Origin of the sequence: Paraburkholderia sp. BR10882 (genome assembly GCF_040948855.1) — a bacterium.
GTDB classification, from domain to species: Bacteria; Pseudomonadota; Gammaproteobacteria; order Burkholderiales; family Burkholderiaceae; genus Paraburkholderia; species Paraburkholderia nodosa_A.
Genome location: NZ_JBFPKP010000034.1, coordinates 1 through 49,886, shown reverse-complemented (window position 1 = coordinate 49,886; position 49,886 = coordinate 1). Strand labels below are relative to the sequence as shown.

At 65.5% G+C, this 49,886-nt stretch carries 46 protein-coding genes and 1 pseudogene; 16 read left to right on the top strand and 31 right to left on the bottom strand.

Annotated elements, in window-relative coordinates; translation table 11 throughout:
* Positions 1–210: 210 nt before the first annotated feature.
* Positions 211–1,161, bottom strand: a complete 951-nt coding sequence (locus AB3X99_RS39125; protein ID WP_368661856.1) for a cation diffusion facilitator family transporter — start codon at positions 1,159–1,161, stop codon at positions 211–213.
* Positions 1,162–1,230: 69 nt separating this feature from the next.
* Complete coding sequence (locus AB3X99_RS39120; RefSeq protein ID WP_368661855.1) at positions 1,231–4,023, bottom strand: N-6 DNA methylase; 2,793 nt, start codon at positions 4,021–4,023, stop codon at positions 1,231–1,233.
* A 244-nt stretch (positions 4,024–4,267) separates the two neighbouring features.
* Here AB3X99_RS39120 and AB3X99_RS39115 point away from each other — a divergent pair, with 244 nt between their 5' ends.
* Positions 4,268–5,416, top strand: coding sequence for a methyltransferase (locus AB3X99_RS39115; RefSeq protein ID WP_368661854.1), 1,149 nt, complete (start codon positions 4,268–4,270; stop codon positions 5,414–5,416).
* A gap of 123 nt (positions 5,417–5,539) precedes the next feature.
* Here AB3X99_RS39115 and AB3X99_RS39110 read toward each other — a convergent pair whose 3' ends face one another.
* Positions 5,540–5,860: a hypothetical protein gene (locus tag AB3X99_RS39110; RefSeq protein ID WP_028206633.1), complete on the bottom strand. Its 321-nt coding sequence runs from the start codon at positions 5,858–5,860 to the stop codon at positions 5,540–5,542.
* Positions 5,861–6,237: 377 nt separating this feature from the next.
* Here AB3X99_RS39110 and AB3X99_RS39105 point away from each other — a divergent pair, with 377 nt between their 5' ends.
* On the top strand, positions 6,238–7,101 hold the full coding sequence (locus AB3X99_RS39105; protein WP_368661853.1) for an SAM-dependent methyltransferase: 864 nt from the start codon (positions 6,238–6,240) through the stop codon (positions 7,099–7,101).
* 19 nt (positions 7,102–7,120) lie between these two features.
* Here the strand turns inward: AB3X99_RS39105 and AB3X99_RS39100 are convergent, their stop codons facing one another.
* Together AB3X99_RS39100 and AB3X99_RS39095 are read right to left on the bottom strand one after the other, a co-directional pair.
* Positions 7,121–7,690: a DUF1415 domain-containing protein gene (locus AB3X99_RS39100; protein WP_368661852.1), complete on the bottom strand. Its 570-nt coding sequence runs from the start codon at positions 7,688–7,690 to the stop codon at positions 7,121–7,123.
* A gap of 19 nt (positions 7,691–7,709) precedes the next feature.
* Entirely contained in the window at positions 7,710–8,351 is a 642-nt protein-coding gene (locus tag AB3X99_RS39095) for a TetR/AcrR family transcriptional regulator (RefSeq protein ID WP_368661851.1), read from the bottom strand.
* A 174-nt stretch (positions 8,352–8,525) separates the two neighbouring features.
* Here AB3X99_RS39095 and AB3X99_RS39090 point away from each other — a divergent pair, with 174 nt between their 5' ends.
* The 3 genes from AB3X99_RS39090 (at position 8,526) to AB3X99_RS39080 (ending at position 12,019) form a co-directional block, all read left to right on the top strand.
* A complete protein-coding gene (locus AB3X99_RS39090) occupies positions 8,526–9,809 on the top strand; it encodes an MFS transporter (RefSeq protein ID WP_069268275.1) in 1,284 nt (427 codons plus the stop codon).
* Positions 9,810–9,966: 157 nt separating this feature from the next.
* Entirely contained in the window at positions 9,967–10,569 is a 603-nt protein-coding gene (locus AB3X99_RS39085; RefSeq protein ID WP_069268276.1) for a nitroreductase family protein, read from the top strand.
* A gap of 190 nt (positions 10,570–10,759) precedes the next feature.
* Complete coding sequence (locus AB3X99_RS39080) at positions 10,760–12,019, top strand: Hsp70 family protein (RefSeq protein ID WP_069268277.1); 1,260 nt, start codon at positions 10,760–10,762, stop codon at positions 12,017–12,019.
* Positions 12,020–12,176: 157 nt separating this feature from the next.
* On the opposite strand, the gene AB3X99_RS39075 is transcribed toward AB3X99_RS39080, so the two are convergent.
* Complete coding sequence (locus tag AB3X99_RS39075) at positions 12,177–12,380, bottom strand: cold-shock protein (protein WP_027797379.1); 204 nt, start codon at positions 12,378–12,380, stop codon at positions 12,177–12,179.
* Between the two features lie 433 nt (positions 12,381–12,813).
* Between AB3X99_RS39075 and AB3X99_RS39070 the strand changes: the two genes are divergently transcribed.
* Positions 12,814–14,409, top strand: coding sequence for an APC family permease (locus AB3X99_RS39070; RefSeq protein WP_342949864.1), 1,596 nt, complete (start codon positions 12,814–12,816; stop codon positions 14,407–14,409).
* 107 nt (positions 14,410–14,516) lie between these two features.
* On the opposite strand, the gene AB3X99_RS39065 is transcribed toward AB3X99_RS39070, so the two are convergent.
* From AB3X99_RS39065 to AB3X99_RS39035, 7 genes and pseudogenes are all read right to left on the bottom strand, one after another.
* Complete coding sequence (locus tag AB3X99_RS39065; RefSeq protein ID WP_342949865.1) at positions 14,517–15,314, bottom strand: class III extradiol ring-cleavage dioxygenase; 798 nt, start codon at positions 15,312–15,314, stop codon at positions 14,517–14,519.
* Between the two features lie 150 nt (positions 15,315–15,464).
* On the bottom strand, positions 15,465–16,088 hold the full coding sequence (locus AB3X99_RS39060) for a UbiX family flavin prenyltransferase (RefSeq protein ID WP_256095089.1): 624 nt from the start codon (positions 16,086–16,088) through the stop codon (positions 15,465–15,467).
* Between the two features lie 138 nt (positions 16,089–16,226).
* Positions 16,227–16,538 carry a Grx4 family monothiol glutaredoxin gene (gene grxD, locus AB3X99_RS39055; RefSeq protein WP_028214777.1) on the bottom strand — a complete coding sequence of 104 codons (312 nt, stop codon included), beginning with the start codon at positions 16,536–16,538 and terminating at the stop codon, positions 16,227–16,229.
* 111 nt (positions 16,539–16,649) lie between these two features.
* Positions 16,650–17,492 (bottom strand): peptide chain release factor N(5)-glutamine methyltransferase, encoded by an 843-nt coding sequence (gene prmC, locus AB3X99_RS39050; RefSeq protein WP_368661850.1) that lies wholly within the window; start codon positions 17,490–17,492, stop codon positions 16,650–16,652.
* Between the two features lie 13 nt (positions 17,493–17,505).
* The gene (gene prfA, locus AB3X99_RS39045; protein WP_069269184.1) at positions 17,506–18,588 is read right to left on the bottom strand and encodes a peptide chain release factor 1; all 1,083 of its coding nucleotides are present in this window, start codon (positions 18,586–18,588) and stop codon (positions 17,506–17,508) included.
* Between the two features lie 228 nt (positions 18,589–18,816).
* A pseudogene (gene hemA, locus AB3X99_RS39040) lies at positions 18,817–20,082 on the bottom strand (glutamyl-tRNA reductase); the annotation flags it as partial.
* A 27-nt stretch (positions 20,083–20,109) separates the two neighbouring features.
* The gene (locus tag AB3X99_RS39035) at positions 20,110–20,856 is read right to left on the bottom strand and encodes a response regulator transcription factor (RefSeq protein WP_069269183.1); all 747 of its coding nucleotides are present in this window, start codon (positions 20,854–20,856) and stop codon (positions 20,110–20,112) included.
* Positions 20,857–21,051: 195 nt separating this feature from the next.
* On the opposite strand from AB3X99_RS39035, the gene AB3X99_RS39030 reads away from it, so the two are divergent.
* The 3 genes from AB3X99_RS39030 to AB3X99_RS39020 all read left to right on the top strand — a co-directional run bounded on the left by AB3X99_RS39030 (position 21,052) and on the right by AB3X99_RS39020 (position 23,892).
* Positions 21,052–21,309 (top strand): hypothetical protein, encoded by a 258-nt coding sequence (locus AB3X99_RS39030; RefSeq protein WP_069269182.1) that lies wholly within the window; start codon positions 21,052–21,054, stop codon positions 21,307–21,309.
* Positions 21,310–21,388: 79 nt separating this feature from the next.
* Positions 21,389–23,203 carry an aminopeptidase P family protein gene (locus AB3X99_RS39025; protein ID WP_368661849.1) on the top strand — a complete coding sequence of 605 codons (1,815 nt, stop codon included), beginning with the start codon at positions 21,389–21,391 and terminating at the stop codon, positions 23,201–23,203.
* 65 nt (positions 23,204–23,268) lie between these two features.
* On the top strand, positions 23,269–23,892 hold the full coding sequence (locus tag AB3X99_RS39020) for an HAD family hydrolase (protein WP_368661848.1): 624 nt from the start codon (positions 23,269–23,271) through the stop codon (positions 23,890–23,892).
* 37 nt (positions 23,893–23,929) lie between these two features.
* Here AB3X99_RS39020 and AB3X99_RS39015 read toward each other — a convergent pair whose 3' ends face one another.
* The 3 genes from AB3X99_RS39015 to ychF all read right to left on the bottom strand — a co-directional run bounded on the left by AB3X99_RS39015 (position 23,930) and on the right by ychF (position 28,035).
* A complete protein-coding gene (locus tag AB3X99_RS39015) occupies positions 23,930–25,084 on the bottom strand; it encodes a DUF748 domain-containing protein (protein ID WP_368661858.1) in 1,155 nt (384 codons plus the stop codon).
* Positions 25,085–25,237: 153 nt separating this feature from the next.
* The gene (gene ettA / locus AB3X99_RS39010) at positions 25,238–26,902 is read right to left on the bottom strand and encodes an energy-dependent translational throttle protein EttA (RefSeq protein ID WP_133190145.1); all 1,665 of its coding nucleotides are present in this window, start codon (positions 26,900–26,902) and stop codon (positions 25,238–25,240) included.
* Positions 26,903–26,940: 38 nt separating this feature from the next.
* Complete coding sequence (gene ychF / locus AB3X99_RS39005; RefSeq protein ID WP_069269177.1) at positions 26,941–28,035, bottom strand: redox-regulated ATPase YchF; 1,095 nt, start codon at positions 28,033–28,035, stop codon at positions 26,941–26,943.
* A gap of 281 nt (positions 28,036–28,316) precedes the next feature.
* Between ychF and AB3X99_RS39000 the strand changes: the two genes are divergently transcribed.
* The 4 genes from AB3X99_RS39000 to AB3X99_RS38985 all read left to right on the top strand — a co-directional run bounded on the left by AB3X99_RS39000 (position 28,317) and on the right by AB3X99_RS38985 (position 33,105).
* Positions 28,317–29,489, top strand: coding sequence for a UbiH/UbiF family hydroxylase (locus AB3X99_RS39000; protein WP_368661847.1), 1,173 nt, complete (start codon positions 28,317–28,319; stop codon positions 29,487–29,489).
* Positions 29,490–29,653: 164 nt separating this feature from the next.
* Positions 29,654–30,385: a DsbC family protein gene (locus AB3X99_RS38995; protein WP_069269176.1), complete on the top strand. Its 732-nt coding sequence runs from the start codon at positions 29,654–29,656 to the stop codon at positions 30,383–30,385.
* 135 nt (positions 30,386–30,520) lie between these two features.
* Positions 30,521–32,311, top strand: a complete 1,791-nt coding sequence (locus tag AB3X99_RS38990; protein WP_368661846.1) for a M61 family metallopeptidase — start codon at positions 30,521–30,523, stop codon at positions 32,309–32,311.
* Between the two features lie 197 nt (positions 32,312–32,508).
* Complete coding sequence (locus AB3X99_RS38985; RefSeq protein WP_069269174.1) at positions 32,509–33,105, top strand: FMN-dependent NADH-azoreductase; 597 nt, start codon at positions 32,509–32,511, stop codon at positions 33,103–33,105.
* A 115-nt stretch (positions 33,106–33,220) separates the two neighbouring features.
* On the opposite strand, the gene AB3X99_RS38980 is transcribed toward AB3X99_RS38985, so the two are convergent.
* The 8 genes from AB3X99_RS38980 to rpe all read right to left on the bottom strand — a co-directional run bounded on the left by AB3X99_RS38980 (position 33,221) and on the right by rpe (position 40,828).
* Positions 33,221–34,180, bottom strand: coding sequence for a uracil-DNA glycosylase (locus tag AB3X99_RS38980; RefSeq protein WP_368606808.1), 960 nt, complete (start codon positions 34,178–34,180; stop codon positions 33,221–33,223).
* 174 nt (positions 34,181–34,354) lie between these two features.
* The gene (locus AB3X99_RS38975; protein WP_342949874.1) at positions 34,355–34,981 is read right to left on the bottom strand and encodes a CYTH domain-containing protein; all 627 of its coding nucleotides are present in this window, start codon (positions 34,979–34,981) and stop codon (positions 34,355–34,357) included.
* Positions 34,982–34,993: 12 nt separating this feature from the next.
* Positions 34,994–35,779 (bottom strand): indole-3-glycerol phosphate synthase TrpC, encoded by a 786-nt coding sequence (gene trpC / locus AB3X99_RS38970; protein ID WP_321927918.1) that lies wholly within the window; start codon positions 35,777–35,779, stop codon positions 34,994–34,996.
* A 29-nt stretch (positions 35,780–35,808) separates the two neighbouring features.
* The gene (gene trpD / locus AB3X99_RS38965) at positions 35,809–36,840 is read right to left on the bottom strand and encodes an anthranilate phosphoribosyltransferase (RefSeq protein ID WP_368661857.1); all 1,032 of its coding nucleotides are present in this window, start codon (positions 36,838–36,840) and stop codon (positions 35,809–35,811) included.
* 14 nt (positions 36,841–36,854) lie between these two features.
* Complete coding sequence (locus tag AB3X99_RS38960) at positions 36,855–37,430, bottom strand: aminodeoxychorismate/anthranilate synthase component II (RefSeq protein WP_069269170.1); 576 nt, start codon at positions 37,428–37,430, stop codon at positions 36,855–36,857.
* 14 nt (positions 37,431–37,444) lie between these two features.
* Positions 37,445–38,938, bottom strand: a complete 1,494-nt coding sequence (gene trpE, locus AB3X99_RS38955) for an anthranilate synthase component I (protein WP_368661845.1) — start codon at positions 38,936–38,938, stop codon at positions 37,445–37,447.
* Between the two features lie 487 nt (positions 38,939–39,425).
* The gene (locus tag AB3X99_RS38950; protein ID WP_069269168.1) at positions 39,426–40,133 is read right to left on the bottom strand and encodes a phosphoglycolate phosphatase; all 708 of its coding nucleotides are present in this window, start codon (positions 40,131–40,133) and stop codon (positions 39,426–39,428) included.
* Positions 40,130–40,828, bottom strand: coding sequence for a ribulose-phosphate 3-epimerase (gene rpe, locus AB3X99_RS38945; protein WP_368661844.1), 699 nt, complete (start codon positions 40,826–40,828; stop codon positions 40,130–40,132). Before rpe ends, AB3X99_RS38950 begins: the two co-directional genes overlap by 4 nt.
* A 218-nt stretch (positions 40,829–41,046) precedes the next feature.
* Between rpe and apaG the strand changes: the two genes are divergently transcribed.
* Complete coding sequence (gene apaG / locus AB3X99_RS38940; protein WP_028208771.1) at positions 41,047–41,421, top strand: Co2+/Mg2+ efflux protein ApaG; 375 nt, start codon at positions 41,047–41,049, stop codon at positions 41,419–41,421.
* A 24-nt stretch (positions 41,422–41,445) separates the two neighbouring features.
* On the opposite strand, the gene AB3X99_RS38935 is transcribed toward apaG, so the two are convergent.
* Positions 41,446–41,589, bottom strand: a complete 144-nt coding sequence (locus tag AB3X99_RS38935; RefSeq protein ID WP_233271586.1) for a hypothetical protein — start codon at positions 41,587–41,589, stop codon at positions 41,446–41,448.
* Here AB3X99_RS38935 and AB3X99_RS38930 point away from each other — a divergent pair.
* Positions 41,555–42,835 carry a murein transglycosylase A gene (locus tag AB3X99_RS38930; protein ID WP_256095087.1) on the top strand — a complete coding sequence of 427 codons (1,281 nt, stop codon included), beginning with the start codon at positions 41,555–41,557 and terminating at the stop codon, positions 42,833–42,835. The genes AB3X99_RS38935 and AB3X99_RS38930 overlap by 35 nt on opposite strands.
* A gap of 85 nt (positions 42,836–42,920) precedes the next feature.
* Here the strand turns inward: AB3X99_RS38930 and paaK are convergent, their stop codons facing one another.
* From paaK to paaN, 5 genes are all read right to left on the bottom strand, one after another.
* Entirely contained in the window at positions 42,921–44,219 is a 1,299-nt protein-coding gene (gene paaK / locus AB3X99_RS38925; RefSeq protein WP_069269166.1) for a phenylacetate--CoA ligase PaaK, read from the bottom strand.
* Positions 44,220–44,284: 65 nt separating this feature from the next.
* Positions 44,285–44,755, bottom strand: coding sequence for a hydroxyphenylacetyl-CoA thioesterase PaaI (paaI, locus tag AB3X99_RS38920; RefSeq protein WP_368661843.1), 471 nt, complete (start codon positions 44,753–44,755; stop codon positions 44,285–44,287).
* A gap of 1 nt (position 44,756) precedes the next feature.
* On the bottom strand, positions 44,757–45,548 hold the full coding sequence (paaG, locus tag AB3X99_RS38915) for a 2-(1,2-epoxy-1,2-dihydrophenyl)acetyl-CoA isomerase PaaG (protein WP_368661842.1): 792 nt from the start codon (positions 45,546–45,548) through the stop codon (positions 44,757–44,759).
* Between the two features lie 78 nt (positions 45,549–45,626).
* Positions 45,627–46,835, bottom strand: coding sequence for a 3-oxoadipyl-CoA thiolase (pcaF, locus tag AB3X99_RS38910; RefSeq protein WP_368661841.1), 1,209 nt, complete (start codon positions 46,833–46,835; stop codon positions 45,627–45,629).
* 97 nt (positions 46,836–46,932) lie between these two features.
* Positions 46,933–48,633, bottom strand: coding sequence for a phenylacetic acid degradation protein PaaN (gene paaN, locus AB3X99_RS38905; protein ID WP_342949882.1), 1,701 nt, complete (start codon positions 48,631–48,633; stop codon positions 46,933–46,935).
* Between the two features lie 138 nt (positions 48,634–48,771).
* Between paaN and AB3X99_RS38900 the strand changes: the two genes are divergently transcribed.
* Positions 48,772–49,548: an enoyl-CoA hydratase gene (locus AB3X99_RS38900; RefSeq protein WP_069269161.1), complete on the top strand. Its 777-nt coding sequence runs from the start codon at positions 48,772–48,774 to the stop codon at positions 49,546–49,548.
* A gap of 116 nt (positions 49,549–49,664) precedes the next feature.
* Here the strand turns inward: AB3X99_RS38900 and AB3X99_RS38895 are convergent.
* The coding region (locus AB3X99_RS38895) for a hypothetical protein (protein WP_368661840.1) at positions 49,665–49,886 on the bottom strand (222 nt) is incomplete at its 5' end.

Genomic DNA, 49,886 nt, shown 5'->3' with positions numbered 1-49,886 from the left:
GCCGGAAAGTCAACGCAACCGGGGGTTTTGGAAACAACGAAATGCGCTAAGTGATTGTAATATTTGAAAATTTCGAGAGATTTGTAATCATCAGGTGGCGGGTTCGAGTCCTGCAGCCGGCACCATATTCGAAGCAATGCGTCAAGACAAAGGGTTACGTGAAATTCACGTGACCCTTTGTGCTTTTTGCACCCGCCCGCACCAGATTCCTCACTCCGCCCATTGCGGATCGCTCGTGAACATGATCGTGAGCCAGCGGTGCGACTCGTCGCCGCCGATGGCCCGGCCGATTTCGTCTCGGATCGCGTCCCATTCGGCGATGCGCTTGGCCGGCATGTCGGGCGGCACGACGAAATACAGCTCGATCTCGCGGGAGCGGCCCACTTTCGCGACATAAGCCCGGTAATACTCGAAGGCGTAGCGCTCGACGAAGCGTTTCGCGACGGCATCGACATGCTGCTTGAGATCCGGGGGCGCCACGAGCAGCACGTCCAGCAGGGCCTGGCGGATCTCCGCGAGAGGAATCGGGATGATCACCACGCACACCACCACGAGCGCCGCCGGGTCGACATAGGGGGTGAAGCGCTCCCATGCCGTTCCTTGAATCGCATAGCCGACGCTGAAGGCGACCAGCAGCGCCGCCGTAATGCCCGCGGACATGATCCATGACTTGATATCGAGGCGCACGAAATCCGAGTGGATCCGGCGGTTCGCGCGCGATTCGAATACCGCCATCGCCGCGCAGGCACTCACGGTGAGGACGGCGTAGACGAGTGCGGGACCGAAGTGCAGTTCGTGGCCGCCGGAGAGCAGGTTGGTGATGCCGTTGATCAGCGCGTAGACGGCCACGCCCACGAGCAGCGTGCTGTTGAGCCCGAGCACCATGGGTTCGAGATGCCAGAAGCCCATGGTGAAGCGCTCGCGCCATTTGCGCGGCAGGTCGACGTTGACCGCGTAGGAAGTGATCAGTCGCACGACGGCGAGTGCGAGCGCGCTCATGCTCGCGTCGACGAGCGAATAGACTCCGTCGAACACAATCGAAAACGAGCCGGAGATCAGGCCGAACAGAATGCCGATGAGGGCGATCACCAACGTTGTGGCGATCGATAGCGTCAGCACGCTGCTCTCGTCGGAAGCACTGAAGAAGCGAAGCCGTTCCATGATGTCTGCCCTGCGCGAGGATGAGCAAGACTAGCCGACTCGCCGGGACGCCGTCTCGGCGTTGCGCGGTCAGCTTGCTTCGCGCGCCATCGAGTCGGCGCGGCCTTCCACGAGGTCGATCTCCTGTGGCGACAGGCCGAATGCCGCATAGAGGCGTCGATCGATCTCGCGCGCGATGCCGTCCGCTTCAGCGGCGTCGCATGCGGACTGCCCGGCGCGCAGCAAGCGGGTCACGCAGTCGGCGACTTCGCTGCGCACCGAAGCGCCGCCCGGCACGGGCAAGGCGTCGATCATCGATGTCGTGAACGCCACGCCGCCGTTGTAGCTCGACGCGCCGTACTTCGCGCGGATCAGGAACACCGAGAGCGGGCAGTTGAGCAACGCCGCCGCGAACTTCAGCAGGCTCTCGTCGTCCGAGCGCAGGATCAGTGTGGTCTTGCCGGGGATCGTGTCGCCTGCGAGATCGAGCGTCGCATCGAGCCGTGTGAGGCCTTTCACGATCACCTTTTTCGCGTTGGCTTTCGCGCCGTAGCCGTTCCCGAACGTCGACGCGAAGCGCTCGCGCTCGACCACGGGTGCCTCGTAGCGTCGCCCGAGATAGGTCATCGGCTTGCTGCCCCAGCGCGAGACGTAGCGCCCGAGCGTGCCGGTGTTCACCACGCGGTAGTGTTGGTCCGGCTGGAATCGGCCGTCGGCCGCTTCGACGAAGGGCGCGAGCCGGTAGGCGTCCGACGTCGCACAGGCGTTCTCGCAGGGCAGCAGCGAACCGAGTGTGGGGTGCGCACCGGCGAACCGCTGCACGAACGCGGCGTGCGGCGAGAGCAATGCGTCGAGCGGCCATGGCGCCTCGAGCGAGCGTTTGTCGGTTTGCGCAAGCTCGGTGAGCGTCTCGCGGTCGATGCGCGCGGTCGCGATGGCAGGCGTGCCCGACTCGCGAAAGAGCGTGATGATCGAATCCACACGCGCCTGCTCGAATACGTCGCGGCCGAGCCTGACGATGCGTTCGATCTTGTCCAGATGCCGTGCGCGCAACGCATTGCCGAAGGGCTTCGAGAGCCACTTGTCGGGCGTGAGATACGCCATCGCGCCGCCTGGCCTCAGGAGCGCGAGGCCGAGCTCGATGAACACGATGTAGAGGTCCCAGTTGCCCCGCGCGCTCGGCCAGCGCTGCGCCAGCCGCTCGCGCAGCGCGCGCTGGCCCTGATTGATCATGCGCTCGGAGTCGATATAGGGCGGATTCGCTATGACGGCGTCGAAGCGCTCGAAGTCGCCTTCGTCGGTGAGGAGGTCGGCGAATTCGATGCGCCATTCGAACGCCGCGGCGTTTTCGGGGGGCGTGTCGGCCTGGTGGTTCGCGAGGGCGTTGCGCAACGCTTCGCGCAGTTGCGCGCATCGGGCGATTTCGGCGTGCCTCGCCGCGGCTGTAGCCGTCGCCCGCAGTCTAGCCGCGCTGGCACGATAGTTCGCCACTGGCTCAGCGTAGCCGCGCAGCGGCGTATCGAAGTCGAAACGGCTGAGCGTCGCATTGCCTGCTTTGAGGTTGGTCTCGAGGTTCGGCAGAGAAGTGGTGAAATCGGCGTGTTCGAGCAGTTCGATCCACAGCCGCAGGCGCGCCATTCCGACCGAATCCGGGTTGATATCCACACCGAAAAGCGAGTGCTCGACGATGTCCCGCTTGACACTGAAGAGCGCGGCTTCGATCTTGCGGATGGTCGTGCCATCGCGCTCGCGGGTGAGCGGTTCGCCGTTCGCATGCGTCACGCAAAGCCGGTCCGCGGTGACGTCGATGCGGCAAGCGCTGAGTGCTTCGCGGTCCTGCGCGTTCAGCAAGCCGAGGCGCACTTTCAGCGCCAGCAACTCGTTGAGCGCTGAAACGAGCAGATGCCCCGAGCCCACGGCGGGATCGCAGATGCGCAGCGAGTCCAGAATCGCGCGCGCCTCGTCGCGGCTTCCGATCGATGTGCCGCTTGAGTCACCGATCAGTTCGGATAGCTGATCGATGTTCGTGCAGTGCCAGCCTTTGGCGCGATTCAGCCGATTGAGCGCCGCATGCATGATGGCGGGACGGGCGAGTTGCATCGCGACGCTGCCGGGCGTGTACCAGGCGCCGTCGCGGTATCCGTTGAGCTTTTCGAAGACGAGCCCGAGCGAGGAGGCATCGAGGCAACGCCTGTTCGCCACGGTTGGCTCTCGCGCCACCAGACCGGCGGAGAAGTCGAAGGTGGCGAGAAAATCGAGCAGATAGGCAAGCGTGTGCCGCTCGCCGCTCGCATCGGGGAGCACGGTCGCCTCGTACGGCGGCAGCGTGGCGCGATCATCGAGCGTGCTCATGCCGAGCAGGCTACGGCCCAGGTCTTGCGGCGCGAACCGCGAACCGTCGAAGCGGGGAAGGTGAGCGAAGCGGGCTGGCGGCGTGTCGTCACCGGCGCCGAGGACGGTGTCGCACAGCGCGTCGAGATCGCTGAACGAGCGGATGCGTTGGGCGTTCAGGAACGCGTAGGCCGCATCGTCGCCATGGAGCGTCAGCAGACGCGTTTCGAGCACCTTGAGAAAAACGAGGCGGCTGATCCAGGCGATGCAAAGCCGGAGCGCGAGTTCGAAATGGTCGGCCTTCGGCCCCTCGCCTGGGCTCTCTCCGTCGCAGGCGGCGAGGCGCGACAGCGCGAGTTCGATCAGCGCGCCGGGCAAACGCTCGTGCGGCGCGGGTCGCGCGACGGTGCGCCTCATGCCGGAAACGCTCTCCCGCAACCCGACGATATGTAGCAGTTCGGCGTAAAAGCCTTCGTCGAGCCCAGCACCGGCGCTGGCGCGGCGCGTGCGCGGTTTGCGCGCGCGGCGTGTCTGCTGGGTGGTTGCTGGCATGGTCTCGTGCGGGTGGGCCTGGCCTGACGGGGCGCGGTCGGCGCCCATTTTACTGCCGGGCGGGCGCGTTTCGTCCTACGTCGTCTGGCCTGGTCGACGCGCCCGCCCGTCTGAGCGATCATCGTTGCGAAGGCGACGTGGCGGAACGCGCCGCGTCGCTCTGCTATATGATGGCGCCCCGCGGCGCCAACCCGCGGGCCAGGTACGAATCGACGAACTGGCCCGCCGCACCGAATATCCGACTATGACCGAACATCCCACTCTTACCTGGCCCGACACCGAAGGCCCGCGCACGGTGCGCTGGCGCTCCGAGGCTGGCGTGCCGGCGCCCAAACGCGTGGTCATCGCCGACGATCGCACGACTGCGGACGCTGCGTACCGCCTTGCCTGCGAAGGCACCGCCCTCCTGTGGCGCGGCGACTATCAGAACGCGCGTCGGCTGCTGCAGGCCATGGCGCGCCGTGGGGAGCGCAAACCCCGCAAGGCTGCGCCGCCCAAGGCGCCGGCTTCACCGCTCGAAGCGTTTCATCTGCATCGCCAGGCGCAGGCGCAGCGTGCCCGCACGCTCGGCATGGTGCTGATTCCGCTCGAAGGCGACTACAGCATCAACCTGCGCCGCGCACCCGACGTCCGGCTCGCGTGCGAAGAGGCGTGGGGCGCGGCCGATGGCGAAGCTTCCGCGGCGTCGCTGCGCGAAATTCTGGGTCTGGTCGGCGCCCACGAATGGCGCAAGAAGGGTGTCGAGATCGCGGCGCTGAACGGCGCGCGCATTCATCCGTACTACGGTGTGTTCTCGCCGGTGCGCGGCGAATACGTCGATCTCGTCGCGCGCACGGCGCTGCCGTCGCTCGAAAAGGCCTTCGACATCGGCACGGGCACGGGCGTGCTCGCCGCCGTGCTCGCCTCGCGCGGCGTGAAGAACGTGGTCGCGACTGATCAGGATGCCCGCGCGCTGGCTTGCGCGAACGAGAACCTTGACCGCCTCGGCTACGCCGCGCAGGTCGAGGTCGTCGAGGCGGATCTGTTCCCGCCGGGGCGCGCGCCGCTCATCGTCTGCAATCCGCCATGGGTGCCGGCGCGGCCCGCGTCGCCCATCGAGTACGCCGTGTTCGATCCCGAGAGCCGCATGCTGCGCGGCTTTCTCGGCGGCCTCAAGGATCATCTCGAGACGGGTGGCGAGGGGTGGTTGATTTTGTCCGACTTCGCGGAGCATCTCGGGTTGCGCACGCGCGAATCGCTCATCGAGATGATCGTGGAGGCGGGGCTCGAAGTGGTGGGCCGGGAGGACATTCGCCCGCGGCACCCGAAAGCGTCGGATCCGACCGATCCGCTCTATCGTGCGCGCGCGGCCGAACTGACGTCGCTGTGGCGCCTCAAGGTGCGCGTAGAGTGAGCCGGACGGAAAAAGCGTTGGCAAAAAAGAAGAGGCCGGGCCGCTAACGGCCCGTGCGGGTATCGAGTATCGGCGTCGGCGGCCTGGCTGCCACGCCGGGTGTGCGTCAGATTTACATCGGCTTCAGCCCGGATAGGCCTCGTCGACCTTGAGGCCTGCCAGCTTGAAAATCACGCGCAGCGTTTGTGGCTTGATATCGCGGCGCGACGCCAGTGCCGACATCACGAAATCGAGCACCTTCGCGTACTTCAGCAGAATCAGGCAGGTCTCGAGATCCGAAGGGCCGTCGCGCATGCTTTCCGCGACCCGCAACATCTCCACCGAGATGTCGCGCGCCATTTCCAGCTCCAGTTGCTGCTTTTCCGTCCAGTCGGGAACCGTGACGAGTTTCGTAAGCAGTTCCTGGAATTTTTGCTCTGCGTTTCCGTCAGGTATCGTATTCATTGCATGCCCCATGCAAGGCCGCACAGCGTCGCGCGCTCTTTGCGCAGCGAGGACTGCGCCAGCCTGATTCATCGCAACCGGCACTCCCGGTGCGACCTCCCAATGCGCGCCTGTCGATTCGTTGCCGACCGGTCGCGCTGCGTTTTGGTCCTTTTTTTGGGCATCGGGGACGAAAAAATCCTCGTGTCTCTTCTATTCAACCCCTCCCTGCTGTCCGCACGTGGGTCAGCGTGCCGGGACGCTATTACGACACTGGCCGCTCTCATGGGTTCGGCAGCCTGGACTCGCTTTTTTCGTAAAATGACAGAATTACTGCAACCCTTCTGTCGCCTGTCGCACGTTTCGCGACATCCCACGCCTTTCATCCGATCACGCCGATGTCCAGCAAGACTTACGAAGTCCGTCCGAACCAGTCTGTCGAACTCCTCAAGGAGCTCCACATCCTGACGCGCGACGGCAAGATGAACCAGGACAGCCGCCGCAAGCTGAAGCAGGTCTATCACCTGTTCCAGTTCATCGAGCCGCTGCTCAAGGACCTCAAGCAGGATGGCCGCGACGTGACCCTCGTCGATCACGGGGCGGGCAAGTCCTATCTGGGCTTTATTCTCTACGACCTGTTCTTCAAGGATCAGCGCGACAGGTCACACATTTATGGCATCGAGACGCGCGACGAGCTCGTGCAGCACTCGCAGGAACTGGCCAAACGGCTGGGCTTTGGCGGGATGTCGTTCCTGAACCTGTCGGTCGCCGATTCGATCACCTCGCCGCAGCTGCCGCCAACGGTCGATATCGTGACGGCGCTGCATGCCTGCGACACCGCCACCGACGACGCCCTGCGCTTCGCACTCAAGAAGCACGCGCGCTACATCGTGGTCGTGCCGTGCTGCCAGGCCGAGGTGGCGGGAGTACTGCGCCGCAACAAGGGCAAGTCGCTCGGCCAGGCACTCACGGAGATCTGGCGCCATCCGCTGCACACGCGCGAATTCGGCAGCCAGATCACCAACGTGCTGCGCTGTCTGCAACTCGAGGCGCACGGCTATCAGGTGAGCGTGACGGAACTGGTGGGCTGGGAGCACTCGATGAAGAACGAACTCATCATCGCCCAGTACAAGGATTTGCCGAGGCGCCGTCCGGCGGAGCGGCTCAACGAGATTCTCGAGACGTTCGGGCTGGCGGACCTGCGCGAGCGCTTTTTCGCCGACGAGGGCGAGGCGGCCTCCGAAGCGGCAATCGAAGGCTGAACCTGCGGGCAGCGCGGCGTCAGTCGCGCTTGCTCATCCACTCTTGCCAACCGTCGAAGCCGAGCTTGCGCAGCGTTTCCTGGTTGCGTTCGTAGATGTCGGCGGCGTCGGGGAATGCCTCGACTGCGCGTTCGATGCTCGCTTCCCGCAGCAGATGCAGGATGGGGTAAGGCGCGCGGTTCGTGTAGTTCTCGATGTCGTCGGGCTCGGCGCCCTCGAACTGGAATTGCGGGTGAAAGCTCGCGACCTGAAGCGTACCTTCCAGCCGCAGCTGCTGCACGAGGCGCTCGGCAAACCAGGTCGCGTCATTGAAATCGGCGAAGTCGGCAAGCGTGTGGGGCAGGATCAGGAGCGTCGTGTCGATCTCGGTGGCATCGGCCTGTGCCAGCGTTTGCAACTCGCGTTCGAGATCGGTGAGGACACCTTCCAGATCAGTCGCCTCGCTGATCACGTAGCGAATCTGGTTCTTCACGTGCACGCTTTTCGCAAATGGGCAGAGGTTCAGCCCGAACACGGCGCGCGTGAGCCAGTGGCGGGTCGCTTCGAGAATGGCAGCGTGGTCGGGGGACAGAGCAGCGGTTTCGTTCATCGTGACATTTTACGGGCGGCTAGCGCCCGGGACATGCCGCCTCGATCAACAGCTTTGCCATGCGCGGCGCAGCGAGAATCGCGCCGCACCCGGGGCCGTAAGTCTGGCTTGCCGCATAGATGCCTTCGACGAGCAGCGCGAGTTCCTCGGCGAGCGCGACCGGGTCTTTGGCTCCCGCTTCCTTTGCGAGCGCGGTGAGCCGCGCCATGAGCCGCGTCTTGTTGTTGTCGACGCTGCGCCGCGCGGGGTGGGTGGCGTCGGGAAATTCGGTCGCGACATTGACGAACGGACAGCCGCGATAATCCGGCACCGAGGCGCGGCGCGCGAGGTCCTCGAAATACTGCACCAACTGCTTTGCCGGTTCACCCGGATGCTTCGCGAGACTTTCGTCGAAGCGCTCGAAAAAGCGCACGTCGCAGCGCTGCAGGTAGGCGACGACAAGATCGTCCTTCGACGAAAACTGCCGGTACAGGCTCATCTTGTTGACGCCGGCGCGCTCGACTACGGCCTCGATGCCGACCGCGCGCACGCCTTCGCGATAGAACAGCTCATCGGCGGCGCGCAACAGGTGCTCGTGCGCGCGTGCACCAGCCGTCTGCGCGCGGGGGCGGGGCGTGCGGGAAGCGGCGCTAGCGGTTTCCTCGTGGCCTTCGTGTTTCATGAGGGCATCTCGCGATCAGGGTGATTGCTTGACATGTTACCGAGCGGTAACTACTATCGCAACACACTTGTGACCGATCGGTAACAATCAAAGCGATGGCGAACGTCGCGGCGAGCGGTCATGCCAACGAAAACATCGGCATGTCGAATCCGGCGCGCCGCGACAGGAGCACCAATGGACTGGGCAGCGAGGCGAATAGGCGGACGTTTCCACTACGGATGGCTCGTCGTGGCGGTGGTGTTTCTGGTGTTGCTGGCGGCGGCCGGCACGCGTGCGACGCCCAGCGTGATGATGGTGCCGCTCGAGCATCAGTTCGGCTGGAGCCGGGCTACGATCTCGCTTGCCATCTCGGTGAACATCGCGCTCTACGGCCTCATGGGCCCGTTTGCGGCGGCGGCCATGCAGCGCTTCGGCGTGCGTCCCACGCTGCTCGCGGCGCTCGGCACCATGGCGGCGGGCGTGGCGCTTTCCGCGCTGATGACGCATCCGTGGCAGATGATCCTGATCTGGGGCGTGATGGTGGGCGGCGCCACCGGCGTCGCGGCGCTCTCGCTCTCGGCGACCGTCGTGACGCGCTGGTTCCACTCGCACCGCGGGCTGGCCATGGGCATCCTCACCGCGAGTTCGGCCACGGGCCAGCTCGTGTTCCTGCCGCTCCTCGCGGCGATCGTGGAGAAGCACGGCTGGCAGTCGGTGGTGCTCGTGGTCGCGGTGGCCGCCGCCGCGGTGCTGCCGCTCGTGCTGTTCCTGCTGCCCGAGCGGCCCGCGAGCGTGAATCTGCGCCCGTTCGGCGAGGACGAGAGCACCCCCGTCGCGCCGCCCGCGCCGCATCAGAATCCGCTGAAGATCGCGTTCGACGCGCTCTTCTCGGCAAGCCGCACGCGCGACTTCTGGCTGCTGTTCTTCAGCTTCTTCATCTGCGGCGCCAGCACGAATGGCTACGTGGGCACGCACCTCATCGCCATGTGCGGCGACTACGGCATGACCGAAGTGCAGGGTGCATCGCTGCTCGCGACGATGGGTATTTTCGACCTGTTCGGCACGACGCTCTCGGGCTGGCTCTCGGATCGTTTCAATAGCCGCTTGCTGCTGTTCTGGTACTACGGGCTGCGCGGACTTTCGCTGATCTATTTGCCGCACGCGTTCGGCATCGACTTCTTCGGGCTGCCGATCTTCGCGGTGTTCTACGGCCTCGACTGGATCGCGACGGTGCCGCCGACCGTGCGGCTCGCCACCGATGTGTTCGGCAAGGAGCGCGCGCCGATCGTGTTCGGCTGGGTCGTGGCGGGCCATCAGCTCGGCGCGGCATTCGCGGCGTTCGGCGCAGGGCTGCTGCGCTCGAGCCTCGGCACCTATACGGTGGCGTCGATGATTTCGGGCGGCCTGTGCCTCGTGGCGTCGTTCCTCGTGCTGCGCATCAACCGCGGGCCGCGCGCCGTGGGCGTGCAAACGGCCTGACGCGGCCGTAACGACTTTACAGCGCCGGTTCGCACTTCGGCGCACGCCGACAGGCGACGCATCAGCGTCGCCTGTTGCGTTTGAGCGGATTTCACGCGCTGCGGTTATTCTAATGACCCCCGGGCAAGCCGCCCGTCACCCCAAGGACACACAAGGCATGACGAAGCACAAACCCGCACCGACAGCCGTGCCCATTCACGAACTCATCGCCGGCCGCTGGAGCCCGCGCGCCTATTCGAGCGAGCCGGTGAGCCGCGAGGCGCTGCACGCGGTGATCGAGGCGGCGCGCTGGGCGCCCTCCGGCTACAACCTGCAGCCGTGGCGCTTTATCGTGTTCGACCGCAGCGCCGACGAAGTCGCGTTCAAGCGCGCATTCGCGACGCTCGTGCCGTTCAACCAGCAGTGGAACGCGCCGGCGTCGGTGCTGATTGCGGTGACGGCACACACGCTCAACGCGAAGGGCGAAGTCAACCGCACGGCGCAATACGATGCGGGCGCCGCAGCCATGTCGCTCGTGCTCCAGGCGCATGCGCTGGGTCTCGCGGCGCACCAGATGAGCGGTTTCGACGTCCAGGCGTTCCGCACGGAATTCGCGCTGCCCAACGACGTGGAGCCGCTCTCGATCATCTCGATCGGCCACTACGGCGAAGCCGAGAAGCTGGAGCCTGTGCTGCGCGACCGTGAAAAGGCGGAACGTACGCGCTCGGCGATGGGCGACATCGCCTACGCGAACGCCTGGAAGCAGCCGTTCAAGGGCTGAGCCGGGAGAAACCCCGCGCTTATGAGGGGTTGCGAGCTTTAGCGAAAACGCGCGGCATGGCCCGCGCGTTTTTTCTTGCGGGGTCGCATCGTGGGCCCGCGGTTGCCCCGCGCGGCGCTTTCGTGCTACAAAGCCGATCCCCCCGACCTTTCCTCTCTTGCGCGCGCATTCGCTGCGGCGCGCTCTTGCCATGACCAGCTTCTGCGCGATTGACTTCGGAACCTCCAATTCGGCGGTGGCGCTCCCGGCAGCGGCCGACGGCGCAATGCGCCTCGCGCCCGTGGAAGGCGCACACACCACGTTGCCCACGGCGGTGTTCTTCAACGTCGACGAACACACGCGCGAATTCGGCCGTGCGGCGCTCGCGTCCTATATCGACGGCTTCGACGGCCGGCTGATGCGCTCGATGAAAAGCATCCTCGGCTCGCCGCTCGCCGAGAGCACGACCGACCTCGGCGACGGCAGCGCGATGCCCTATACCGAGATCATCACGATCTTTCTGGAGCACCTGAAACGCAGCGCCGAACGTTGCTCGGGCACGCCGATCTCGCGCGCGGTGCTCGGCCGTCCGGTGTTCTTCGTCGATGAAGACCCGCGCGCCGATCAGCTCGCCCAGGACCAGCTCGAAGCCGCGGCGCGCCGGGTGGGCTTTCGCGAGATCGAGTTCCAGTACGAGCCGATCGCGGCGGCGTTCGACTACGAGTCGCGTCTCGCGGAGGAAGGGCTCGTGCTCGTCGCCGACATTGGCGGCGGCACGTCGGACTTCTCGCTCGTGCGCGTGGGGCCCGATCGCATGACGCGGCTCGAACGCAAGGACGACGTACTCGCGCACCACGGCGTGCACGTGGCGGGCACCGACTTCGACCGCCGCGTCGAACTCGCGACCATCCTGCGCGAACTGGGCTACCAGTCGCTCGACCCCGAAGGCCGCGAGGTGCCGAACCGCATCTATTTCGATCTGGCGACGTGGCATCTCATCAACACGATCTACACACCGAGGCGCGCGACCGAGCTGAAGCTCATGCGCCACCTGTACACCGATACGCGCCATCACGACCGGCTGATGCGGGTGGTCGACGAGCGTCTGGGTCACGCGCTCACGGCGCGCGCGGAGGAGGCGAAGATCGGCGTTTCGGCGGGCGGGGAGACGATGATCGACCTCGAGGCTGTAGAGGCAGACTTGCGTCTGGCGTTCGGCGACACGCAACTCGTCGAGGCGGGGCGCGAGGAGACGCGGCGTATCGTGCAGGCCGCGCGCGAAACGGTGCAGGCAGCGGGGGTCGCGCCGGCTCAGGTGAGTGCGCTTTACTTCACGGGCGGCTCGACCGGCCTCGCGTTCCTGACGCAGGCGCTGGCCGAGGCGTTTCCGCAGTCACAGGCCGTGTTCGGCGATCGTCTCGCCAGCGTGGCGACGGGTCTCGGCATTCACGCGCAGCGCCTTTTCGGCTAAACGCACCAGGCGCCTAAACCTCGCGCTAGAGCGCCAGGCAAGAAAAAACCCCACCTTCCGGAAGAAGCATGGGGTTTTTCGGTAAGCTTGCTAGCGAGGAACTGCGCAGAAGTTGCGTTCAGATCCTAAAGCCGTAGCAGACCGATGAGCGCAGTACTTAGACCGGCTTGATGTTGGCAGCTTGCTTGCCCTTCGGGCCCGTGCGCACTTCGAATTGAACCTTTTGGTTCTCTTGCAGCGTCTTGAAGCCGTCAACCTTGATTTCCGAGAAGTGCGCGAACAGGTCTTCGCCGCCGCCGTCCGGAGTGATAAAGCCAAAGCCCTTAGCGTCATTGAACCACTTGACGGTACCGGTTTCCATATTACTTTCCTAAAAATGAATGAAGGCCGAAGCCCGAGAGGTGCACGAAAATCAAGGAAGGGGTATGGGACCAGCCGGAGTACCGTTGATGGGCGAACTACGAAAGACCAATTCACACTCGCCGCTTGAAATCCTGCCCGAACTTTATACGGCTAAATGGCAGGAAGGTCAACTAGGTCCCCGGGAAAGTTCGTATTTTTTTGCCACAGGGTCGAAACGAACCCTTACAAAGCTTGATAAGCAAATGACTTTTTTGTATTAGGCCGTCGTTTTCGACGCCCTTCCATGGTGCAACCGGTTAAACTACGCGCCGCGCAGAAGTTGCGCCTACAGGCGCAATCTTTTGTGCGGAGGTACGACAACCGCAGCAAACCCGCCCGCACAACAGACGGGATAAACGCGGTGTCGAGCTGCTCTCGAAACAGGAGAAGACGTGAAAAGTTCTATTCAACGGAACATCGGCCCGTTCGCGCTGATGTTCACCGGCCTCGGGTCGATCATCGGTTCGGGCTGGCTGTTCGGCGCGTGGAAGGCGGCGAAAATTGCAGGTCCGGCGGCGGTTTGCGCCTGGATCATCGGCGCCGTGGTCATTCTGGCCATCGCGCTCACCTACGCCGAACTCGGTGCGATGTTCCCGGAGTCGGGCGGTATGGTCCGCTACGCCCGCTACTCGCACGGCGCACTGGTGGGCTTCATCAGCGCGTGGGCGAACTGGATCGCCATTGTCTCGGTGATCCCGATCGAAGCCGAAGCCTCGATCCAGTACATGAGCACCTGGCCCTATGCCTGGGCGCACGCGCTGTTCGTCGACGGGTCGTTGACGCATTCAGGGCTCGGGCTCTCCGCGATTCTCGTGATCATCTACTTCATGCTCAACTATTGGGGCGTGAAGCTGTTCGCGCGTGCCAACAGCGCGATCACGATCTTCAAGTTCATCATCCCGGGTCTGACGATCATCGGCCTGATGGCGGGTAGCTTCCACCAGGAAAACTTCGGCCAGACGACCTCGTTCGCCCCGTACGGCTGGTCGGCGGTGTTCACGGCAGTCGCCACGAGCGGCATCGTGTTCGCGTTCAACGGCTTCCAGAGCCCGATCAACCTCGCGGGTGAAGCGCGCAATCCGGCGAAGAGCGTGCCGTTCGCAGTGATCGGCTCGATCCTCTGCGCACTCGTGATCTACGTGCTGCTGCAGGTCGCCTATATCGGCGCGGTCAATCCGGCCGACGTCGCGAAGGGCTGGAACACGTTCAACTTCAAGTCGCCGTTCGCGGAACTCGCGATCGCGCTGAACCTGAACTGGCTCGCGATCCTGCTCTACGTCGACGCGTTCGTGAGCCCGAGCGGCACCGGTACGACCTACATGGCGACGACCTCGCGCATGATCTACGCGATGGAGCGCAACAACACGATGCCGAAGATGTTCGGCAACGTGCACCCGTTCTACGGCGTGCCGCGCAACGCGATGTGGTTCAACCTGCTCGTGTCGTTCATCTTCATGTTCTTCTTCCGCGGCTGGAGTTCGCTCGCGGCGGTGATCTCGGTGGCGACGGTGATTTCGTACCTCACGGGTCCGATCAGCCTGATGGCGCTCAAGCGCGCCGCCACGGACATCGAGCGCCCGCTCTCCGTGCCGTTCATGAAAGTGATCGCGCCGTTCGCATTCGTCTGCGCATCGATGATCCTGTACTGGGCGAAGTGGCCGCTGACCGGCGAAATCATTCTGCTGATGGTTGTCGCGCTGCCGGTGTACTTCTACTTCCAGAGCAAGCAGGGTTTTGACGGCTGGGGCCAGGATCTGAAGGCCGCATGGTGGCTGTGCGCGTACCTGCCGATCATGGCGCTCCTCTCGCTCGTCGGCAGCAAGCAGTTCGGCGGCGCCGGTCTGCTTCCGTACGGCTGGGACATGCTGGTCGTCGCGCTGGTCTCGCTCGTGTTCTATTACTGGGGCGTGAATTCGGGCTATCGCTCGCCGTACCTCGCGGAACGCCAGGAGCACGACGAAGTCCTCGAGGGCATCGGCGCGCACTAAGCATCATCTAAACGTCGCGCAATACAAAAAGCCCGCCTGAAGCGATTCAGGCGGGCTTTTTTGCTTTTGGAGCGCAAGCGGAGCCGGCGTGGCGGCTCGCGGCGGCCTTATTGCACGGCGGCGCTGCCGAATACGTAGTTCGTCATCGCGAGCGCGCGCTGGTAGGTGCCAAGCGACTGCACGCCGAGCGTGTAGTCGTCGTCGGCGGCGCCAAGCGCCGCGAAGACGGGCAGCAGGTGCTCGTCGGTCGGGTGCATGAGCACCGCGTGCGGGGCGCGCTGGCGGTAATCGAGCAACGCGTCGATGTCGCGCGCGGCGAGGTGATTTTCGAACCATTGCGTGAACTCGGCTACGCGCGGATCGGCGTCTTCCGGCCGCGCCGAGAAGTCCGCCTCGCGCAGGTTGTGGGTGATCTGGCCCGAGCCGATCACCATCACGCCTTCGTCGCGCAGCGAGCGCAGCGCACGGCCAAGCGAGAAGTGATGGGCGGCGTCGGCGCGCGGCTGAATCGAAAGCTGGGCGACGGGCACGTTCGCGTCGGGGAACATCAGCAGCATGGGCACCCACGCGCCATGATCGAGGCCGTGCGCTTCCTCGTCGACAGGCACGCCTTGATCGCGCAGCAGCGCCGCTGCGCGCTGCGCCATCTCGGGCGCTCCGGGCGCCGGGTACTGGATCTCGTAGAGCGCGCGCGGAAAGCCGTAGAAGTCGTGGATCGTCTCAGGCTGCGTGGCGGTGCTGACCACGGGGCGCATCGTGCCCCAATGGGCCGAGAGCATGAGCACCGACTGCGGACGCGGCAAATGCTCCGAGAGCACGGTGAAGCCGCCAGAGGGCAGCGACGGGTCGATCGGCAGGGTAGGAGCGCCGTGCGAGAGGAAGAGGGTAGGCGTGCGGGTGGTCATGATCGCGGGTTGACCGCGCCAAGGCGGTCCGAAAGTATCGTATTGCGATCAATATAAGACCGTACCGTCGCGAATTAAACCGGGGGAAAGGGAATTGATTGTGTCGCCGGTATTGATAATCGGCGCACTGCGCAAATGTACGCCCGGCACTTATTCGTCGGTGCCGCGCAGCCCCGGCCAGGCGGGCGAGAGCGCGGGCCCGAGTGCGAACAGATCGAGCACGCGCGCGACCGTGTGATCGATCATCTCGTCGATCGAAGCCGGCTGGTTGTAGAAGGCCGGCAACGGCGGGAAGATCACGCCGCCCATTTCGGTCACGGCCGTCATGTTGCGCAGATGCGCGAGGTTGAACGGCGTTTCGCGCACGAGCAGCACGAGACGGCGGCGTTCCTTCAGCGTGACGTCGGCGGCGCGCGCGATCAGGTTGTCTGAGAGACCGTGGGCGACGCTCGCGAGCGTCTTCATCGAGCAGGGCGCGACGATCATGCCGTCGGTCGCGAACGAGCCCGAGGCGATGGTCGCGCCGACGTCGCGCACGGAATGCACGACATCGGCGCGTGCGTGCAGATCGTCCTTGCTGAGTTGCAGTTCGTGCTGGATGTTGAGCCAGCCTGCCGCCGAAACGAGCAGGTGCGTTTCGACGCCGCCGAGCCGTCGCAGCATGTCGAGCGTGCGCACGCCGTAGATCGCGCCCGTGGCCCCCGTGATCGCGACGATCAGCCGGCGTTGCGGCAGTTGTGCGATAGCGGACGAGGCAGGGGAGGCGGTATTCACGTCAGGCGGGAGTCGAAGCGAAGGCGAAGCGGGTTCGAGGCGAAGGCGCCTCGTGAAAAAGTGCCGGCGTTGCACACCGGGCGCTCGGGACGGAACAGGCGCAACGTCGTGCGCCCGATGCCGCCCCGTGGCTGGCGCTTACGCCGCGGCGAAAAGCTGCTGCAGCTCGCCGTTCTGGTACATCTCCATCATGATGTCCGAGCCGCCGATGAACTCACCCTTCACGTAGAGTTGCGGGATGGTCGGCCAGTTCGAGAATTCCTTGATGCCCTGGCGGACTTCGTCGTCCTCGAGCACGTTGACGGTCTTGAACTGATCGACGCCGCAGGCTTTCAGGATCTGCACCGCGCGACCGGAGAAGCCGCACATCGGGAACTGCGCGTTGCCCTTCATGAAGAGGACGACGGCGTTTTCGTCGACGATCTGCTTGATGCGTTGTTGGGTGTCCATGACTGACCTTGCGATTGAATTGATGCTGAATACGTTGGAATGCAGGATGAAATGATAGCGGATTTCGCCCGTGCAAGCCCGGCGTTGCCGGGAGCGTGCCTGGTCGGGCGGCTACGGTAGACGGCCCCCGCTGATGCGCTCGATGCCGGCCAGATCGCGCTCGGAGCGCACGTCCTTGAAACCGGCGTCTTCCAGCAACGCCCGAACGGCGGCCGCCTGGTCGTAGCCGTGCTCCATCCAGAGCACGCCAGCCGGCGCGAGCCGGGCAGGTGCGCCCGCGACGATCGCGCGCAGGGCGGTGAGGCCGTCGGCCTCGTCGGTGAGCGCGCCGCGCGGCTCGAAGCGCAGGTCGCCTCGTTCCAGATGGGGATCGCCGCTCGCGATATACGGTGGATTGCTCACGATCGCGTCGAATCGCAGTGCCGCATCGAGCGTGTCGTACCAGCTGCCCGGCACGAACGCGAGCGGGCCGCCGGGACGCTGGGCGTCGAGTAGCTTCGCGGCGTTGCGCGCCGCCACCTCGAGCGCGGCCGCCGAACGATCGACGGCCCAGACACGCGCATCGGGGCGTGACGAGGCGAGCGCCACGGCAATCGCGCCGCTGCCGGTGCCGAGGTCGAGCACGCGCGGCAGAGCAATGCCTTCGAGCGCCGCGAGCGCCGTTTCCACGAGCAGCTCGGTATCGGGGCGCGGAATCAGCACGTCGGGCGTCACGTCGAAGTCGAGGCCGTAGAACTCGCGCGCCCCCACGAGCTGCGCGATCGGCTCGCCTTGCACGCGGCGCGCTTCTAGCGCGCGGTACGCGTCCACGCGGGCCGCGTCGAGCGCCTGATCGCCGCGCGTGATGAGTTCCGTGCGGCGCCAGCCGAGTACGTGCATCAGCAGAATGCGCGCTTCTAGCGCGGGCAGCGGCGTGGCGCGCAGCAACGCCTCGGCGGTAACGGCTTCGCTCATGTCTCTTGCGCGCTCAATCCGCGTCGCCGAGCGACGCGAGCTGCTCTGCCTGATGCTCGGAGACGAGCGCGCCGATCAGTTCGTCGAGGTCGCCGTCCATGATCGCTTCGAGGCGATAGAGCGTGAGATTGATGCGGTGATCGGTGAGCCGCCCCTGCGGGAAGTTGTAGGTGCGGATGCGCTCCGAGCGGTCGCCCGAGCCTACGAGGCTCTTGCGCGTCGCCGCTTCCTTGGCGTGCTGCTCCTGGTACTGCTTGTCCTTGATGCGCGCCGCGAGGACCTTGAGCGCGCGGTCCTTGTTCTTGTGCTGCGAGCGGTCGTCCTGGCACTCCACGACGATGCCAGTCGGAAGGTGCGTCACGCGCACGGCCGAATCGGTCTTGTTGATGTGCTGGCCGCCCGCGCCCGAGGCACGGAAGGTGTCGATGCGCAGGTCGGCGGGATTGATCTCGACTTCGCCGATTTCGTCGGCTTCCGGCATCACCGCGACCGTACAGGCCGACGTGTGGATGCGGCCCTGCGTTTCGGTGGCGGGCACGCGTTGCACGCGGTGGCCGCCCGACTCGAACTTGAGCTTCGAGTACGCCGCCTCGCCCGCAATGCGCACGATCACTTCCTTGTAGCCGCCCAGATCCGACTCGCTCGCCGACATCATCTCGATCTGCCAGCGGTTGCGCTCCGCGTAGCGCAGGTACATGCGCAGCAGGTCGCCCGCGAACAGGGCCGACTCGTCGCCGCCCGTGCCCGCGCGGATTTCGAGGAACACGTTGCGGTCGTCGTTGGGGTCCTTCGGCAGCAGCATCATCTGCAATTCGTGCTGGAGTTGCGCCATGCGCTCGCGCGACGCTTTCACCTCTTCTTCGGCGAAGTCGCGCATCGAGGCGTCGGAGAGCAGATCCTTCGCCGCGGCCTCGTCGTCTTTGGCCTGACGCCACTGTCCGTAGTGTTCGACCACGGGCCCCAGTTCCGAGTGCTCGCGTGTGAGCTTGCGGTACTGATCGCGGTTCGAGGTCACGTCGGGACGGCTCAACAGGTCGTTCAGCTCGGCCAGGCGCGTAGTCAGCTGGTCGAGCTTCGATTGCATGCTCGTTTTCATCGGGCGGTGCGGAGCGGGCTCCGGATAGGACTGCGAGAGAGAAGAGGCGGGCGCGCGGCCCGGTCGTGCAGGGCACGCATGGCGCGCGCCCGACCGCGAACGTCGCTAACGGTCCGAACTACCGGAGGAATCGGACGAATTGGACGAATCAGAAGAGCCGGCGGAGCGCGGCGAGGCGGCGACCTCCGCCGCGGGCTGCGCGACGTCGTCTGTCCGGGCCGGCTGGCCGTGGCGGTAAAAGCCGCCCATCAGCTCGATGAGCGAATCGCGCTGATCGCCGCTCGACGTGTTGAGCGCATGTGTCGGGCCGTGGATCAGCTTGTTGGTGAGCGCCTGCGACAGCGCTTCGAGCACGGCCGACGGATCGTCGCCGCGCGCCAGCATCTTGCGGGCGCGTTCGAGCTCGGCGCGACGCAGCGCGTCGGCCTGGGTGTGCATGTGGCGGATGACCGGCACGATGCTGCGCGAGTCGAGCCACTGCATGAAGTTCGCCACGCGCGACTCGATGATGGTCTCGGCCTGCGCGACCGCGGCCTGGCGCGAGGCATTGCCTTCGCGCACGATCGTGCCGAGATCGTCGACGGTATAGAGGAAGATGTCTTCGAGCTGGGCGACTTCGGGCTCGATGTCGCGGGGCACCGCGAGGTCGACCATGAAAATAGGGCGGTGACGGCGCGCCTTCACCGCGCGCTCCACTGCGCCGAGTCCGATGATGGGCAGCGTGGACGCCGTGCACGAGACGATGATGTCGAACTCGTGCATGCGTGCTGGCAGATCGGAGAGCGGAATGGAACGGCCGCCGAAGCGCTCCGCAACATAGCGCCCGCGCTCGGCGGTACGGTTTGCGATCACGAGTTCGCGCGGCTGCTGCGCGGCGAAGTGCGCGGCGCACAGCTCGATCATCTCGCCCGCGCCGATGAAGAGCACGCGCTGGTTGGCGATCTTGTCGAAGATGCGCTGCGCGAGGCGTACGGCGGCGGCGGCCATCGACACCGACTGCGCGCCGATCTCGGTCGTGCTGCGCACTTCCTTCGCCACGGCGAAGGTGCGCTGGAACAACTGGTTCAAATAGGTGCCGAGCGCGCCGGCCTCGGTCGCGGTGCGTACCGCGGTCTTCATCTGGCCGACGATCTGCGTCTCGCCCAGCACCATCGAATCGAGCCCCGAAGCCACCCGGAATGCATGACGTACCGCTTCGGACTGCGGCAGCGTATAGACGTGCGGCGCAAGTTCCTCTTCGCGGATGCCATGGTACTGGGAGAGCCAGCTCACGGCCTGGTCGCGCGAGCCGTGCGCGTCGGTCGCGCAGTAGAGCTCGGTGCGGTTGCAGGTGGAGAGAATGGCGGCTTCCGGCGCGCTCAGCGAACGCTTCCCGGACCACGCTTCCTTGAACAGGGCGAGTGCGGGCTTGATCTGTTCGAGCGGAAACGCCACGCGTTCGCGCAAGGCGACGGGCGCGGTGTGGTGATTGATTCCGATCGTTAGAAGCTGCATACCATGGGGGCGAGATTTAGGCGGATATTATAACTTTTCCTCGCTTCCGACATTCGCGCCGACAGAGTCCGACACTCCGGTAGGTGATAGGGGGAGCCTTTCGAGCTGGTAGCCATAGCCGTACAAAGTGGTCAAACGCCAGCCGTGCTCGGGCCCGAGCTGCAATTTGCTGCGCAGCCGGGAGGCGTGCGTGTCGAGCGTGCGCGACCGAACGTCGCGGTTCAGATTCCAGACGGTTTCGAGAATGCGCGCCCGCGAAACGGGTCGCGATGCATTGGTGAAGAGCAGCAGCGCGAAACGGTATTCCTTGGGCGTGAGCGTGACGGTGTGACCCCGAAACGACACCTCGTAGCGCCCGGAATCGAAAAGATAGTCGCCAAAGCCGTGGCGGGCGCGGTTGCGCGGCCGGCGCACGCCGGCGCGGCGCAGGAGCGCGTCGATGCGCGCGAGCATTTCGGGGCCGCGCACCGGCTTGGCGATGCAGTCATCCGCGCCGGCCTGCAAACTCGCGACGATTTCGCTTTCATGCGGCGCGAGCATCAGCGCGATCGCGGGCAAACCCGGCAGCAGCTTGCGCGCCTGGGGGATGAGGTCGTCTGCGCCGGCGTCGCCGCACCACCATGCTGTGATCAGCAGATCGAAGGTTTCCTGTTCGAGAGTTTCGAAGAGTTGTGCGCCAAGCGGGAAGTGGTGGCACGCGTGCCCGCCCGCAATGAGCAGGCGGATGAGGGTTTCGGCCTGACGGGTGTCCGGTTCGACGAGGGCGATTCGCATACGAGAGAGTGCGGCTAGGGCGGCCCGGACGCGCTTGCCTTGCGCAATCCCGCCCCCTACACTCAACCGCTACGCGGGACGCGCCGAGCCGACCGTTTTCCAGTTTCAATAGAGTCTAATCAGGCTATAAATGCTAGCTCTCGTGCTTCGGCGGTCCTATCGGACTTATCCGAAAACCTATAGGACAAGTCCTTAATGGGCTGGCCCGGTATCGTTATTCTTGGTCTGGCGGTGGGCTGTGCGGGGTGGTGGCTCCATCCCTTGCGCCGCGCCGCACGTCACGGACTCGCGCTGGCGGCTGTGGCCGGCGCGCTCGGCGCGGCGCTCGCGAACGCGGCGGGCAGTGCGACCGGCCTTTTCTACGATGGCGAATTGCTCCAGTGGCCGCTTTGCACGGCGCTCGCGCTCGTTTTCGTGGGCGTGTGCGTAGCATTGCGCGCCCGGCGCAGCTAGTCGCGCGCAGCCGGTCCTCAAACGCGCCGCCTTTGGCTAGATTCCCATCTTCCGCTTCGAATTCTTCGCAGGTGAAAACATGAACGCCCGACTCCCCGAAACCTCCTCGATTCCCGAACGCATTGCCGCCCTGCGCGCCGCGATGACGCGCGCGGGCGTCGATGCCGCCCTCGTGCCCTCCGCCGATCCCCATCTGTCCGAATACCTGCCGCGCCGCTGGCAGGGGCGCGAGTGGCTGTCGGGCTTCACCGGCTCGGTGGGCACGCTCGTGGTGACGAAGGACTTCGCGGGCGTCTGGGTGGACAGCCGCTACTGGGTGCAGGCCGAGCAGCAACTGGCCGGCACCGGCATCGAGCTCATGAAGATGATGGGCGGCCAGCAGAGCGCGCCCCACATCGACTGGCTCGCGCAGAACGTGAGTGCGGGCGGCGCGGTCGCCGTCGATGGCGCGGTGCTCGGGGTCGCCTCGGCGCGCGCGCTGGCCGAGGCACTCAACGCGCGTGACGTCGCGCTGCGCACGGACCTCGATCTGCTCGACGATGTCTGGCAAGGCCGCCCGTCGCTGCCGCTCGAGCCCGTGTACGAGCACGTCGCGCCGCACGCCGACACGAGCCGCGCCGGCAAGCTCGATCAGGTGCGCCGCGCGATGCAGGAGAAGGGCGCGCTTTGGCACTTCATCTCGACGCTCGACGACCTCGCCTGGCTCTTCAACCTGCGCGGCGCGGACGTGAATTACAACCCGGTGTTCGTCGCGCACGCGCTGATCGGGCCGGACGACGCGACGCTCTTCGTCGCCGACGGCAAGGTGAGCGAGGCGCTCGTGCAGTCGCTCGCGAAAGACAAGGTGCGCGTCGCGCCGTATGCCGAGGCCGCCGCCGCGCTCGCGGCGCTGCCCGCGAAGGCCGCGCTGCTCGTCGATCCGCGCCGCGTGACGTATGGCTTGCTGCAAGCGGTGTCGTCGGCGGTGAAGCTCGTGGAATCGGTCAATCCGAGCACGTTCTTCAAGTCGCGCAAGACCGCCGCCGAAGCCGACCACGTGCGCGCGACCATGGAGCACGACGGTGCGGCGCTTGCCGAGTTCTTCGCGTGGTTCGAGGCGGCGCTTGGCCACGAGCGAATCACCGAGCTGACCATCGACGAAAAGCTTTCCGCCGCGCGTGCGCGCCGCGCGGGCTTCAAGTCGCTCTCGTTCGCGACCATTGCGGGCTTCAACGCGAACGGCGCGATGCCGCACTATCGCGCCACGCCCGAGTCGCACAGCGTGATCGAAGGCGATGGCCTGCTGCTCATCGACTCGGGGGGCCAGTACCTCGACGGCACCACCGACATCACCCGCGTCGTGCCCGTGGGCTCGCCGAGTGCGGAGCAAAAGCGCGATTTCACGCTCGTGCTCAAGGGCATGATGGCGCTCTCGCGCGCGAAATTCCCGCGCGGCATTCGCTCGCCGATGCTCGACGCGATTGCGCGCGCGCCGATCTGGGAAGCGGGCGCGGACTACGGCCACGGCACGGGTCACGGCGTGGGCTACTTCCTGAACGTGCACGAAGGTCCGCAGGTCATTTCGCACTACGCGCCGGCCGAGCCTTGGACCGCCATGGAAGAAGGCATGATCACCTCGGTCGAGCCGGGCATCTACCGGCCGGGCAAATGGGGCGTGCGTATCGAGAATCTCGTGCTCAACCAGCGCGCCGAAACTACCGGGTTCGGCGAGTTCCTGAGCTTCGAGACGCTTACGCTCTGCCCGATCGACACGCGATGCATCGATCTCGCGCTCCTGCGTGCGGACGAGCGCGAGTGGCTCAATGCGTATCACCAGACGGTGCGCGTGCGCGTGGCGCCGCACGTGAGCGGCGATGCGCTCGCGTGGCTCGAAAAGCGCACGCAGCCGATCTGATTTCCCTGGCATCCCGACAACGATCAGATAACGATCGGATAACGATCAAGTGGAGTGAGAAGCGCATGACGATCAAGGCCGTGGTGTTCGATTTCGGCGGGGTGCTCGTGGACTGGAGTCCCGAGTATCTCTATCGCAAGCTGATTCCCAACGACGACGAGCGCCGCTGGTTTCTCACGCACGTCTGCAAGATGGACTGGGTGGTCCGCCAGGACGGCGGCGAGCCCATTGCCGTGGGCACGGAGGAACTGGTCGCGGCGTTTCCCGAGCATGAAGCGCTCATTCGCGCGTTCTACGAGCGCTGGCACGAGATGATCGGCGGCTTGCTCGCCGGCGGCGTCGCGACGTTCGAGCGCCTCGAGGCCGCGGGGATGCCGATCTTCGGTCTCACGAACTGGTCGGCCGAGACGTTTCCGTGGGCGTGGGAGCGCTTTGGCATCCTGCGGCGCTGCCGCGATATCGTCGTATCGGGCCACGTGAAGCTCGTGAAGCCCGATCCGGCGATCTTCCACGAGATGTTCCGCCGCATCGAGGCACAGTTGCCGGGCGTGAAGCCCGAGGAACTCGTTTTCATCGACGACAACGCGCACAACGCCCTGGCAGCCACGGCGCTCGGCTGGCACGGCGTGCACCATACGAGCAACGCCACCACCGACGCTAAGCTGCGCGAACTCGGCTTGCCGGTCTAAGCAGCTCATCCAGGCAGGCTAAAGCCGGCGTCCCGCGCTATTTCGAAGCGGGCGCCGGCACCGGCTGCAGCAGACTGCGCAGCGCGTCAGCGATACCCTTTGCGGTTTGCCCGGCGCCCTTCGCCACCCCTTCCGCGCTCACCCCGAGCGCCTGCGCAAACCCTGCGCGCAACTCCGTCATCAGGTTTTCGTTCAGCTTGAATTTAGGGTCGCGCAGGTTGCCGTCGAGCACGAAATGCAGCGTGATTTCCCCCTTGTGTGCCTTCAATGCGGCCACGGCGGCGCGCGTCGGGATCGACAGGAAGGTGTCCACCGCGTCGCCGCTATCCGAGAGTTGCAGGTTGTGCAGCGTGACGATGCCCGGCGCGTGCAGGTGATAGCCGCGCACGGTCGAGTTGAGATCGAGGTCGAGTGTACCGCCCGTCACATTGGCCTTCGCGCCGGCCTTTTTAAGCAGATAGGGATCGATCGTGCGCACATCCACGCCACGCAGCGTCGTGCGGAGTTGCGAGTCCTTATTCGCGATTTGCATCCAGCCGTCGAAAGTGACGCGTCCTGTGTGCGCCGGGCCGACGACATTGCCCACGACCGAAACGCGGGTGGGCTCCGTAAGCGCCGGCAACTGGACATTGTCGACGCTCGCCTGCGCGCGGTTCACGGTGACGCGCCACGGCGGATTGCTCACCGAACGGTCGTAGAAGTCGAATGTGCCGTTCTCGAAGCCGATATGGTCGATGACCTTTTGCTGCGGCAGGCTGCTTTCGCCCTGCGCGCCGTTCGAGGGCGCGGCGCTTTGCGCCATCGCTTCGCGCAGATTCGGCAGGATCAGGATCGAACCGCTTTCCCGGCGCAGCACCGTCATCGTGAAATCGCTCACCGTGACGTCGCGAATATGCACGCGGTGCGAGATCAGCGCGCGCAAGTCGGGCGTGATGGTGATGCGGGCGGCGCGCAGCGTGTCGGCAGTCGGCCAGTTCGGCGGCGGCTTCAGGCGCACGTCGGTGAGCTCGACGGATGAGAGATTGAACGCCACGTTCACGCTCGCGGCCGTGCCGACGGGCGCGAGCGCGCGCTCCACGTACGCCTTTGCCTCGCGCTGCAGCGCGTAGAGCGTGCCCAGCGCCGCGAGCACGAGCAGCGCGACGACGATCGCCACGATAAGGACAACACGGTTGCGCAGCGGCGTCGCCATACGGAATTCCTCGCGGGAGCTGGGCATGATCAAGCCCCAAGTGAGCCTAAGCGTAGCGGCTTTCGAGCAACCGCCATGCCGTGTGTGCTTGAACCTGCCAGAACGACAACGGCGGCCCGCGGGCCGCCGTTGTTTGCTATCGATCGCGCCTGCTTAGCGGCTGATCGGCTTGTAGCGCAGACGCTTCGGACGTGCAGCTTCTTCGCCGAGACGCTTGATCTTGTCGGCCTCGTACTCCTGGTAGTTGCCGTCGAAGAACGTGACCTGCGAGTCGCCTTCGAACGCGAGGATGTGCGTGGCGATACGGTCGAGGAACCAGCGATCGTGCGAAATCACCATCACCGAGCCCGCGAATTCGAGCAGGGCGTCTTCGAGCGCGCGCAGCGTTTCGACGTCCAGATCGTTCGACGGTTCGTCGAGCAGCAGGACGTTGCCGCCCGAGATCAGCGTCTTGGCCAGGTGCAGACGGCCGCGCTCACCACCCGAGAGGTTGCCGACGATCTTCTGCTGATCGCCGCCCTTGAAGTTGAAGCGGCCGATGTACGCGCGCGACGGCGTTTCGTACTTGCCCACCGTGAGCACGTCCGCGCCGCCCGAGATTTCCTCGAACACGGTCTTGTTGGCGGCCAGCGCGTCGCGGCTCTGATCGACGTAGGCGAGCTTGACGGTCGGGCCTTGCACGATTTCGCCCGAATCCGGCTGCTCCTTGCCCGTGAGCATGCGGAACAGCGTCGATTTACCGGCGCCGTTCGGCCCGATGATGCCGACGATCGCGCCCGCGGGAATCTTGAAGCTCAGGTTGTCGATGAGCAGACGGTCGCCATAAGACTTGCTGACGTTCTTGAACTCGATGACTTCGTTGCCCAGACGCTCGCCCGCCGGAATGAAGATTTCCTGCGTTTCGTTGCGCTTCTGGTATTCCGAGCTCGACAGTTCCTCGAAACGCGCGATACGCGCCTTCGACTTCGCCTGGCGGCCCTTCGGGTTCTGGCGCACCCACTCCAGCTCCTTCTTGATCGCCTTCTGGCGCGCCGATTCCGACGCTTCTTCCTGCTTCAGGCGCTCTTCCTTCTGGTCGAGCCAGCTGGAGTAGTTGCCCTTCCAGGGAATGCCGTGGCCGCGGTCGAGTTCGAGAATCCACTCGGCGGCGTTGTCGAGGAAGTAGCGGTCGTGGGTCACGGCGACCACGGTGCCCGGGAAGCGCGTGAGGAACTGTTCGAGCCACTCGACCGATTCGGCGTCGAGGTGGTTGGTCGGCTCGTCGAGCAGCAGCATGTCGGGCTTTTCGAGCAGCAGCTTGCACAGCGCGACGCGGCGCTTTTCACCGCCCGAGAGGTTGCCGATCTTCGCGTCCCAGGCCGGCAGGCGCAGCGCGTCGGCGGCGATTTCGATCTGCTGTTCCGCGCTGCCGTCGGTCGTCGCAAGGATCGCTTCGTACTTCGCCTGTTCGGCGGCCAGCGCGTCGAAGTCGGCGTCCGGTTCGGCGTAGGCGGCATAGATCTCGTCGAGCTTCTTCTGCGCGTTGAACACGTCGCCCAGACCTTCCTCGACCGCTTCGCGCACGGTCTTTTCCGGATCGAGCTGCGGTTCCTGCGGCAGGTAGCCGATGTTCAGGTTGGGCATCGGCGTGGCTTCGCCTTCGATATCCTTGTCGACGCCGGCCATGATCTTGATGAGCGTGGACTTGCCCGAGCCGTTCAGGCCGAGCAGACCGATCTTGGCGCCGGGGAAGAACGACAGCGAGATGTCCTTCAGGATCTGGCGCTTGGGCGGCACGATCTTGCCGACCCGGTTCATGGTGAAGACGTATTGGGCCATGAGAGTGTCTTTTGGAAACGGGTAGAAAAAGGTGTCGCTTATACGTTGAACAGGAAGTTCATTACGTCGCCGTCGTGCACGACATATTCCTTGCCTTCGGCGCGCATCTTGCCGGCTTCCTTAGCGCCGGTTTCGCCCTTGTACTGGACGTAGTCGTCGAACGCGATGGTCTGCGCGCGGATGAAGCCGCGCTCGAAGTCGGTGTGGATCACGCCCGCGGCTTGCGGGGCCGTATCGCCGACATGGATCGTCCACGCGCGCACTTCTTTCACGCCCGCCGTGAAGTAGGTCTGCAGGCCGAGCAGCTTGAAGCCCGCGCGGATCACGCGGTCGAGGCCCGGCTCTTCCATGCCCATATCGGCGAGGAACGCGATCTTGTCTTCGTCTTCGAGGTCGGCGATTTCCGCTTCGATCGCGGCGCACACGGCCACGACCGGCGAATTCTCGCCTTCAGCGTACTTGCGCACGGCGTCCAGATGCGGGTTGTTCTCGAACCCGTCTTCCTTCACGTTCGCGACGTACATGGTCTTCTTCGCGGTGATGAGGCAGAAGGGCTTGATCAGCGCCTGCTCGTCGTCGCTCAGTGCGAGCCCGCGCACGGGCTTTGCCTGATCGAGTTGCGCGCGCACCTTTTCGAGCACGGCCACGAGCTTCGCGGCTTCCTTGTCGTTGCCCGATTTCGCGGCCTTCGAGTAGCGCGTGAGCGCCTTCTCGACGGTGGCGAGGTCGGCGAGCGCCAGTTCGGTGTTGATGACTTCGATGTCGGCGAGCGGATCGATCTTGCCCGCCACGTGGATCACGTTTTCATCTTCGAAGCAGCGCACGACGTGCGTGATCGCATCGGTTTCGCGGATGTTCGCGAGGAACTGGTTGCCGAGGCCTTCGCCCTTGCTCGCGCCCGCGACCAGACCCGCGATGTCGACGAATTCGACCACGGCCGGCACGACGCGCTCGGGCTTGACGATTTCGGCGAGCGCCTTCAGGCGCTGATCCGGCACTTCTACCACGCCGACGTTGGGCTCGATCGTGCAGAACGGGTAGTTCTCGGCCGCGATGCCCGCCTTGGTCAGCGCGTTGAAGAGGGTGGACTTGCCGACGTTAGGCAAGCCGACGATGCCGCATTGGAGGCTCATGTAAATCTCTGCATGTCAGGGTGGTGACGTGCGGCTCGCCGCGCGCGAAGGCCCGGGGCCGGGCGTCTCGCGAAAGCGGAAGCGGCGGGCGGGGCGGCGCAGTTGGCACGTCGGGGGACGTGACGGGGAGTCACGAAAACCGTAATTGTAACCTCGTCCGGGTGAGGGTTAGCCGCGGGTGTCGCCGCGCTGGCGGGCCGTCTTCCCGCAACGTCTTGCTGCGCCGCAACACCGCGCCCGTCCCGCCCGGCCACACAAGCGCCCGCGGCTATAATGCGCGCATGACTGCAAGCAACCAGACCTTTGATGTCGCCGTGATCGGCGGCGGCCTCGTCGGCAAGTCGGCGGCGCTCGCGCTGACCCAGAGCGGCCTGCGCGTGGCGCTGCTCGCGCAGCCGTGCGCGCCGCTGCCTGCGGGAGCCGTGTTCGACGCGCGCGTGTACGCCTTTTCGCGCAGCTCGCAGGCGCTGTTCGAGCGGCTGCGGGTCTGGCAGGCCGCCGACGCCGCGCGCCTCACGCCCGTCTACGACATGCGCGTGTTCGGCGACGCCGCGGCGGAGTTGCACTTCTCGGCATATCAGGCCTCGGTTGCGCAGCTGGCCTGGATTGCCGAGTCGTCGATCGTCGAGCGTGCGCTCGACGCCGCGCTGCACTTCCAGCCCAATCTCGCGTGGATCGACACGCGTGCGCAGACGCTCGACGTGAAACCCGACGCGGCCGTGATCGGCCTCGCCAATGGCCGCACGATCGAAGCCGACCTCGCGATCGGCGCGGACGGTGCGCATTCGTGGGTGCGCGCGCAGATCGGCTCGACGGTCGAGCGGCGCGATTACCGGCAAACCGGCGTGGTCGCCAACTTCCGCGCGGAAAAGCCACACGGCGAAACGGCGTACCAGTGGTTCCGCGAGGGCGAGATCGTCGCCTTGCTGCCGCTGCCCGATCGGCACGTATCGCTCGTCTGGTCGGCGCAGACCGAACATGCCGAAGAACTCCTCAAGCTCGAACCGGCGCAGCTTGCCGCCGAAGTCGAGCGCGTCTCGCAAAGCCAGCTGGGCGCGCTCGAATGCGTCACGCCCGCGCGCGGTTTTGCGCTGTCTCTGCAAACCGTCGACCGGCTCGTGGCGCCGCGCGTCGCCCTGGTCGGCGACGCCGCGCATCTGATTCACCCGCTGGCGGGCCAGGGCGTGAACCTCGGTTTGCGCGACGTCGCCGCGCTCGTCGACGTGGTCACGAAGAAAGAGGCATTCCGCGATCTCGGCGACATCGTGCTGCTGCGCCGCTACGAACGCGGTCGCCGTGAGGACATCCAGAAGCTCGTCGTGGCCACCGACGGCCTGCAGCGGCTTTTCTCGTTCCCGGGCACGCTCGCGCGCGCGGTGCGCAATACGGGCATGGCATTCGTGGGGGCGCAGCCGTTGCTCAAGCGCTGGCTCGTGGCCTCGGCGCTCGGCTAGTATCGACGGGCTCGCCTGCGCAAGCAGGCATTTCGGTTGCTCGAGGCCAGTGCGGCTTAGAATGGACATATTGGCCGCGCCCGCAGCACATGCCGCCCCGGCCGTTCAACGGAACTCTGCGCGCGTCGCCCCTGCGCGGCGCGCCTGAATCAGGAATGCATCCCATGCAAACGCGTATTCGATTTGCCGCGCTCGTGATCGCGGTAGCCACCTCGGCGCTCGGCTGCTCGGCCCAGGCCGACCAGACCACCGACAAGATCAAGTCGGCGCTGCAGACGCGTCTCGGCATCGACGCCAGCGACATCAAGGGCATCACCAAGGCGCCCATGCCGGGCCTTTACGAGATCAACCTCGGCACGCAGATCGTCTATAGCGACGCCAGCGGCGATTACGTGCTCACCGGCGAACTCATCGACACCAAGGCGCACCGCAATCTCACCGAGGCGCGCCTGAACGAAATCAACAAGGTCGATTTCTCGAAGCTGCCGCTCGAGAACGCGGTCAAGGTCGTGAAGGGCGACGGCAAGCGCAAGATGGCCGTGTTCTCCGACCCGAACTGCCCGTACTGTCATCAGCTCGAAAGCACGCTCAGGTCCGTCGACAACGTGACGGTCTACACCTTCCTGTACCCGGTGCTCTCGCCGGATTCGACGGCGAAGGCCAAGCAGATCTGGTGCTCGGCCGACCGTGGCAAGGCGTGGGAATCGTGGATGGTCGACCGCAAGGCGCCCACGGCAGCCGGCACGTGCGACACGGCCGCCATCGACAGCAATCTCGCGCTCGGCCAGAAGATGAACGTGACCGGCACGCCCACCGTGATCCTCGCGGACGGCACGCGCCTGCCGGGCGCCGTCAGCGCCGACCGGCTCGAGCGCGGTCTGAACGGCGCGCACTGACGCCTCGCCTGAACCCGCCGGCCGCTTTCGCGGCCGGTACTTTTTTGCCCGGCGCTTTTTGTCCGTTTTTGTCTGCCGGGCATACTGAATTTGCACTGCAGCGTCTGCTGACCGAATCTCTCACCGATCCCGCCGATGAAGCCGATCCGATACACCATCGTCCCGAAGAATCCCGCCGCGCATCTGTTCGAGGTGACGCTCACCGTGGAAGACCCCGCGCCGGACGGCCAATGCTTCATGCTGCCCGTGTGGATTCCGGGCAGCTACATGGTGCGGGAGTTCGCGCGCAACATCGTCACGCTGCGCGCCTTCAACGACGCGGGCCGCAAGGTGCGCGTGACGAAGACCGACAAGCATTCGTGGCAGGCCGCGCCCGTGAAGGGCGCGCTCACGCTGCGTTATGAAGTCTACGCGTGGGACCTGTCCGTGCGCGCGGCGCATCTCGACGACACGGTGGGCTTCTTCAACGGCACGAGCGTGTTTCTCGCGGCGCTCGGCCATGAGGAGGCGCAGCACGCCGTCGATATTCAGCGTCCGGACGGGCACGCCTACCGCCACTGGCGCGTGGGCACGGCGCTCACGGAAGCGCGCGGCACCAAGCGTTACGGCTTCGGCGAGTACACGGCCACGAATTACGACGAGCTGATCGATCATCCGGTCACGCTCGGCGAGTTCACGCTCGCGAGCTTCAAGGCGCACGGCGTGCCGCACGACATCGTGATCGCGGGCCGCGTGGTCGCGCTCGACATCGAGCGTCTCGCCGCCGACCTCAAGAAGATCTGCGAGGCGCAGATCGCGCTGTTCGAGCCGCGCACGAAGCGCGCGCCGATGGAGCGCTACGTGTTCATGACGCAGGCCGTGAGCGACGGTTACGGCGGCCTCGAGCATCGCGCCTCGACGGCGCTGATCTGCAATCGCACCGACCTGCCGGTGAAGGGCAAGCCCGAGACGTCGGACGGCTATCGCACCTACCTCGGCCTGTGCAGCCACGAATATTTCCACACGTGGAACGTGAAGCGCATCAAGCCTGCGGCGTTCGTGCCGTACGACCTCACGCGCGAGGACTACACGTCGCTGCTGTGGCTGTTCGAGGGCTTCACGTCGTACTACGACGACCTCATGCTCGTGCGTAGCGGCCTCATTTCCGTAGACGAATACTTCGGCCTGCTCGGCAAGACGATCGCCGGCGTGCTGCGCGGGGCGGGGCGACTGAAGCAGAGCGTCGCGGAAAGCTCGTTCGACGCGTGGGTGAAGTATTACCGCCAGGACGAGAACGCGTCGAATGCGATCGTGAGCTACTACACCAAGGGTTCGCTCGTGGCGCTGTCGTTCGATCTCGCGATTCGCGCGCAGACGAACGGCCGCAAATCGCTCGACGACGTCATGCGCCTCTTGTGGCAGCGCTATGGGCGCGACTTCTATCGCGGCAAGCCGGTGGGCGTGGGCGAGGACGATGTCGAGGCGCTGATCGCCGAGGCGACCGGCGTGGAACTGGGCGCGCTCTTTAGCGACGCCGTGCGCGGCACGCGCGACCTGCCGCTCGCGGCGCTGTTCGAACCGTTCGGCGTGACGCTCGAAGGGGAGCCCGAACGCGGCGCGAAACCGTCGCTCGGCGCGCGGCTGCGTGGCGGCGCCGAAGCGACGCTTGCCGTCGTCTACGAAGGCGGCGCGGCCCAGAAGGCGGGGCTTTCGGCTGGCGACGCGCTCGTAGCGCTCGACGGCCTGCGTGTGACGGGTTCGAATCTCGACGCGCTGCTCTCGCGCTACCAGCCGGGCACGAAGGTCGACATCCACGCGTTCCGCCGCGACGAGCTTCGCGTGGCGCGTCTGACCCTCGATGCGCCCGAGGTCGCGCGCTACAAGCTCGCCGCCTCGGACAAGCGTGCGCCCGCGCGCGCATTGCGCGAGCGCTGGCTGGCGGCGTAAGCCGCTGGGACAGGGTGCGGCGGCACGCGGCGCCATAAGCGGCGTGGGTAACGGATCCCACGCCGTTTTTTCATGCCCGCGATTGTTCTATCGTTGCAACAATCCGTCATCGGCGGACTACTTTTTCGGAGCCCGGTAAAAAAACACAATGCCTTCACTCGCGCAACGTTGCGCAACTGAGACCCGAAGGAGCCACCATGACCACGATCCTGCAAATCAATTCCGCCGCCCGCTCGCAAGGCGCCCAGTCGACGCTGCTCGTCAACGAATTGACGGCCAGGCTGCAACAATCGAATCCGGGCGCGCAAGTCGTCACGCGCAACCTGCAAGCCGACCCGCTGCCGCACCTCGACGACGCCGTGCTCGGCGCGTTCTTCACGCCGGCCGAGCAGCGTACGCCGGAGCAGCAGGCCATCGCTGCACGCAGCGAAGCGCTGATCGCGGAACTGCAGGCAGCGGACATCATCGTGATCGGTGCGCCGATGTATAACTTCGGCGTCTCGTCGCAGCTCAAGACGTACTTCGACTGGATCGCGCGCGCCGGCATCACGTTCCGCTACACCGCGAACGGTCCCGAAGGCCTCGTGAACGGCAAGAAGGTCCATGTCGTTTCGGCACGCGGCGGCAAGTATCAAGGCACCGCGCACGACAGCCAGACGCCGTACCTGAAGTCGTTCCTCGGCTTCCTCGGCATGACCGACGTGAACTTCATCTTCGCCGAAGGCCTGAACATGGGCCCGGACGCAGCAAGCGCCGCGCTCGCAGGCGCGCGTGAGGCGATCGCTGCAGCGTAACGTTCGCGCTTGTTGCCTGTTTGACGGCTGTAAAAGCAAAAACGCCACGAGAACGATCTCGTGGCGTTTTTCATTGCGCGTCGTCGCGTTGCGAGGCCCAAGCGGCTCAGGCGGCTCAGGCGAGCACGAGGCCTTCCTCCGGCAAACGCCAGTCGATCGGCTGGCGGCCGTGCGCCTGCAGATACTCGTTGGCCTGCGCGAAATGCCCGCAGCCGAGAAAGCCGCGATGCGCGGAAAGCGGCGACGGATGCGGCGCTTCGAGCACGCAATGCGCACCCGAGAGCAACGCGCGCTTGTTCTGCGCGTGCGCGCCCCACAGCATGAACACGAGGTTTTCGTGGCGCGCGGCGAGTTGCTGGATCAGCGTGTCGGTGCAGCGCTCCCAGCCGCGCTTCGCATGGCTCGCGGCGCTCGCGCGCTCGACGGTGAGCACCGTGTTGAGCAGCAGCACGCCCTGGCGCGCCCAGGCGTCGAGACAGCCGTGCGTCGGCGCCTGAATGCCGAGGCTCGCTGCGATTTCCTTGAAGATGTTGCGCAGCGAAGGCGGTGGGCGCACCGAAGGCGGCACCGAGAACGCCAGGCCGTGCGCCTGCGGCGTGCCGCGATCGTCGCCGTGGTACGGGTCCTGGCCGAGGATCACGACCTTCACGTCGTCGGGCGAGGTGAGGCGCAGCGCGCGGAACACGTCGGCGGGATAGACGGTCTTGCCGGCGGCGCGCTCGTCATCGACGAAGCGGCACAACGGCGCGTAGGCGTCGCTCGTGATGAACGGCGCAAGCAGCTCGCGCCAGGCGGCGGGCAGCGCGTCGAACTGGTCTTCGAGGCGCGTGGTGTCGATGGCGGCCTGCGGCGCGGTGGGGTCGTGTGGCATGGCGGGGGCGGGCATAACGGCGTGCGTGCGTTCGGGCGCCGGGAATTCGTCGGCGCCGAACAGCGAGAAGATCGTGATCTGGCGCGGGTCGATTTCGGGCAGCGGCGGCTCGTCGAGCGTGGCTTGTGCTGCGTCGGCCAGAAAGTCGTCGAACAGCGAAGCTTGCACCGGCATCGCGACGCGCGGGCGTTTCGTGGAGGTCATGGGCGGCAAGTGTCGCAGCAATTGCGCGGCGATTCAATCCGGCGCGAGCGCGGCCGGGTCCCTCTCGCGGCATCGGCGATGATGTTGCAACTAACAGCACTGTTTCGGCGCTATCCGCTATCTACAGGTGATTGAGCGCGTTGCGCGGCGCGCTGAAGCCGCGCCGCACCGTTCTCAGCCCTCGCGCAGCTTGTACCCGCGTTGGGCCTTGCTGATGTCGTCCGGCGCAAGGCCTGGCAGCGCCCGCGCGAGTTCCGCCGCGAGCGTGTGCAATGCCGCTTCGTCGCCCGACTTCAGTTCGAGTTCGATTTCGCAGATCGGCGTGCGCCGCGTTTCGCCGTTCACGTCCGCGGTGACTTCGCCCTGATCGATGGCCGCTTCAACTTGCGCGCCGTCGACTTCGAGCGTCCACAGCGTGCGCTGGAAGTCGGTGCGAAAGAGCGGGATCAGGTTCGCGGCGGCATCCGAGAGTGCCGTCGAAACGCCGGCTTCATCGCACTCGTGCAGCAGCCTGTCGATTTCGAGCGCTTCGCCCGCCACCGGCATTTCCCACTCGTGCCGCGCGTGCAGCCCGTTTTGCGCCACTCCCACGGTCTTGAACGTCTGCAGCCAGCCCTCGGGCGCGCGGCGCAGGCGCAGCGCGCTCTTTGCGCGCGCGAGCGCAAGCGCCGGCGTGTCGAAGTAGATGTTTTCCAGCCGGATGGCGCGACCCGGCTTGCCGGCGCGCGTCTCAAAGAGACGCCGCGCCGCGTCCACCTGGTCGCGGGGCAGCGCTAGCTTGATTTCGCGTTCGATACCCATGGCGCTGCGCGATCAGAAGAACATGCGGGCGAGTTCCGCGCCCGGCTGTTCGGCGCGCATGAACGCCTCGCCCACGAGGAACGTGTGCACGGAAAGCGCGCGCATTTTCTCGACGTCCGCACGCGAGAGAATGCCCGACTCGGTCACGACGATGCGGTCTTCAGGCACGTCGTCGAGCATGCCGATGGTAGTATCCAGCGTGGTTTCGAACGTGCGCAGATTGCGATTGTTGATGCCGATGAGCGGTGTCTTCAGCGTGAGCGCGTGCGTGAGTTCTGCGCGGTCGTGCACTTCGACGAGCACCGCGAGACCGAGCGAATGCGCAAGCGCTTCGAGATCGCGCATTTCACCTGGCTGGAGCGCGGCGGCGATCAGCAGGATCGCGTCGGCGCCCATCGCGCGGGCTTCGACGACCTGATACGGATCGACGATGAAGTCCTTGCGCAGCACCGGCAGGTTGCACGCGGCGCGCGCGGCTTCGAGGTACGCGGCGCTGCCCTGGAAGAACTGTACGTCGGTCAGCACGGAAAGGCAGGCCGCGCCGCCCTCGGCGTACGAGCGCGCGATTTCGGCGGGCTGGAAGTTTTCGCGCAGCACGCCCTTCGACGGACTTGCCTTCTTCACTTCGGCGATCACGGCGGCCTGGCCGTTGTCGTGCTTCGCGCGCAAGGCGCCGACGAAATCGCGCAGATCGCGCGTGCTTGCCTGCAGACGCAATTCTTCGAGCGGGGCGCTCTGCTCGGCGGCGCGCACTTCTTCGCGCTTGACCGAGATGATCTTTTCGAGGATGTCACTCATGATATTCGGAGGCAAAAAACGGTGCTGGATCAGCGTTTGAACTGTTGCGTGAAGCGTACCAGTTCGTCGACTTTGGCGCGCGCGCGGCCGCTGGCGAGCGTCTCGCGCGCAAGCGCGATGCCTTGCGCGATCGAGTCCACCAAGTTCGCCGAATAGAGCGCCGTGCCCGCGTTCAGCGCGACGATTTCGCGCGCCGTGCCAGCCTCGTTCGAGAGCGCGCCGAGCAGCATCGCCTTCGATTCTTCGGCGTTCTCGACCTTGAGCGAACGGTTCGAGACCATCTGCATACCGAAGTCTTCGGGATGGATCTCGTACTCGCGAATCTGGCCGTCCTTCAGTTCGCCGACGAGCGTGGCCGCACCGAGCGAGACTTCGTCCATGCCGTCCTTGCCGTAGACGACGCACACGTGTTTAGCGCCAAGACGCTCCATCACGCGCACCTGAATGCCGACGAGGTCCGGATGGAACACGCCCATCAACTGATTGGGCGCGCCGGCCGGATTCGTGAGCGGCCCGAGGATGTTGAAGATCGTGCGCACGCCCAGTTCGCGGCGCACGGCGGCGATGTTCTTCATCGCCGGATGGTGGTTGGGCGCGAACATGAAGCCCATGCCCGTTTCGGCGATCGAGGCGGCCACCTGGTCCGGCTGCAGGTCGATGTTCACGCCGAGCGCTTCGAGCACGTCCGCGCTGCCCGACTTGCTGGAGACGCCCCGGTTGCCGTGCTTCGCGACCTTTGCGCCCGCTGCCGCGACCACGAACATCGAGGCCGTGGAGATATTGAAAGTATGCGAGCCATCGCCGCCGGTGCCGACGATGTCGATGAAGTTCGAGTTGTCCTTCACCTCGACGTGATTCGCGAACTCGCGCATGACCGTCGCGGCGGCCGTGATCTCGCCGATGGTTTCCTTCTTCACGCGCAGGCCGGTGAGGATGGCCGCCGATTGCACGGGCGAAAGCTCGCCGCGCATGATGAGGCGCATGAGGTGGAGCATCTCGTCGTGAAAAATCTCGCGATGCTCGATCGTGCGCTGGAGCGCTTCCTGCGGGGTAATCATGATTAGTCGCCTCCGGGTCAAGCGCTCTTGGTTTGCTTCAGGAAATTCTCGAAGAGGGCATGGCCGTGCTCCGAGAGGATCGATTCCGGATGAAACTGCACGCCTTCCACCGCAAGCTCGCGGTGACGCACGCCCATGATTTCGCCGTCGTCGGTCCAGGCCGACACTTCGAGGCAGTCGGGCAGCGACTCGCGCTCGATGGCGAGCGAGTGATAACGCGTGACGTTGAAGTGCTTCGGCAGGTCGGCGAACACGCCTTTGCAGTCGGTTTCGATCTGGCTCACCTTGCCGTGCATGATGGTCTTCGCGCGCACGACGCGCCCGCCGAACGCTTCGCCAATCGCCTGATGGCCGAGACACACACCGAGAATCGGCGTCTTGCCTGCGAATTCGCGCAGCACGTCGAGCGTGATGCCCGCGTGCTGCGGGTTGCTCGGCCCGGGCGAGAGGCAAATGCGCGCGGGGTTGAGCTTCGCGATTTCGTCGATGGTAATTTCGTCGTTGCGGTACGTGTGAACGTCTTCGCCGAGCTCGCCGAAGTACTGGACGATGTTGTAGGTAAACGAATCGTAGTTGTCGATCATGAGCAACATGGTCTTTTCTCCGCTCAGAAGTCGCTGTCGAGGCCGTCCTGCACCTGCTCGGCGGCGCGCAGCACGGCGCGCGCCTTGTTCTCGGTTTCCTGCCATTCGGACTCGGGCACCGAATCGGCAACCACGCCCGCGGCGGCCTGCACATACAGATTGCCGTTGTGGATGAGGCCGGTGCGGATCGCGATGGCCAGGTCCATCTCGCCGTTGAACGAGAGATAGCCGACCGCGCCGCCGTAGAGCCCGCGCTTCACCGGCTCCAGTTCGTCGATCAATTCCATCGCGCGAACCTTCGGCGCGCCCGATAGCGTGCCGGCCGGGAACGTGGCGCGCAGGACGTCGAAATTGTTCATGCCGGGTTTGAGCTTGCCTTCCACCGAACTCACGATGTGCTGCACGTGCGAGTACTTCTCGATGATCATCTTGTCGGTGACGGCCACCGAACCGATCTCGGCGATGCGGCCCACGTCGTTGCGCGCGAGGTCGATCAGCATGACGTGCTCGGCGATTTCCTTCGGGTCGTTGAGCAGTTCGGTCGCGAGTTCGGCGTCGCGCTCGGGCGTGTTGCCGCGCGGCCGCGTGCCCGCGAGCGGGCGAATCGTCACCATGCGGTCCTCGCCGCGCTTTTCCTGGCGCACGAGAATTTCCGGCGACGCGCCCACCACGTGGAATTCGCCGAAGTTGTAGTAGTACATGTACGGTGACGGGTTCAGCGAGCGCAGCGCACGGTACAGCGACAGCGGATTGTCGCGATACGGCTTCGTGATGCGCTGGCCCACTTGCACCTGCATCAGCTCCCCCGCGGCGATGTATTCCTTCGCCTTGCGCACGGCGGCGAGGTAATCGTCTTTCTTGAATTCGCGGAACGTTTCGGTACGCACGCTCGCCGAGGTCACCGGCGGCTGTACCGTGGTGCGCAGGCGCTGCTTGAGTTCGCGCAGGCGGTGCTTCGCCTTGGTGTAGGCCTCGGGCGTTTGCGGATCGGCGTAGACGATGAGATAGAGCTTGCCCGCGAGATTGTCGATGACCGCGACTTCTTCGGTCAGCAGCAGCTGGATGTCGGGCAGGCCGAGATCGTCGGTCGGGCAGGTATCGGCGAGCTTCTTCTCGATGTAGCGCACCGCGTCGTAGCCGAAGTAGCCCGCGAGACCGCCGCAGAAGCGCGGCAGACCCGGACGCTGCGCGACCTTGAAGCGCGCCTGGTAGTTCGCGATGAATTCGAGCGGATCTTCGTTATGCGTCTCGATCACCTGGCCGTCGCGCACGACCTCCGAAATGCCGTTGCGCGTGCGGATCAGCGAGCGCGCCGGCAGGCCGATGAACGAATAGCGCCCGAAGCGCTCGCCGCCCACCACGGACTCCAGCAGGAAAGAATTGGCGCCGCCGCGCTCGGGCTGCGCGAGCTTCAGGTACAGCGAGAGCGGCGTTTCGAGATCGGCGAGCGCTTCGGCGATCAGCGGGATGCGGTTGTAGCCCTCGTTGGCGAGGGACTGAAATTCGAGTTCGGTCATGTTCCGATCCTGTTCGTGCTGCCGGTCGCGGCGGGTGCGGGCCCAGTGCGGCTCAAAACGGGGCGCGCGGTGAGCGCGAGGCGTTTGTTTTAGAGTGCTTGATGGCCGCTGGCGCTCACTCGTGCGGCCCAGGATCGCGCTGATGAGGCAGCGCTTGCCGGGCCGGCGTGCGGTACATCGACGGAAGGTAGGGCGTAGCCGCTCGCGCCCGGCGCAACTCGCCGCGAACGGCGAAACGACACGCAAGGACCACGAAAGCCAACGGCCAGACCAGCCGACGGGTTACCGCAACAGTTTAGAGTCGAGACACGCGCGAGTGCGCAGCGAAGTAAAAAACGGTGCTGAAGAAGGACGAATACGCAACTTCAGCGAACCTCGGATGAGGTTAGCGCGACCAGCGACGCCAGGGCCAGGCTCCCCGGTCGATCGTGCTCAGACTCCGTTTTTTATTCAGAAACATGAGGATAGTTGACGTTCAGTTGAGAACTTAAGTCAGGTCATTGTGCGCTGCGACCGCCTTGGCGGCGTCGAGCAGCGAGGCAACTATACCATCCGATTCAATTTTTTGTACAGGTTGGCCGTGGTTGTAGCCGTAGGGCACCGTGAGCGTGGCCATGCCGGCCGCGCGGCCGGCGATCGCATCGTTCTCCGAATCGCCGATCGCCACCGCCGCCGCGGGCTTGACGCCCAGGCGCTCGCAGGCAGTGAGCATCGGCAGCGGGTCGGGCTTCTTCTTCGCGAGGCTGTCGCCGCCGAGCACCACGTCGAAGTACTGCGCGAGGCCGTATTGCTGCAACAGCTCGACGGCGAAGCGGTGCGGCTTGTTGGTCACGCACGCGAGCTTGATGCCCTGGTCGCGCAGTGCCGCGAGGCCCGCTTCGACGTCCGGGTACAGATGCGTGTGGCGGCCGTTGATCTTCGCGTACTCGTCCTGGTAGAGCGCGAGCGCTTCGTCGAAACGCGCCTCGACGTTGTCCGCGGCAAAGCGCGGCGCGAGCACGCTGCGGATCAGGTGCTCCGAGCCCTTGCCCACGTAGCCCATCACTTCCTCGCGCGTGGTTTCATCGGCGTCGAGCTGCGCGAGCATGCCGTTCAGGCCGGCGGCGAAGTCGTCGGCGGTGTCGACCATCGTGCCGTCCAGGTCGATCAGCGCCGCTTCGATGCGTGGCGCGGTGAACTTGACGGGGGCGTTCATTTTGCGTTTGCAGCGTTGGCGACGCTCGCGAGCTGCGCGCGCATCTCGTCGATCACGGTCTTGTAGTCCGGCTTGCCGAAGATCGCCGAGCCCGCCACGAAGGTGTCCGCGCCTGCCGCCGCGATTTCGGCGATGTTGTCGACCTTCACGCCGCCGTCCACTTCGAGGTGGATTTCGCGGCCCGTGCGGGCCGTGTAGGCGTCGATCTTCGCGCGCGCCTCGCGCAGCTTGTTGAGCGCCTCGGGAATGAACGACTGGCCGCCGAAGCCGGGATTCACCGACATGATGAGCACGAGATCGAGCTTGTCCATCACGTGGTCGAGGTAGTTCAGCGGCGTGGCCGGGTTGAACACGAGGCCCGCCTTGCAGCCGTGGTCGCGGATCAGCGAGAGCGTGCGGTCGATATGGTCCGAGCCTTCCGGGTGGAAGCTGATGAGGTTCGCGCCGGCCTTGGCGAAGTCGGGCACGATGCGGTCGACCGGGCGCACCATCAGGTGCACGTCGATGGGCACGCTCACGTGCGGGCGGATCGCCTCGCACACCAGCGGACCGATGGTGAGGTTCGGCACGTAATGGTTATCCATCACGTCGAAGTGGATCCAGTCGGCGCCGGCAGCGACGACGTTGCGGACCTCTTCGCCCAGACGCGCGAAGTCGGCGGAGAGAATGCTGGGGGCGATGCGGAATTGCGTCATGGCGGCAATCGGAAAACTGTCGGAAAAACCGTATTTTACCGTCAGTGGCAGAGCGTTTCCCGGCGGCCGCCGCGGGCGGCGCCGGGTTGCGGGTGCCCGTTGCATCAAGCAGAATGCCAAACCATGTGCCGCGCCTCGCGGCGCGCCCGCGAGCGCCTTGCCGCGCGGGCGTCTCAGTCAACGGACTCAGCAGCCGCGCCAAAGCGAATGGAACAACGATGAGCCAGTACGAATTCAGCGTGACGTCGCAGGTGCGCTACCTGCCCGAAGAATCGGACCCGGAGCGCCGGCAATATGCCTTCGCGTACACGCTGACCATTCGCAATACCGGTCAGGTAAGCGCCCAGCTGATCGCGCGCCACTGGGTGATCACCGACAGCGAAAATCACGTGCAGGAAGTGAAGGGGCTGGGCGTGGTCGGCCATCAACCGCTTCTGAAGCCGGGCGAGCAGTTCGAGTACACGAGCTGGGCCGTGATCGCTACCCCGGTGGGCACGATGCGCGGCGAGTACTTCTGTGTGGCCGAGGACGCCGAGCGCTTCGAGGCGCCCGTGCCCGAGTTCGTGCTGCGCATGCCGCGCACGTTGCATTGAACCGCCGCGAGAAATCGGGGTCTGCTAGTTCTGACGCCGATCGTCGCGCGAGGCTTGCTTCTTCCTGCCCGACGCGGTCCACACAACGATGAAAATCAGCAGGAACAGCGCAAGGAGCGCTTCCAGACCAAACATGAGCATCGGGTATTCGTCGAGCAGTTCTGACATGGCGGCATCCATCGAGAGCCAGTATTGTAGGCGTGATTTTGACGTCGATTCCGGTCTCGATGTCCCGGTGATGCCGGGATTCACACAGGTGCGATATTGCGTGGGGTCGGCGCTTCGGCGTGGGGGGAGCCGCCTGGGTCTGCGGTTAGGCGGCTGGTTGGGCGCGGCTTCGCTCGCGGCTTTGCTTGCCGCATGCGGCGGCCCGAGCTACGTGCACAACGTGCCGCCCAAAGGCACGCCCACGCTGCCCTCGCAGCTCGCCGCGCAACGTCTCACGCCGGTCGCCTGGCAGCAGGTGCCGGGCTGGCAGGACGACTCGCTGATCGGCGTGACCGCGGCGCTGCGCGCGAACTGCACGCGTCTTGCGCGCGATCCTCGCTGGCAGCGCGCGTGCACTGCGGCCTCGCAGCTCGATGACCTGGACGCCTCGAGCGCACGTGCATTCTTCGAAACGTATTTCACGCCCTATCAGTTCGCCAACAACGACGGCACGCTCGACGGCCTCGTGACCGGCTACTACGAGCCGCTGCTGCACGGTTCGCGCACGCGTCACGGCATCTACCAGACCGCGCTGTATCGCTGGCCGTCCGGCTATCGTCCGGGCGCCGCGATGCCGCCGCGCGCGCAGCTCGAACGTTCTGGCGCGCTGGGCGGAAACGAACTCGTGTGGGTGGACGATCCGATCGAAGCGTTCTTCCTGCAGGTGCAGGGCTCCGGGCGCGTCGTGATGGAAGACGGCAGCGTGATGCGTGTGGGCTTCGGCGGCACCAACAACCAGCCGTACAAGTCGATCGGGCGCTGGCTGCTCGACCACGGTGAACTCACGCCCGCGCAGGCGACCATGCAGGGCATCAAGGCATGGGCACGCGCGAACCCGACGCGCGTGGACGCGCTTCTCGACACCAATCCGCGCTTCGTGTTCTTCCGCGAGATGGGCGGCTCCGAGGGCGACGCGCAGGGCGGAGCCGACGGTCCGATCGGTGCGCTCGGCGTGCCGCTCACGCCGGAACGCTCGATCGCCGTCGATCCGTCGTCGATTCCGCTTGGCACGCCGGTGTTTCTCCAGACTACGCGCCCGCTCACGAATACGCCGCTCAACCGGCTCGTGTTCGCGCAGGACACGGGCACGGCAATCAAGGGCGGCGTGCGCGCCGACTACTTCTGGGGCTTGGGCGACGACGCCGGCGATCTGGCCGGCAAGATGAAGCAGGGCGGCCGCATGTGGCTGCTGTTCCCGAACTCGTGATCGCGGTGGCGCTTGCGCCGCACTCGTGAAGCGAAAAAGCCGGCGAGCGCCGGCTTTTTCTTTTACTGCGCGTTGCGGGCCGCGGTTACTTCGGCCGCTTGTCGATGACTCGCCGGGCTTTGCCAACCGAGCGCTCGATGCCGTTCACTTCCAGCACGTTCACCTTGCACGTCACGCCGATCAGCGCCTTGATGTCGTAAGCGAGTGCCTTGCTGGCCGCGTCGAGCGCACCGTAGTCGGGCGCGGTTTCCGGGCACGGTTCGCAGTTGAGCGACATTACGTCCATCGGACCTTCCTTCGTCAGGACGATCTGATAGTGCGGTGCGAGAGCCGGCTGCTTGAGCAGCAGTTCCTCGATCTGCGTGGGGAACACGTTCACGCCGCGGATGATCAACATGTCGTCCGAGCGGCCCGTGATCTTTTCCATGCGGCGCATGGTGCGCGCCGTACCGGGCAACAGACGCGTGAGGTCGCGCGTGCGGTAACGGACGATGGGCAGCGCTTCCTTCGTGAGCGAGGTGAAGACGAGCTCGCCCAATTCGCCGTCGGGCAGCACTTCGCCGGTTTCCGGGTCGATGATCTCGGGGTAGAAGTGATCTTCCCAGATCGTCGGGCCGTCTTTCGTCTCCGCGCATTCCGAGGCGACGCCCGGGCCCATCACTTCCGAAAGACCGTAGATGTCGACGGCCGTGATGCCCATGCGCTGCTCGATTGCCCGGCGCATGTCGTTGGTCCACGGCTCCGCGCCGAAGATGCCGATGCGCAGCGAACAGGTGGCCGGATCGATGCCCTGGCGCTCCATTTCGTCGGCGATCGCGAGCATGTAGCTCGGCGTGACCATGATGATGTCGGGACGGAAGTCCTGGATCAACTGGACCTGCTTCTCGGTCTGGCCCCCGCCGAACGGAATGACGGTGAGGCCCGCACGTTCCGCGCCGTAGTGCGCGCCAAGGCCGCCCGTAAAGAGTCCGTAGCCGTAGCTGATGTGCACCTTGTCGCCGCGCCTGGCGCCCGCTGCGCGCACCGAACGCGCGACGACGTTCGCCCACGTGTCGATGTCGCGCGCCGTGTAGGCCACCACGGTCGGCTTGCCGGTCGTGCCCGACGACGCATGGATGCGCGAAATCTGGTCTTGCGGCACTGCGAACATGCCGAAGGGATAGTTGTCGCGCAGATCCTTCTTCGTGGTGAACGGGAAGCGCGCGAGATCGGCGAGCGACTGCACCTGGGACGGATGTACGCCGGCTTCGTCGAATTTGCGGCGATAGACCGGCGAATTCTCGTAAGCGTGGTTCAGCGACCATTTCAGGCGCTCGAGCTGCAGCGCAGCAAGCTCGTCGCGGCTCGCCTTTTCGATGGGTTCGAGCGGCAGCGTGGTACTCATGGGTGTCTCCTGGATCTAAGAACTTTACTCGTGACGCGTAGGGAATCGAGAAGGGGAAACCCGCTTCACGTTGCGACGGGAATGACATTGCCGCGAATCTGCGCGGACTTGCCTCGGAAGAGCGCGACGGTTTCGCCTGCCCGATTCGTCACGCGGATGTCGTAGACCCCGTTGCGTCCCGATAGCACCTGTTCGACGGCTTCGGCGGTCAACACCTCGTCGCGCAGCACCGGACGCAGGAACTCGATCGAGCAGCCGGCCGCGACGGTGTTGATGTTGTACGAATTGCACGCGAAGGCGAACGCCGAATCCGCGAGCGAGAAAATCATCCCGCCGTGGCAGGTCTGATGGCCGTTGAGAAACTCGGGCCGCACGGCCATGGACAGGCGCGCGTAACCGGCGCGCACTTCGAGGAGTTCCATGCCGAGCGCGCGCGTGCAGCCGTCGGCTTCGTACATCGCCTGCGCGGCGGCGCGAGCGAGTTCGTCGGGCGACAGGCCGTCGTCCTCAGGCAGTTGCGAGGCTTGCGTGGACATCTCAGCGGCCCTCGAAGTGCGGTGCGCGTTTTTCGATGAAGGCTTGCACGCCTTCTGCGTAGTCATGCGACGCGCCCAGCTCGCGCTGCAGGTCGCGTTCGAGATCCAGTTGCTGGTCGAGCGTGTTCGTGGCCGATGCGCGCAGCGCTTCGCGCGTGGCGACGATGGCGCGCGTCGGTTGCTGCGCGAGGCGAGCGGCGAGCGCGCCGGCCGTTTGCGCGAGTTCCGCGTCGTCGGTCACTTGCCAGACGACGCCCCAGCTTTCCGCCTTTTCCGCGCTGAGTTTTTCGCCGGTCATGGCGAGTCCGAGCGCGCGCGCCAAGCCCACGCGTTTGGGCAGGAACCACGTGCCGCCGGAATCGGGCACGAGGCCGATCTTCACGAACGCCTGGATGAAGCTTGCCGAGCGTGCGGCGAGCACGAGGTCGCAGGCGAGGGCGAGATTGGCACCGGCGCCGGCCGCGGTGCCGTTGACGGCGGCGATCACGGGCATCGGCAGCGCCTGCAGGCGCTTGATCAGCGGATTGAAATGCTCATCGATGAGGTCGCCGAGATCGGTCATCGCACCCGGCGTGAAGTCGAGATCGGCGAGATCCTGGCCCGCGCAGAAGCCGCGGCCCGCGCCCGTCAGCACAAGGGCGCGCGCGCCGGCCGCGGCGACCTCGTCGAGCGCTGCGACGAGCTCGCGGTGCATGGCGCGCGTAAAGCTGTTGAGCTTGTCCGGGCGGTTCAGCGTGATCGTGGCCACGCGGGTGGATGCGTCGATTTCGACGCGGATCGCATCGTAGGGCATCGGTTGTCTCCTGGTCCCATGCAAAGCTGTCTGAGACCGCCGAATGCATCGCCCGGCGGCCGGTCGATACTGCGCGCGTTATGGCTCGATGCGTTCGATCGCGAGGGCGATGCCCTGGCCGACGCCGATGCACATCGTACAAAGTGCGAAGCGTCCGTTCGTGCGCTCCAGCTGATGGAGCGCCGTCGTCACGAGACGTGCGCCCGAAGCGCCGAGCGGGTGGCCCAGTGCAATCGCGCCGCCATTCGGGTTCACGCGCGGATCGTCGTCGGCAATGCCGAGTGCGCGCAGCACGGCGAGGCCTTGCGAGGCGAACGCCTCATTGAGTTCGATCACGTCGAACTGATCCAGCGTCATGCCGAGCTGCTTGAGCAGTCTTTGCGTAGCGGGCGCCGGGCCGATGCCCATGATGCGCGGCGCGACGCCGGCGGTCGCCATGCCCAGCACGCGCGCGCGGCGACGCAGGCCATACTGCTTGGCGGCCTCCTCGTTGGCGAGCAGCAGGGCGCAGGCGCCGTCGTTGACGCCCGAGGCGTTGCCCGCCGTGACCGTGCCGTCCGGCTTCACGACGCCCTTGAGCTTGCCGAGCGATTCGAGCGAAGTTTCGCGCGGGTGCTCGTCGAGCGTCACACGCACGGGGTCGCCCTTCTTTTGCGCGATCTCAACCGCGACGATTTCCTGCGCGAGCGTGCCGTCCTTCTGCGCGCGTGCCGCTTTCTGCTGGCTGCGCAGCGCGAACGCGTCCTGATCGGCGCGATCGATGCCGAATTCTTCCGCGACGTTTTCCGCCGTCTCCGGCATCGAATCGACACCGTACTGCTGCTTCATCAGCTTGTTGACGAAACGCCAGCCGATGGTCGTGTCGTAGATGGCCGCTTCACGCGAAAACGCCGAAGCCGCCTTGCCCATGACGAACGGCGCGCGCGTCATGCTTTCCACGCCGCCCGCGATCATGAGGCGCGCTTCGCCCGCCTTGATCGCGCGCGCCGCACTGCCGACAGCGTCGAGACCCGAGCCGCACAGGCGGTTGAGCGTGCCGCCCGGCGCGTCGGTCGGCAGGCCCGCGAGCAGCGCGGCCATGCGCGCGACGTTGCGGTTGTCTTCGCCGGCCTGGTTGGCGCAGCCGTAGAGCACGTCGTCGAGCGCGCTCCAGTCCACGCCGGGATTGCGCTCGACGAGGGCGCGGATCGGCACCGCGGCGAGGTCGTCCGCGCGGACGTCCTTGAGGGCGCCGCCATAGCGGCCGAACGGGGTGCGAATCGCGTCGCAGATATAGGCTTCGGTCATCTCGGGTTCCTGGGGCGCGAGCGCAGAAGTGCGCTCACGCCTTGCATGCTAGAGGGATGGGCAATCGGGCGCCATTCGGCTGAGCGGCGTGGGCCGATCAGCTGGCGACGGCGGGGGCCGCTTTCGGTTCGACGTGAACGCGGCTCTGAACCACGCGGAAGCGGTTCGCCACGAAGGCGGCGTCGGCGAGCGCGGCGTTCGCCGCGGGGTTCGCGCCGGTGCCGTGGAAGTCCGAGAATGCAGCCGACTGGTTCACGAACACGCCGCCCGTGAGGTTGATCGAGAGCGCCACGCCGCCGGTGATGGCGGCTTCATGTGCGGCTTCGATCACGGCGTCGTCCGTGCTGTAGACGGAAAGCGTGAGCGCACCGTGGTCGCGCGCGGTCTCGCCGGCCAGCTTGAGCGACTGCGCAGTCGAATCCGTGGCGATCACGAACGAGATCGGGCCGAACCATTCGCGCGTGAACTGGGCGGCGTCGCGCGCTGCGTCGAGCGAGAGCACGAGCGGCGTGCGCACGCGTGCGCCGGCGAACTGCGGGTGTTCGAGCGTCTGGCTGTCGGCGAGCACGGTACCGAGCTTGCGGGCTTCGTCGATGCGAGCCGTCACGCCTTCGTTCTGGATCGCGCCGAGCACTTCGACGGCGCGCGCCGGATCGGCGACGAACTTCTGCACGGCGCCGGCAATCGCCTGGGCGACGGCCTCGAAGCTCAGCTGGCCTTCAGCGGTGCGGATGCCGTCGCGCGGCACATAGATGTTCTGCGGCGCCGTGCACATCTGGCCCGAGTAAAGCGAGAGCGAGAACGCGATGTTGCGAGCGACGGCCTTCAGGTCGTCCGCGGAGTCGATCACGATCTGGTTCACGCCGGCCTTTTCCGTGTAGACCTGCGCCTGATGCGCATTGCGCTCGAGCCAGTCGCCGTTTTGCGTGCTGCCCGTGAAGTCGATCAGCTTGATCTCGGGGCGCAGTGCGAGCTGCTGCACGAGTGCGCCGTCGTTGGGGTCGGTGGCGAGCAGCGTCACGACGTTCGGATCGAAGCCGGCTTCGCGCAGCACCTCACGCGCAATGCGCACGGTGATCGCGAGCGGCAGGATCGCGCCCGGGTGCGGCTTGACGATGACCGTGTTGCCCGTCGCCAGATCGGCGAAGAGGCCGGGGTAGCCGTTCCAGGTCGGGAACGTGCAGCAGCCGAGCACGAGGCCGGTGCCGCGCGGCACGATCGTGAAGCGCTTTTGCATCGCCAGGGGCGGGTTCTTGCCCTGCGGCTTTTCCCAGTGGGCGTCGGCGGGAATGCGGCGCAGCTGGTCGTAGGCGTAGGCGACGGCTTCGAGCGCGCGATCCTGAGCGTGCGGGCCGCCGGCCTGGAAGGCCATCATGAATGCCTGGCCGGTCGTGTGCATCACGCTAAAGGCGATCTCGAAGCTCGCGCGGTTCAGGCGCTCGAGGATTTCGAGGCTCACGCCCGCCCATGCCTGCGGGCCGGCTGCGCGCCAGTCGCGCTGGGCTTGCTGCGCGGCTTCGATCAACTGGTCGGGCGTCGACTTCGGATAGCGCGCGCCGAGCGCGAAGCCGAACGGCGAGGCCTCGCTGCCGACGGTTTCGCCCGTCGACGGCTGGTCGAGTTCGAAGGCGCGATTCAGGTGGGCCTTGAACGCGCCTTCGCCATCTGCGCTGGCGGTTTCCCCGTACACTTTGGGGCTGGGCATTTCGGCGAACGGGCTCCAGTAGCCGCGGGTCTCGATGGCGGCAAGCGCTTTTTGAAGCGCGCCCTCATGCTTGGCAAACAGCGAATGTGTCATGGCTCAACGTTGATTGAGAGGTTGGACAGGGCCCGCGCCAATTAATTGACCGACCGGTTGGTTGGCCAATGTTAGCATTAGTCAAAGTTCGGCGTAAAAAATTTTTTCGGGGACTTTCTTTTGATGGAAGGAGGAGTTATGGGGTACGAAAACATCCTGGTCGAGACGCGTGGCAAGGTCGGATTGATCACGCTGAACCGGCCAAAAGCGCTCAACGCGCTAAACGATGCGCTCATGGACGAACTGGGCGCGGCACTCAAGGCGTTCGACGCCGATGAGGGCGTTGGCGCGATCGTCATCACGGGTAGCGAAAAGGCGTTCGCCGCGGGCGCCGACATCGGAATGATGGCGAGCTACACCTTCATGGATGTGTACAAAGGCGACTACATCACGCGCAACTGGGAAACGATCCGCTCGATTCGCAAGCCGATCATCGCGGCGGTCGCGGGCTTCGCGCTCGGCGGTGGCTGCGAACTAGCCATGATGTGCGACATGATCTTCGCGGCCGATACGGCCAAGTTCGGCCAGCCGGAGATCAAGCTGGGCGTGATTCCGGGGGCGGGCGGTACGCAGCGTCTGCCGCGCGCGGTGTCGAAAGCGAAGGCGATGGACCTGTGCCTGACCGCCCGGATGATGGGTGCGGAGGAGGCGGAGCGCGCCGGTCTCGTATCGCGCGTGATTCCGGCTGCGGAATTGCTGAACGAAACGCTGGCGGCGGCTACGACCATCTGCGAATTCTCGTTGCCTGCCGTGATGATGGCGAAGGAGTCGGTGAACCGCGCCTACGAGACGACGCTTGCTGAAGGCGTGCACTTCGAGCGCCGTCTATTCCATTCGCTCTTCGCTTCGGAAGACCAAAAGGAAGGGATGGCTGCGTTCGTCGAGAAGCGCAAGCCCGTGTTCAAGAACAAGTAAATGCCCGGGAGATTCGATCGCCGCGAGCGGCGATCGAGATTATTTTCGCCATCCCCTTGCACAGCGCCGGCGAGGGCGATAAGATTCGCCCCCTTCGCAGTTCGATGTCTCCGACGTCAGGGCAGCGAGGGCCGCCGCGGAAACCGGCGGACGCAGGAGTCAGCAAGCTTTTTCAAGCGGTGAGCGAAAAAAAGGGGTTGACGAAGCGAAGAAGATTCTTCATAATCTCGTTTCTCTGCTGCTGACGCAGCAACGCAGAAAGAAGCCGGTAGTTGAGCAGTTTTAACGGCGCTTTCGCGATCGATCTTTAAAAATTTACAGCCGATAAGTGTGGGCGC

Excerpts from the sequence above, each read along its gene's own strand:
- AB3X99_RS38930 (WP_256095087.1), top strand. The coding sequence starts at position 41,555 with ATGAGCATCGGGTATTCGTCGAGCAGTTCTGACATGGCGGCATCCATC.
- AB3X99_RS39110 (WP_028206633.1), bottom strand. The coding sequence starts at position 5,860 with ATGAATACGATACCTGACGGAAACGCAGAGCAAAAATTCCAGGAACTG.
- AB3X99_RS38935 (WP_233271586.1), bottom strand. The coding sequence starts at position 41,589 with ATGTCAGAACTGCTCGACGAATACCCGATGCTCATGTTTGGTCTGGAA.
- paaN (WP_342949882.1), bottom strand. The coding sequence starts at position 48,633 with ATGACACATTCGCTGTTTGCCAAGCATGAGGGCGCGCTTCAAAAAGCG.
- grxD (WP_028214777.1), bottom strand. The coding sequence starts at position 16,538 with ATGGACACCCAACAACGCATCAAGCAGATCGTCGACGAAAACGCCGTC.
- AB3X99_RS38980 (WP_368606808.1), bottom strand. The coding sequence starts at position 34,180 with ATGACCTCCACGAAACGCCCGCGCGTCGCGATGCCGGTGCAAGCTTCG.
- AB3X99_RS38985 (WP_069269174.1), top strand. The coding sequence starts at position 32,509 with ATGACCACGATCCTGCAAATCAATTCCGCCGCCCGCTCGCAAGGCGCC.
- AB3X99_RS38975 (WP_342949874.1), bottom strand. The coding sequence starts at position 34,981 with ATGGGTATCGAACGCGAAATCAAGCTAGCGCTGCCCCGCGACCAGGTG.
- apaG (WP_028208771.1), top strand. The coding sequence starts at position 41,047 with ATGAGCCAGTACGAATTCAGCGTGACGTCGCAGGTGCGCTACCTGCCC.
- AB3X99_RS39020 (WP_368661848.1), top strand. The coding sequence starts at position 23,269 with ATGACGATCAAGGCCGTGGTGTTCGATTTCGGCGGGGTGCTCGTGGAC.
- AB3X99_RS38990 (WP_368661846.1), top strand. The coding sequence starts at position 30,521 with ATGAAGCCGATCCGATACACCATCGTCCCGAAGAATCCCGCCGCGCAT.
- AB3X99_RS39095 (WP_368661851.1), bottom strand. The coding sequence starts at position 8,351 with ATGAAACACGAAGGCCACGAGGAAACCGCTAGCGCCGCTTCCCGCACG.
- AB3X99_RS39025 (WP_368661849.1), top strand. The coding sequence starts at position 21,389 with ATGAACGCCCGACTCCCCGAAACCTCCTCGATTCCCGAACGCATTGCC.
- AB3X99_RS39080 (WP_069268277.1), top strand. The coding sequence starts at position 10,760 with ATGACCAGCTTCTGCGCGATTGACTTCGGAACCTCCAATTCGGCGGTG.
- trpE (WP_368661845.1), bottom strand. The coding sequence starts at position 38,938 with ATGACCGAACTCGAATTTCAGTCCCTCGCCAACGAGGGCTACAACCGC.
- prfA (WP_069269184.1), bottom strand. The coding sequence starts at position 18,588 with ATGAAAACGAGCATGCAATCGAAGCTCGACCAGCTGACTACGCGCCTG.
- AB3X99_RS39085 (WP_069268276.1), top strand. The coding sequence starts at position 9,967 with ATGACGAAGCACAAACCCGCACCGACAGCCGTGCCCATTCACGAACTC.
- AB3X99_RS39125 (WP_368661856.1), bottom strand. The coding sequence starts at position 1,161 with ATGGAACGGCTTCGCTTCTTCAGTGCTTCCGACGAGAGCAGCGTGCTG.
- AB3X99_RS39115 (WP_368661854.1), top strand. The coding sequence starts at position 4,268 with ATGACCGAACATCCCACTCTTACCTGGCCCGACACCGAAGGCCCGCGC.
- AB3X99_RS39105 (WP_368661853.1), top strand. The coding sequence starts at position 6,238 with ATGTCCAGCAAGACTTACGAAGTCCGTCCGAACCAGTCTGTCGAACTC.
- AB3X99_RS39035 (WP_069269183.1), bottom strand. The coding sequence starts at position 20,856 with ATGCGAATCGCCCTCGTCGAACCGGACACCCGTCAGGCCGAAACCCTC.
- pcaF (WP_368661841.1), bottom strand. The coding sequence starts at position 46,835 with ATGACCGAAGCCTATATCTGCGACGCGATTCGCACCCCGTTCGGCCGC.
- trpC (WP_321927918.1), bottom strand. The coding sequence starts at position 35,779 with ATGAGTGACATCCTCGAAAAGATCATCTCGGTCAAGCGCGAAGAAGTG.
- paaI (WP_368661843.1), bottom strand. The coding sequence starts at position 44,755 with ATGTCCACGCAAGCCTCGCAACTGCCTGAGGACGACGGCCTGTCGCCC.
- prmC (WP_368661850.1), bottom strand. The coding sequence starts at position 17,492 with ATGAGCGAAGCCGTTACCGCCGAGGCGTTGCTGCGCGCCACGCCGCTG.
- AB3X99_RS39065 (WP_342949865.1), bottom strand. The coding sequence starts at position 15,314 with ATGACCACCCGCACGCCTACCCTCTTCCTCTCGCACGGCGCTCCTACC.
- ettA (WP_133190145.1), bottom strand. The coding sequence starts at position 26,902 with ATGGCCCAATACGTCTTCACCATGAACCGGGTCGGCAAGATCGTGCCG.
- AB3X99_RS39030 (WP_069269182.1), top strand. The coding sequence starts at position 21,052 with ATGGGCTGGCCCGGTATCGTTATTCTTGGTCTGGCGGTGGGCTGTGCG.
- AB3X99_RS38960 (WP_069269170.1), bottom strand. The coding sequence starts at position 37,430 with ATGTTGCTCATGATCGACAACTACGATTCGTTTACCTACAACATCGTC.
- AB3X99_RS39015 (WP_368661858.1), bottom strand. The coding sequence starts at position 25,084 with ATGGCGACGCCGCTGCGCAACCGTGTTGTCCTTATCGTGGCGATCGTC.
- paaK (WP_069269166.1), bottom strand. The coding sequence starts at position 44,219 with ATGAGTACCACGCTGCCGCTCGAACCCATCGAAAAGGCGAGCCGCGAC.
- ychF (WP_069269177.1), bottom strand. The coding sequence starts at position 28,035 with ATGAGCCTCCAATGCGGCATCGTCGGCTTGCCTAACGTCGGCAAGTCC.
- AB3X99_RS39120 (WP_368661855.1), bottom strand. The coding sequence starts at position 4,023 with ATGCCAGCAACCACCCAGCAGACACGCCGCGCGCGCAAACCGCGCACG.
- AB3X99_RS39100 (WP_368661852.1), bottom strand. The coding sequence starts at position 7,690 with ATGAACGAAACCGCTGCTCTGTCCCCCGACCACGCTGCCATTCTCGAA.
- AB3X99_RS39075 (WP_027797379.1), bottom strand. The coding sequence starts at position 12,380 with ATGGAAACCGGTACCGTCAAGTGGTTCAATGACGCTAAGGGCTTTGGC.
- rpe (WP_368661844.1), bottom strand. The coding sequence starts at position 40,828 with ATGACGCAATTCCGCATCGCCCCCAGCATTCTCTCCGCCGACTTCGCG.
- AB3X99_RS39000 (WP_368661847.1), top strand. The coding sequence starts at position 28,317 with ATGACTGCAAGCAACCAGACCTTTGATGTCGCCGTGATCGGCGGCGGC.
- AB3X99_RS38995 (WP_069269176.1), top strand. The coding sequence starts at position 29,654 with ATGCAAACGCGTATTCGATTTGCCGCGCTCGTGATCGCGGTAGCCACC.
- paaG (WP_368661842.1), bottom strand. The coding sequence starts at position 45,548 with ATGCCCTACGATGCGATCCGCGTCGAAATCGACGCATCCACCCGCGTG.
- AB3X99_RS38900 (WP_069269161.1), top strand. The coding sequence starts at position 48,772 with ATGGGGTACGAAAACATCCTGGTCGAGACGCGTGGCAAGGTCGGATTG.
- AB3X99_RS38950 (WP_069269168.1), bottom strand. The coding sequence starts at position 40,133 with ATGAACGCCCCCGTCAAGTTCACCGCGCCACGCATCGAAGCGGCGCTG.
- AB3X99_RS39090 (WP_069268275.1), top strand. The coding sequence starts at position 8,526 with ATGGACTGGGCAGCGAGGCGAATAGGCGGACGTTTCCACTACGGATGG.